Source organism: Alteromonas sp. CyTr2 (assembly GCF_947311905.1).
Taxonomy (GTDB): Bacteria; Pseudomonadota; Gammaproteobacteria; order Enterobacterales; family Alteromonadaceae; genus Alteromonas; species Alteromonas macleodii.
In genome coordinates, this window is sequence record NZ_CAMZMZ010000024.1 from 1 (window position 1) to 57,671 (window position 57,671).

Annotated in this window: 47 protein-coding genes and 1 tRNA gene (1 of these 48 running past the window's edge); 14 read left to right on the plus strand and 34 right to left on the minus strand. The window is 45.7% G+C overall.

Going from position 1 to position 57,671, the window contains the following annotated elements; genetic code table 11:
- Nucleotides 1–106: 106 nt before the first annotated feature.
- The 3 genes from QME20_RS13075 to mutY all read right to left on the minus strand — a co-directional run bounded on the left by QME20_RS13075 (nucleotide 107) and on the right by mutY (nucleotide 1,733).
- Nucleotides 107–182, minus strand: a tRNA-Phe gene (locus QME20_RS13075).
- A gap of 151 nt (nucleotides 183–333) precedes the next feature.
- Nucleotides 334–606: an oxidative damage protection protein gene (locus QME20_RS13080; RefSeq protein ID WP_014947929.1), complete on the minus strand. Its 273-nt coding sequence runs from the start codon at nucleotides 604–606 to the stop codon at nucleotides 334–336.
- Between the two features lie 59 nt (nucleotides 607–665).
- A complete protein-coding gene (mutY, locus tag QME20_RS13085; protein ID WP_039217250.1) occupies nucleotides 666–1,733 on the minus strand; it encodes an A/G-specific adenine glycosylase in 1,068 nt (355 codons plus the stop codon).
- A gap of 113 nt (nucleotides 1,734–1,846) precedes the next feature.
- Between mutY and QME20_RS13090 the strand changes: the two genes are divergently transcribed.
- From QME20_RS13090 to arcA, 6 genes are all read left to right on the plus strand, one after another.
- On the plus strand, nucleotides 1,847–2,551 hold the full coding sequence (locus tag QME20_RS13090) for an alpha/beta fold hydrolase (RefSeq protein WP_239259368.1): 705 nt from the start codon (nucleotides 1,847–1,849) through the stop codon (nucleotides 2,549–2,551).
- A 91-nt stretch (nucleotides 2,552–2,642) separates the two neighbouring features.
- Nucleotides 2,643–3,362, plus strand: coding sequence for a tRNA (guanosine(46)-N7)-methyltransferase TrmB (gene trmB / locus QME20_RS13095; RefSeq protein ID WP_281716038.1), 720 nt, complete (start codon nucleotides 2,643–2,645; stop codon nucleotides 3,360–3,362).
- The gene (locus tag QME20_RS13100; RefSeq protein ID WP_252119589.1) at nucleotides 3,362–4,444 is read left to right on the plus strand and encodes a methyltransferase; all 1,083 of its coding nucleotides are present in this window, start codon (nucleotides 3,362–3,364) and stop codon (nucleotides 4,442–4,444) included. Before trmB ends, QME20_RS13100 begins: the two co-directional genes overlap by 1 nt.
- Before the next feature lie 149 nt (nucleotides 4,445–4,593).
- Nucleotides 4,594–6,018 carry a glycogen synthase GlgA gene (gene glgA, locus QME20_RS13105; protein WP_281716039.1) on the plus strand — a complete coding sequence of 475 codons (1,425 nt, stop codon included), beginning with the start codon at nucleotides 4,594–4,596 and terminating at the stop codon, nucleotides 6,016–6,018.
- 107 nt (nucleotides 6,019–6,125) lie between these two features.
- Nucleotides 6,126–7,772 (plus strand): HAMP domain-containing sensor histidine kinase, encoded by a 1,647-nt coding sequence (locus QME20_RS13110; RefSeq protein WP_281716040.1) that lies wholly within the window; start codon nucleotides 6,126–6,128, stop codon nucleotides 7,770–7,772.
- Nucleotides 7,773–7,926: 154 nt separating this feature from the next.
- Complete coding sequence (gene arcA, locus QME20_RS13115; protein ID WP_014996957.1) at nucleotides 7,927–8,634, plus strand: two-component system response regulator ArcA; 708 nt, start codon at nucleotides 7,927–7,929, stop codon at nucleotides 8,632–8,634.
- A 157-nt stretch (nucleotides 8,635–8,791) separates the two neighbouring features.
- Here the strand turns inward: arcA and QME20_RS13120 are convergent, their stop codons facing one another.
- On the minus strand, nucleotides 8,792–11,911 hold the full coding sequence (locus QME20_RS13120) for a beta-galactosidase (protein ID WP_281716041.1): 3,120 nt from the start codon (nucleotides 11,909–11,911) through the stop codon (nucleotides 8,792–8,794).
- 104 nt (nucleotides 11,912–12,015) lie between these two features.
- Between QME20_RS13120 and QME20_RS13125 the strand changes: the two genes are divergently transcribed.
- A complete protein-coding gene (locus tag QME20_RS13125) occupies nucleotides 12,016–12,870 on the plus strand; it encodes an AraC family transcriptional regulator (protein ID WP_049588405.1) in 855 nt (284 codons plus the stop codon).
- Here QME20_RS13125 and pmbA read toward each other — a convergent pair.
- Nucleotides 12,867–14,198, minus strand: coding sequence for a metalloprotease PmbA (gene pmbA / locus QME20_RS13130; RefSeq protein ID WP_049588406.1), 1,332 nt, complete (start codon nucleotides 14,196–14,198; stop codon nucleotides 12,867–12,869). The two genes, QME20_RS13125 and pmbA, sit on opposite strands and share 4 nt — an antisense overlap.
- A 72-nt stretch (nucleotides 14,199–14,270) precedes the next feature.
- Here pmbA and yjgA point away from each other — a divergent pair, with 72 nt between their 5' ends.
- Nucleotides 14,271–14,828 carry a ribosome biogenesis factor YjgA gene (yjgA, locus tag QME20_RS13135; RefSeq protein ID WP_049588407.1) on the plus strand — a complete coding sequence of 186 codons (558 nt, stop codon included), beginning with the start codon at nucleotides 14,271–14,273 and terminating at the stop codon, nucleotides 14,826–14,828.
- 65 nt (nucleotides 14,829–14,893) lie between these two features.
- Entirely contained in the window at nucleotides 14,894–15,322 is a 429-nt protein-coding gene (locus QME20_RS13140; protein ID WP_049588408.1) for a hypothetical protein, read from the plus strand.
- Between the two features lie 88 nt (nucleotides 15,323–15,410).
- On the opposite strand, the gene tldD is transcribed toward QME20_RS13140, so the two are convergent.
- From tldD to QME20_RS13285, 29 genes are all read right to left on the minus strand, one after another.
- Nucleotides 15,411–16,853, minus strand: coding sequence for a metalloprotease TldD (gene tldD, locus QME20_RS13145; protein ID WP_049588410.1), 1,443 nt, complete (start codon nucleotides 16,851–16,853; stop codon nucleotides 15,411–15,413).
- Complete coding sequence (locus QME20_RS13150; protein WP_049588411.1) at nucleotides 16,846–17,664, minus strand: carbon-nitrogen hydrolase family protein; 819 nt, start codon at nucleotides 17,662–17,664, stop codon at nucleotides 16,846–16,848. The genes tldD and QME20_RS13150 overlap by 8 nt, the downstream gene beginning before the upstream one ends.
- Complete coding sequence (locus tag QME20_RS13155; RefSeq protein ID WP_281716042.1) at nucleotides 17,657–21,652, minus strand: YhdP family protein; 3,996 nt, start codon at nucleotides 21,650–21,652, stop codon at nucleotides 17,657–17,659. Before QME20_RS13155 ends, QME20_RS13150 begins: the two co-directional genes overlap by 8 nt.
- A gap of 26 nt (nucleotides 21,653–21,678) precedes the next feature.
- Complete coding sequence (gene rng / locus QME20_RS13160) at nucleotides 21,679–23,145, minus strand: ribonuclease G (RefSeq protein WP_014947913.1); 1,467 nt, start codon at nucleotides 23,143–23,145, stop codon at nucleotides 21,679–21,681.
- The gene (locus QME20_RS13165; protein WP_039236916.1) at nucleotides 23,142–23,732 is read right to left on the minus strand and encodes a Maf family protein; all 591 of its coding nucleotides are present in this window, start codon (nucleotides 23,730–23,732) and stop codon (nucleotides 23,142–23,144) included. The genes rng and QME20_RS13165 overlap by 4 nt, the downstream gene beginning before the upstream one ends.
- Nucleotides 23,733–23,768: 36 nt before the next feature.
- Entirely contained in the window at nucleotides 23,769–24,245 is a 477-nt protein-coding gene (gene mreD / locus QME20_RS13170; protein ID WP_061093985.1) for a rod shape-determining protein MreD, read from the minus strand.
- Entirely contained in the window at nucleotides 24,238–25,140 is a 903-nt protein-coding gene (mreC, locus tag QME20_RS13175; RefSeq protein ID WP_049588415.1) for a rod shape-determining protein MreC, read from the minus strand. Before mreC ends, mreD begins: the two co-directional genes overlap by 8 nt.
- A gap of 37 nt (nucleotides 25,141–25,177) precedes the next feature.
- Nucleotides 25,178–26,221: a rod shape-determining protein gene (locus tag QME20_RS13180; RefSeq protein ID WP_014947909.1), complete on the minus strand. Its 1,044-nt coding sequence runs from the start codon at nucleotides 26,219–26,221 to the stop codon at nucleotides 25,178–25,180.
- 355 nt (nucleotides 26,222–26,576) lie between these two features.
- Nucleotides 26,577–30,275, minus strand: coding sequence for an H-type lectin domain-containing protein (locus QME20_RS13185; protein ID WP_281716043.1), 3,699 nt, complete (start codon nucleotides 30,273–30,275; stop codon nucleotides 26,577–26,579).
- The gene (locus QME20_RS13190) at nucleotides 30,275–30,763 is read right to left on the minus strand and encodes an agglutinin biogenesis protein MshP (protein WP_187447108.1); all 489 of its coding nucleotides are present in this window, start codon (nucleotides 30,761–30,763) and stop codon (nucleotides 30,275–30,277) included. Before QME20_RS13190 ends, QME20_RS13185 begins: the two co-directional genes overlap by 1 nt.
- Nucleotides 30,753–31,496, minus strand: a complete 744-nt coding sequence (locus QME20_RS13195; RefSeq protein ID WP_281716044.1) for a type II secretion system protein — start codon at nucleotides 31,494–31,496, stop codon at nucleotides 30,753–30,755. Before QME20_RS13195 ends, QME20_RS13190 begins: the two co-directional genes overlap by 11 nt.
- Nucleotides 31,496–32,017 (minus strand): prepilin-type N-terminal cleavage/methylation domain-containing protein, encoded by a 522-nt coding sequence (locus QME20_RS13200; RefSeq protein ID WP_014975390.1) that lies wholly within the window; start codon nucleotides 32,015–32,017, stop codon nucleotides 31,496–31,498. The genes QME20_RS13195 and QME20_RS13200 overlap by 1 nt, the downstream gene beginning before the upstream one ends.
- Entirely contained in the window at nucleotides 32,007–32,468 is a 462-nt protein-coding gene (locus tag QME20_RS13205) for a type II secretion system protein (protein ID WP_281716045.1), read from the minus strand. Before QME20_RS13205 ends, QME20_RS13200 begins: the two co-directional genes overlap by 11 nt.
- Before the next feature lies 1 nt (nucleotide 32,469).
- The gene (locus tag QME20_RS13210) at nucleotides 32,470–32,970 is read right to left on the minus strand and encodes a prepilin-type N-terminal cleavage/methylation domain-containing protein (protein ID WP_014975389.1); all 501 of its coding nucleotides are present in this window, start codon (nucleotides 32,968–32,970) and stop codon (nucleotides 32,470–32,472) included.
- Nucleotides 32,971–32,992: 22 nt separating this feature from the next.
- Complete coding sequence (locus QME20_RS13215; RefSeq protein ID WP_156077752.1) at nucleotides 32,993–33,580, minus strand: prepilin-type N-terminal cleavage/methylation domain-containing protein; 588 nt, start codon at nucleotides 33,578–33,580, stop codon at nucleotides 32,993–32,995.
- Nucleotides 33,581–33,624: 44 nt separating this feature from the next.
- On the minus strand, nucleotides 33,625–34,119 hold the full coding sequence (locus QME20_RS13220) for a hypothetical protein (RefSeq protein WP_014975387.1): 495 nt from the start codon (nucleotides 34,117–34,119) through the stop codon (nucleotides 33,625–33,627).
- Between the two features lie 27 nt (nucleotides 34,120–34,146).
- Nucleotides 34,147–35,382: a type II secretion system F family protein gene (locus tag QME20_RS13225; protein ID WP_014947900.1), complete on the minus strand. Its 1,236-nt coding sequence runs from the start codon at nucleotides 35,380–35,382 to the stop codon at nucleotides 34,147–34,149.
- Entirely contained in the window at nucleotides 35,382–37,094 is a 1,713-nt protein-coding gene (locus tag QME20_RS13230; protein WP_281716046.1) for a GspE/PulE family protein, read from the minus strand. Before QME20_RS13230 ends, QME20_RS13225 begins: the two co-directional genes overlap by 1 nt.
- On the minus strand, nucleotides 37,094–38,320 hold the full coding sequence (locus tag QME20_RS13235) for a tetratricopeptide repeat protein (RefSeq protein ID WP_281716047.1): 1,227 nt from the start codon (nucleotides 38,318–38,320) through the stop codon (nucleotides 37,094–37,096). The genes QME20_RS13230 and QME20_RS13235 overlap by 1 nt, the downstream gene beginning before the upstream one ends.
- Nucleotides 38,317–39,219, minus strand: coding sequence for an AAA family ATPase (locus tag QME20_RS13240; RefSeq protein ID WP_281716048.1), 903 nt, complete (start codon nucleotides 39,217–39,219; stop codon nucleotides 38,317–38,319). Before QME20_RS13240 ends, QME20_RS13235 begins: the two co-directional genes overlap by 4 nt.
- Before the next feature lie 2 nt (nucleotides 39,220–39,221).
- A complete protein-coding gene (gene mshL / locus QME20_RS13245; protein ID WP_281716049.1) occupies nucleotides 39,222–40,970 on the minus strand; it encodes a pilus (MSHA type) biogenesis protein MshL in 1,749 nt (582 codons plus the stop codon).
- Entirely contained in the window at nucleotides 40,954–41,274 is a 321-nt protein-coding gene (locus QME20_RS13250) for an agglutinin biogenesis protein MshK (RefSeq protein ID WP_014947895.1), read from the minus strand. The genes mshL and QME20_RS13250 overlap by 17 nt, the downstream gene beginning before the upstream one ends.
- Before the next feature lie 9 nt (nucleotides 41,275–41,283).
- Nucleotides 41,284–41,931, minus strand: a complete 648-nt coding sequence (locus tag QME20_RS13255; RefSeq protein ID WP_061439059.1) for a type II secretion system protein M — start codon at nucleotides 41,929–41,931, stop codon at nucleotides 41,284–41,286.
- On the minus strand, nucleotides 41,906–42,532 hold the full coding sequence (locus QME20_RS13260) for a PilN domain-containing protein (RefSeq protein WP_061439056.1): 627 nt from the start codon (nucleotides 42,530–42,532) through the stop codon (nucleotides 41,906–41,908). The genes QME20_RS13255 and QME20_RS13260 overlap by 26 nt, the downstream gene beginning before the upstream one ends.
- On the minus strand, nucleotides 42,529–43,443 hold the full coding sequence (locus QME20_RS13265) for an agglutinin biogenesis protein MshI (RefSeq protein WP_156085765.1): 915 nt from the start codon (nucleotides 43,441–43,443) through the stop codon (nucleotides 42,529–42,531). Before QME20_RS13265 ends, QME20_RS13260 begins: the two co-directional genes overlap by 4 nt.
- 166 nt (nucleotides 43,444–43,609) lie before the next feature.
- Nucleotides 43,610–44,113 (minus strand): hypothetical protein, encoded by a 504-nt coding sequence (locus tag QME20_RS13270; protein ID WP_239240361.1) that lies wholly within the window; start codon nucleotides 44,111–44,113, stop codon nucleotides 43,610–43,612.
- A gap of 136 nt (nucleotides 44,114–44,249) precedes the next feature.
- On the minus strand, nucleotides 44,250–44,834 hold the full coding sequence (locus QME20_RS13275; protein WP_039225882.1) for a phosphoglycerate mutase family protein: 585 nt from the start codon (nucleotides 44,832–44,834) through the stop codon (nucleotides 44,250–44,252).
- Between the two features lie 107 nt (nucleotides 44,835–44,941).
- Nucleotides 44,942–46,489, minus strand: a complete 1,548-nt coding sequence (gene glpD, locus QME20_RS13280; protein ID WP_281716050.1) for a glycerol-3-phosphate dehydrogenase — start codon at nucleotides 46,487–46,489, stop codon at nucleotides 44,942–44,944.
- 304 nt (nucleotides 46,490–46,793) lie between these two features.
- The gene (locus tag QME20_RS13285) at nucleotides 46,794–47,552 is read right to left on the minus strand and encodes a DeoR/GlpR family transcriptional regulator (RefSeq protein WP_014947888.1); all 759 of its coding nucleotides are present in this window, start codon (nucleotides 47,550–47,552) and stop codon (nucleotides 46,794–46,796) included.
- A 160-nt stretch (nucleotides 47,553–47,712) separates the two neighbouring features.
- Here QME20_RS13285 and glpK point away from each other — a divergent pair, with 160 nt between their 5' ends.
- The 5 genes from glpK to QME20_RS13310 all read left to right on the plus strand — a co-directional run.
- Nucleotides 47,713–49,197, plus strand: coding sequence for a glycerol kinase GlpK (gene glpK / locus QME20_RS13290; RefSeq protein WP_014947887.1), 1,485 nt, complete (start codon nucleotides 47,713–47,715; stop codon nucleotides 49,195–49,197).
- A gap of 449 nt (nucleotides 49,198–49,646) precedes the next feature.
- Nucleotides 49,647–52,304 (plus strand): TonB-dependent receptor, encoded by a 2,658-nt coding sequence (locus QME20_RS13295; RefSeq protein ID WP_281716051.1) that lies wholly within the window; start codon nucleotides 49,647–49,649, stop codon nucleotides 52,302–52,304.
- Between the two features lie 99 nt (nucleotides 52,305–52,403).
- On the plus strand, nucleotides 52,404–54,764 hold the full coding sequence (locus tag QME20_RS13300) for a sugar-binding domain-containing protein (RefSeq protein ID WP_281716052.1): 2,361 nt from the start codon (nucleotides 52,404–52,406) through the stop codon (nucleotides 54,762–54,764).
- A 10-nt stretch (nucleotides 54,765–54,774) separates the two neighbouring features.
- Nucleotides 54,775–55,791 (plus strand): UDP-glucose 4-epimerase GalE, encoded by a 1,017-nt coding sequence (galE, locus tag QME20_RS13305; RefSeq protein ID WP_281716053.1) that lies wholly within the window; start codon nucleotides 54,775–54,777, stop codon nucleotides 55,789–55,791.
- 17 nt (nucleotides 55,792–55,808) lie between these two features.
- Nucleotides 55,809–57,671: the 5' portion of a hypothetical protein gene (locus QME20_RS13310; RefSeq protein ID WP_281716054.1), read on the plus strand. 714 nt of this gene lie beyond the right edge of the window; the window shows 1,863 of its 2,577 coding nt (coding positions 1–1,863); it begins with the start codon at nucleotides 55,809–55,811; its stop codon lies beyond the right edge, outside the window.

Below are 57,671 nucleotides of genomic sequence, written 5' to 3' on the forward strand. Positions count from 1 at the left end.
ATCTTCCCCTCAGTCAGGGTGATTCAGGTTTCTTTCAACCTGACGGGTTTGCCAGCTTCGCTGGGCAAACAAAAAAGCCCTCGCATTTCTGCAAGGGCTTGAATGATGGTGCCTCGACCCGGGATCGAACCAGGGACACGCGGATTTTCAATCCGCTGCTCTACCAACTGAGCTATCGAGGCTGAAACTTGTTAGCGTTCTAGGCGTTTGCTGCCTGTCCTGCTGTGGGTGCGTATTAAACGGTTTTCGCCTTCACAAGTCAACCGTTTTTCTCGCTTTTTTTGCGCTTTTATTACTGTTTGCGCATTGTTTGCTCAAAAAACGCTTTTTTGCTTATTTTTCAGGCGGAACATAGCCTTCAATCGTAGGCTCTACGTCGTCAAACAAGTAGGCCGACATTTTTTCTTCTAAAAACTTACGGGCATTCGGCTCCATCATATTCAACTTGTGTTCGTTAATCAGCATGGTCTGTTTCTTTTGCCATTCAGCCCATGCTTCTTTAGAAATGTTGTCGAAAATACGCTTACCCAGTTCACCCGGATAAAGTTGGAAATCTAAGCCGTCAGCTTCTTTTTGAAGCTTGCGACAAAATACCGTTCTTGCCATGTTATTTCCTTTCGTTCGCTATCTGCTTAGCAAAAAATGTTGCGTTGGGCTTAAAACGCCTAACGCATTAACTGCTGAATAATCTTGGTTGTAGGTGCCGCCAAACCAACTTCAATAGGCTCGTTCAACGAAAACCAACGAAATGCTGTTTCGGCTACGCGCTTTGATGGAGCAGAGTTTACCACGGCCACTACCGGGGTGATATCTAAATGAAAATGGCTAAAGGTATGACGGAACCCTTCAAGCGTTCGGGTTTCGTCGACACTGATACCTCGCTTGGCCAACTGCTCCATCCCCTCTTCTATTGAAGACACCTCAATAAAACCATATAGACCACCCCACAGCCCTGTTGAGGGACGCTGCTCTAAATACACTTGGCTGTTAAACTGTGCCACCATCATATAGGTGGACTTCTCGGGTAGCGCCTTTTTCGGCTTCTTACCCGGGTAGTCGGCTTGCGCGCCTTGTGCGTAGGCAATGCAGTCGGCTTGAAGCGGGCACTCATCACACTTTGGCTTGCTTCGCGTACAGATCATCGCGCCCAAGTCCATCATCACCTGCGTATAGTTGGCACAACGTCCGCCTTCTGAATTGGTGGGCGTGTTTTTCTCGGCCACTTCCCAAAGCTGATTCTCTACCTTTTTCTGTCCCGGCCACCCGCCAATTGCATAGTATCGCGCCAGCACACGCTTCACGTTACCATCTAATATAGGAAAGCGCATATTGCGAGAGAGCGAAAGTATCGCCCCAGCGGTAGAGCGCCCTATGCCGGGCAAATCCATAACTTCTTCTAGACTATAGGGAAATTCGCCGTTGTATTTTTCTACCAGCGTATTCGCAGCTTTGTGAAGATTTCTTGCTCTTGCGTAGTAGCCTAAGCCAGTCCAATGATGAAGCACGTCGTCTTGAGAAGCCTTAGCTAAGTCGTGCACGGTGGGAAAAGACGCCATAAAGCGTTTAAAGTAGGGAATTACCGTGGTGACTTGAGTTTGCTGTAGCATTATTTCCGACACCCACACCTTATAAGGCGTAACGTCTTGTTGCCAAGGCAAATGCTTTCGCCCGTGTTTATCAAACCATGCGAGTGCTCGCTCTGCAAAGCTACCTGTATATTGTTGTTCTGTCATAATCGTCTGTATGGGCAGTTACTACCGCTTGGTCGTTTTCTACTTAGCGACCATTCATTAAAAAGCGCGCTATGGTAGCATGTAACTAGCCAGTTTATTGTTAAGGAACACACGTGTCTGTGCAGAACCCTGTTTTATTTTTTCCCGGTACGCTCTGCGACGAGCGCGTATTTCTACCGCTTTGGCGCGAACTAAATATTGCACAACGTCGTTATGTACCGCTTCAATGGGCAGCATCGCTAGAAGAAATGCTGGCATTAAGTGAAGATCGCATTCTTGATAACGAAAAAGTGCACCTTGTGGGTTATTCGATGGGCGGGTTTATAGCTGCATTAGTAGCACAGCGCAATCCTGCCAATATTGCTTCGATAACCTTAATCGGTTACAACCCAGAAGGGCTATCAAAAGAAGAAATAGCCAAGCGTAAGCAGCTAACCACCATGCTTAAACAAGGAAACTTCAAGCCCGACAACGATGCTTATCTTTCGCGATTTATCCACCCTTCCCGCTTAGCGGATGAAAACGTGGCTGGTGTTGTAAAATCGATGGCGCAGGATTTAGGTAAAACAACGTTACTCAACCACACGCTAGCAACGACACCACGAGAAAGTACCGTTAAAGCGCTCGCAAAGATCAACGCGTCAGTAACGTTTATTACTGCCCAGCAAGACGCCATTGCACCAGCAGAAACAATAAAGCAGCTAAAAAATGTACTACCCAAAGCGACGTTCCACTCCATTAGTGACGCCGGGCATATGGTAGTACTTGAGAAAACTGACGCCGTAGCGTCTATTATTGCTAAGCAAATTGGCGTATAAAATTACAGCATTTTTACCATTTCAGCGTTGCATAAGCCGTGGGTAAGTGGATAATGCGCCACCATAAAATTGGGTAAGAAAGGCATTGCAAATGAGGCAATTCAAAAGTCAGGCGGAAGCAGAAGCCGCTGGAGTATACGTAAGCAAGGTAAAAAGCTTCGTGAAACGCGAAGGTAGACTTACCAAAGCACAAGAAAAAGCGCTAGAAGATCACTGGCCAACCAAGGGCATTGACTACGCTGAAACACCGTTATCGCTGTCAGAAATTTTTGGCCGAAGTGCGCCTGTTGTTGTAGAAATTGGCTTTGGTATGGGCAAGTCATTGGTTGAAATGGCCGCAAATGCACCTGAGAAAGACTTTATCGGCATTGAAGTTCACCGTCCAGGCGTTGGCGCATGCTTAGCTGAAGCAAGCGAACAAGGCGTCGAGAACTTGCGTGTAATGGACCATGATGCAGTAGAAGTGCTTAAGAATATGATCCCAGACGGTTCGTTGTCTCGCCTACAACTATTTTTCCCAGACCCTTGGCACAAGAAGCGTCACCACAAACGCCGTATTGTTCAACCTGAATTTGTTGAGCTGGTTCGTACCAAATTAGCTATTGGCGGTTGTTTTCATATGGCGACGGATTGGGAGCAATATGCTGAGCACATGTTAGACGTTATGATCAATGCCGACGGTTACACCAATACTGCAACTGACGGCGACTATGTACCTCGTCCAGACTACCGCCCAATTACCAAGTTTGAAACCCGTGGCCAAAAGCTTGGTCATGGCGTTTGGGATTTAATTTTCGAGCGTACTAAGTAATGATTTTATCTCCTCAAAGCCAACTGTTAGAACGAAATATCGCGCTTTTCGACGAAGGTCAGTGGGCATTTATCAACCCTTCTGATGCGTATTTTCTGGACGGTCTTAAATCGCAAGAAGTCACGGTAATTCACCAATATTTCGATGTTTTTTCAGAGTGCGTAAGAGTCGTACCCTCGGTATCGTTTGATAGCCGAGATATTACGCGCACAGGTTTTGAGGTGACGCAAAAAGTCGGAAATCATACTCATATATTTACGCCTTTCGTTGCACTAGAGAAATCTCATACTGACGTGATGATTTTCTTACCCAAAGCAAAAACCCATTTTCAGATGCTATTGCGAATGGCAGCCAGCATGGTGGGCCAAAATGGTCGTATTCACGTGGTGGGTGAAAATAAGGGCGGTATAAAAAGTGCTGCTAAGTTGATGGACCAATACGGCCCAACCCAAAAGGTTGATTCTGCTCGCCACTGCAGTCTTATTACCGTTTTAGTTGAAGAGCCACATCTTGCCTTTGAACCGGATGCATGGCTTGATATGAACACGTATCATGTTGAGGGCACGGCTTGGCAAGTGGCCTCTATGCCTGGCGTATTCAGCTACAAGGAACTGGATGCGGGAACTGAGCTTTTACTAGAAAAACTCTCAACATCATTGAGTGGTGAAATTCTGGATTTCGCATGCGGCGCTGGCGTGATTGCCAGTTATATAATGCTTAAGTATCCGCATTTGAAGCTTCATCTTACTGATGTTAGCGCACTTGCAGTTTACTGTAGTGCACTCACCCTAGCAGACAACGGATTATCAGCAACACTCTATGCTGCAGATGGATTGCACGGTTTTACCCAAAAAGTACAGCATATTGTCACCAACCCGCCATTTCATACTGGCATTAAAACTGACTACACCATCACTAAGCGCTTTATTTCTGACGCTAAAGCAAGCTTAAGTCGTGGCGGCACTATGCAGATGGTGGCAAACCGATTCTTACCCTACCCAGGTTTACTCGCTGAGCACTTCCAAACGGTCTATACCACAGCACAAACGTCGCAATTTTCTGTTTATCAAGCGGCTTTGTAATTAAAAAAACCATTAGCTTGTGCTAATTTAGCTTTTCTACCTGTTGCTCATGCCATTGCGTACTCCACGCAATGGCATACGGCGCTTTTTCCGTACACTATATTTAAGCATTACAAGTGCACTGCACGTTACGCTCTGGGGGATCACCTGTGAATATTGTATTTGCTATTTCAGAAGTTGAAGAATTGGTAAAAACCGGCGGCCTTGCAGACGTTGGAAAAGCACTCCCACTCGCGCTTGATACCTTGGGCGAAAGCATCACCATTGTTATGCCTTATTACCAAGTACTGGCTGAACAGTTGAACCTACCAACTGTAACCGAGCAACAAACCCTGTTTACTGAAGGTCAGGTGTACCATTTTGATATTCGCTACATGCAATGGCACGGTATCCCTATTTACTTTGTAGACTCGCCTGAATACTTTATGCGTGACGGGCTATACGCCAACGCATTTGAAGCCTATGAAGACAATGGTGAGCGCTTTAGTTTTTTCAGTGGTGCCGTACTTCAAACCCTAAAAGCTATCGATAAAAAGCCAGACGTTATTCACTGCCACGACTGGCATGCAGCCATGCTTCCGTTTTTACTTACCCATGACAAATCAGGGTATTTCGACAGCACGAAAACGGTATTCACTATCCACAATGCCGCTTTCCAAGGCGTTCATAGGCTGGAAACTATCCCGTTTCTCCGCCATCACCCTAATATTCTGGCGCAAGTTCACGGCGGTTACATAAACATGCTGCAAAGCGGCATTGAATTTGCCACGAAAGTGACAACGGTAAGCCCAAACTATGCAAGAGAGCTACTCACTGACTTGGGTAGTCATGGCCTTCATGAACGCCTGGTAAGCCGTCAAGCCGATTTAAGTGGCATTCTGAACGGATGCGACTACACCCAGTGGAACCCAGAGACAGATACATTCCTACCTGAGAACTACAGTGTAGATAATCTTCACCCGAAAACATCATGTAAGCGAGCATTACAAGAAAAGTCAGGATTACCTGATAATGGCAATGTACCTCTTATTGGAATGGTATGCCGCCTTACAGAACAAAAAGGCTTTGGCTACATACTGCCCATCTTGGACGACCTGATTAAGCACAACGTCCAAATGGTAATTGTGGGAACGGGCGATCCTAAAGTCTGTATGGATCTTGGCGAATTTGCTCAACAGCATCCTGACCAATTCGCGTTTATAAACGGCTTTAGTTCCGAACATGCCCACCTTGTAGAAGCCGGCGCTGATTTTTTTCTAATGCCTTCTCAGTTTGAGCCGTGCGGATTGAACCAGATGTACAGCTTAGCTTATGGAACCATCCCTATCGTGCGTTCGGTGGGCGGACTCAAAGACACGGTTATCGATTACAGTAATGATAGCGATGGGACGGGTTTTGTGTTTGACGACCCTACGCCGCACGCCTTGCTATCGTGTATTCGCCGAGCACTGCTAGCGTTCTACGAAGACGCAGGCAAGTTCAGAGCAATGCAGCAACGGGGTATGCGAACGCGATTCACTTGGGAAGCGGCTGCAAAAAATTACCAGCAACTTTACCTTTCAACCCTCAACTAGCGGGCGCTGCTTACATTAATTATTATTTATAGGCATCTTCCTTTTTGCGCATTTTTGCGCCACTATTGATGTATGTAAGACGTGGATGGACAATACGCAAAACGGATATGACGGATAAAGTAGTCAAGCTTACTATAAAAAGCCTTTTCATTTGGGTGGTAATGTCAATTGCTACCTTTTCGCTTGCAGTGTTATCCAGTCTTGCCGTCTACACGCAAATTAAAACCTACCGTCATGAACTTGAGTCTAACGCACTCATGTTAGCCAAGTTGGTCGCAAGCAGTTCAGCTATGTATCTTTATGACGAAACGCCAGAGCGCATTGAACTTGCCCTAAGTAACCTTGCTGCCGCCGACCATGTATTAAATGCCCACGTTTACAAAGCACAAAGCGGTAACGTAGAGCCCCAGATTTTCGCCTCTTATAACAAGGAAGGCCAGTTATTGTTAGGAGGCAAGGAAAATCAACTGGCGTCCATGTTTATGAGACCTCAATTGGCCGACAATGGGCAATACCTTGAATTAAGTGCAAAAGTCTTCGACACAGAGACGAACATTCAGTTGGGCTGGATATATTTACGAATTTCCTCAGAGAATTTTAACCAGCTTGTTGGAAAGTCGATTTGGCTTAATTTAGCAGTAGCCTTGGCGCTATTGGCTATTAGCTTTTACTTTGCAGTGCGTATGCAGCGTATTGTAACTGGCCCCGTTGAAGACATTGCTAACTTCTTGCAGCGTACTTCACGACAACGTGATTATTCAGCCCGTGCCAGCGGCTCCACCATTAGAGAACTCGATATCTTGGCTGACGCCGTGAATGTGATGCTATTTCGCATGCAAGAGTATATGCAAAAGCAACGACAGGCGGAGGAGCAACATAGAAAGCTCAATGCCAGCCTAGAAGATATGGTAAGTCACCGCACCACTGCCTTAAAAGATGCCAACCAAGAGCTTATTCAAACACTTGAGAAACTGCATCAGTTCCAGCGTCAGATTGTACAGAATGAAAAGATGGCCTCGCTCGGAGATATGGTTGCGGGCGTTGCGCACGAGGTAAATACTCCGATAGGTTTAGGTGTTACTGCGTCGACAATGATGTTAGACAGATTAGCGGTTATTCATAAGGACTTTGAAAATAAAACGCTGAAAGCCAGTGCAATGAAACGCTTTTTGGATGAAAGTAACGAAAACCTCAACATTATTTACCGCAATTTGAACAGAGCTGCCGAACTTATTAGCAGTTTTAAGCAGGTTGCTGTCGATCAAACCTCAGAATCTAGTCGAAGTTTTTGCGTTGTACAGCTAGTTAATGAGATACTATTGTCATTGCAGCCTCGACTCAAAAAATTAAAACACAACATCAACGTACATTGCGACCCTACCCTTAGCGTTGAAACGAAGGCTGGCCCAATAAATCAAATCTTGATTAATTTAATCATGAATTCGGTTATTCATGGGTTTGAAACCATGGATGAAGGCACAATTGATATTCGTGCCGAAATGGTGAGTAGCAATAAGCTCAAGCTTGTTTATACCGATAATGGAAAAGGCATTTCCCCAGAGATTCGCAAACGGATATTTGACCCCTTTGTCACCACAAAGCGTGGGCAAGGTGGTTCCGGATTGGGAATGCACTTGGTATACAACTTAGTAACGCAAGCCCTTAATGGTTCAATATCGATTACCAGTGAGGAAGGCAACGGCGTAGAATTTGTAATTATCTTCCCCGTTGTTAATGCGAAAATATCAGAATAGTTGTATAAAGTATGAACTTTTCTTGATTTTTATTGGCTAAACCCAATACCTTAACAGTAAGAATATTCACAAGTTGCTTGCAATCAAGTATATGAATATTAAAATTTAACCAGTTAGTTGCTTAAATCGTATTTTAGAAAGAGTGTAGAACACCATGCAGACGCCAAATGTGTTAATTGTTGAAGATGAGGTGGTAACCCGTACCACGCTTAAGAGTTTATTTGAAGCGGAAGGGTATAATGTGTTTGAGGCCGAAAACGGTGATCAAATGCATGATTTCTTCGAGAATCACGCTATCAATTTGGTTATCATGGATATTAACCTACCGGGTAAAAACGGCCTTATTTTGGCACGTGAAGTACGTGACCGTAAAAACGTTGGCCTTATTTTCTTAACGGGTCGTGATAATGACGTTGACCGTATTCTAGGTCTTGAAATTGGTGCAGATGATTATCTGACTAAGCCATTTAACCCTCGTGAATTGACCATTCGCGCACGCAACTTACTGTCTCGTACTACAAACTCTTCAGAAGATGACGATTTACCAAGCCGTGTAAGCTTTAACGGTTGGACGCTTGACGGTGATAGCCGTTCATTGATTTCTCCAAACGGTAAAGAGTTCCGTCTACCACGTAGTGAATTCCGTGCACTTCACCTTTTCCTAAGCAACCCAGGTAAAATTCTTACCCGTGAGCAGCTAATTATGGAAATGACAGGGCGTGAACTTCGTCCGAATGACCGTACGGTTGACGTAACTATTCGCCGTATTCGTAAGCACTTTGAATCAGATCCTACAGATGAAGAGTTGATTGTAACCATCCACGGTGAAGGTTACCGTTTCTGCGGCCAGGTTGACGGCTAAGACCTTGCCTGAACGAGTTTTGAATTAATGAAAAGCCGCTACTGTGTAGCGGCTTTTTTATATGTAAACACTTTATCCCAATAACGGCATAACTAAGCTATGCCGCGAATTGTCACTTGAGATATCGAGTGCTAAATGACCGACTTCACACTGAGGATTAGCTGTCAGTAGCGCTAAAGCAAACTGAGTAGCGGTATTGCTTCTCTTCCAACAAGAATGCTTTATGTGTACTTGGGCTCCATGAATCATCGCCGCCTACGCCCATGTGAGCATGATCAATGTACACAAACACACAATCTTGAGGTGTTAAATCACAGGTGTGTTTTGCCTCGTCTAGCTGGGATTGACCATATTCGCTCACGTTAAAATAGAACTGTCCTTTTGCTTTCAGGCCGCTAACTTCAAGTTGTGTACAGCCACAGCGCAAGCCATTGTCCGTTGGGAATATGTAGCACGTTTGCATCTCTTTTATAGGTAAGGTGTAGCGACCATAACGCGCTGCCGCTTTTCTGTCAGGATAGTTCTCAAATGGCCCTAGTCCTTGCCAGGTAATCGACGTTGGCTTATCGGCTACAGGCACTGCCGTTCGTATACCAATTCGCGGCATAGGTGGTAAACCGTCATCCAAGAGCACTTCAACGTCTACCGATAGCTTAGCCTGTGCATTTATGGTGTAAACCCACTTGGTTGCCGCTACCAGCTTCTCTGAATGGTGATAATCAAATAACGATGTTATACGCACGTCTTGCGCGCCCTGCTCTACGTTTACGCCCGTGCAAGTGCGTGTCCACTTGCCAATTCCAGCACGACGCCAGCGTGACTCCCACGCATTCGGGTCGGGATTATCAACTTCGCTTACCCCGATGTCGTTATCTAGCGGCGCTCTAAAGAAGTTATCTTCTAGCGGCGCGCTAAGTATTTCCTCCGCGCCTTGAAGCCACGAGGTTAATAGCCCGCTTTCACTACTAAAGCTAAATACGTTATTTAGCGCATGTACCAGCAACATCCCATCCTGAGCTTCAATTGATAGCTCACTAGTACCGTTTGCTATGTCGTTATCATTAAGAGAAAACGACACAATCCCACGCTTGTTGACTAGCGCTAACTGGGCGGTGTCCATGACATGCCCTGCATTAGCCCACGGGCTATCTTTTGCTAATACTACGTCAATATTTAAGTGATAGTCGGCACCCGCTTTGAATGTAATGTCTGGGGCCAGGCTGAGCGTTTGTGTTTGTTGCGGGGCAATGTCGATTTCACATTCGCCCTTTGCCTCAGCAATCGGTTTTCCGTTTTCTAGCAATTGCCAACGTAACAACTCATTGTCTGTACGTCTAAATAGGTAATCACTGCTTACGGTAAGCTCAAACTTGTTGCCCTTCTCAGCCAACGAAAAGCTTAAGTGCTGCTGACAAAATTTAGCTTCAAACAAGTGCGGGTGTGGCGTTCTGTCTGGAAATAACAGACCATTGATACAGAATTGCCTGTCGTTTTCAGTATCGCCGAAGTCGCCGCCGTAAGCCCAATAAGCTTCGCCGCTATTAGTGTGTTTTACTAATCCTTGATCAACCCAGTCCCAAATAAAGCCACCTTGAAGGCGAGGATAAGCCTTAAACGCTTTCCAGTATTCATCAAAGCTACCCAAGCTATTACCCATAGCATGCGCATATTCGCATAGAATAAGGGGGCGGTTTTCCCCCGGCATCGACAACCATTTTTTAATGGCCCACTTAGGCACTGCATCGTCTTTAATGTCGGTATCAACCCGTGCGTACATTGGTGCAATAATGTCAGTAGCCGTTGTATCAGCGCCGCCGCCTTCGTACTGTACAGGGCGCGATGGGTCAAATGACTTTGCCCAGCCATACATTGCATCGTGGGTAGGGCCGTGACCAGACTCATTCCCTAACGACCAAATAATGATGCTGGGGTGGTTTTTGTCGCGCTCGACCATTTGCGTGAAGCGCGCCATGTAGGCGCCGGCCCATAGCGGGTCGCGAGAAAGCCTTCCCATTGGGAACATACCGTGGGTTTCGATGTTGGCTTCATCTACCACATAAAGCCCGTATTCATCACAAAGCTCATACCAACGAGGGTGATTTGGATAATGAGCGGTACGTACGGCATTGAAGTTGTTTTGCTTTAACAACTTAATGTCTTCAAGCATGTCATCTTCATTGATTGCATGCCCTTTTGTTTGATGGTGTTCGTGACGGTTAACCCCACGAATTAGCACGGCTTTACCATTTACCAGTAACTGGCCGTTTTTCATTTCAATGTTTCTAAAGCCAACGTGATAGGCCTCAACATCAACGGCATTGCCATTCTCATCAATAAGCGAGACTACGATGCGGTACAGACTCGGTGTTTCAGCAGTCCAGTGATTAGGTTCATTCACATGAAGCGTTTGAAAAACCACGTCATCCCAACCGCCCTTTTCATCAATACGTTTATTGTTAGTGCCGGTAATGACTTGCTCGGTGACAGCGTTATCGCCATCAAAAAGCTGGATGCCCACTTTGTAAGTAGAAGGCGCATTGATGGCGGTACGTACGGTTACTGTTGCGTCGCGATAGCATGCGTCAAGGCTTGGCGTAACAAACACGTCCTGAATGTGATGCTGAGGTTTGGTGACTAGATTTACGTCGCGGAAGATACCGCTAAGCCACCACATGTCCTGATCTTCTAAGTAACTGCCGTCTGACCATCGGATCACCATTACCGCTAGTCGGTTTTCACCTTCAACCATGTAGCCAGACAAATCGAATTCAGCCGGTAGTCGACTGTCTTGGGAATAGCCTACGTACTCGCCGTTGCACCACAAGTGAAACGCGCTATTTACCCCTTCAAAGACGATATGATTGCGCTGTTTTAACTCATCCTTGGTAACGTTGAAGGTAGTGCGATAGCAACCCGTTGGATTCTCGCTGGGTACCACTGGAGGGTTTACCGCGAAGGGATATTTCACGTTGCAGTAAATCGGTTTGTCGTGACCTTGCAGCTGCCAATTAGAAGGTACCGCAATAGGCTGCCAATTAGCAGATTCATCATCACTTAATGTTTTAGAAAGCAGGCTTTCAGGTACGTTTGCTGGTGCCTCAAATAAACGGAAATCCCACTGACCGTTTAAACTACGCTTTTGCGCATTGGTATTTTGCAATGCGTCTTTTAGCGTTTTGTATCCGTGATGTGGACTGTGGGCATTGATGCGATTCCTCTGAAATACAACCGGGTTTTGCCAATCGTTTTGAGCCACTACTTGCGCAACATTAAGCATGTCATATCCTTTACTTTTTGGTTAAGCGCAATATAGCTAACTTTCATTAAATCCTTTATGCTCTAATCTTTCATATATTTATCCAAAACTATCATTTTACATTTATGCAACTTAGCTTTAGAGACATTGTAGACATAGGCCCTAAGTGCTTTGAACGCTTTATTGACAGTAGTAACGCGCCTGAAATCAGCGACCTGGAGATTGAACTAGCAGGATGCTCTAACTTATCAGGTGACTATACGGTAGGTCGCGTTTCGCCTCCTAACCACACCTTGTTTTACAGCATTCATGGAAAAGGAAAGTTTCGTGTCCCGTCAGGCGAGATGCAATTAGATGAAGGACAGCTAATTATTTTACCCGCTGGACAAAGTTTCGAAGTCACAATAGTCAGTGAGCAATGGGATATAATTTGGGTCAACCTGGCAGACTCCGAACGCTGGACACCATTTAATAAGCTAGGTGCTGTGATAGTGGATAATGCCATGCTGGAAGGACTGCATCATGCAATGGAACTTTTGTATTTAGAGCGTGACGTCGAGAATCGAAATTCGGCGATGCAAGTTGTGTCTCGCTACCTGTTCCGTATTATTGATGCGCCTTTGAGTGACGTACATACTCACGATGAGAAAGAACGACGCCAAGTAAGCAGACTACACAGCCTCTTTTCTGCGGTTGAAAAACAGCTTCAGTTTGATTGGGATATGGAAAGCTTAAGTGAGAAAGCGCATTACTCTGCCCCTCACCTTCACAGGCTGTGCTTACAAGTATTTGGGAGAAGCCCCAAACAGCACGTTATCCATTTGCGTATGACACGAGCCAAAAGCTTGTTACTAAGCACGCAGTGGCCCGTATCTTATATCGCCAGTTATGTAGGCTACGCAAATGTATTTACGTTCTCGAAACGCTTTAAGAAGTCCACCGGGCTGTCTCCTTCAGCGTTTCGAGAAAGCGTAAACTAGCTGCCTGCTATCTTCATTTGGTCAATAAGCACCGAACCGGTCTGTACACTACCGCGCACATCTTTTTCAGCGCCAATTGCCACAATGCCTTTAAACATATCTTTCAGATTGCCAGCAATAGTTACCTCGTGAACTGGGTATTGGATGATGCCATTTTCAACCCAGTACCCCGCTGCGCCGCGCGAGTAATCGCCCGTCACACCGTTAACGCCCTGCCCCATCAGTTCGGTTACAAACAAACCTGTGCCCATTTCTTTAAGCAGGTCGGCGTCGCTGTGACCCGTATCACCTACTAGCCAGTTATGAATACCACCGGCGTGGCCATTCGAGCGGGTGTTTAGTTTACGCGACGAGTAAGTGGTATAAAGATATGTAGCCAATTTACCCGCATCGACAATGGTCATGTCAGAACATGCCACACCTTCGTTGTCGAAGCTTGAGCTTGCCAGACCGCCTTTAATAAACGGACGCTCTTCAATATTAAGCCATTCTGGGAAAACTTGTTTACCCAAGCTATCTAGCAAGAAGCTAGAGCGACGATAAAGGCTGCCGCCGCTGATAGCTCCAACGTAATGGCCAAATAAGCTAGATGCAATGTCACGGTGTAAAAGCACAGGCACGTTGGCCGTGTTAATTTTACGAGCGCCCAAACGGTCTACAGTAGCTTTCGCGGCTTCGATGCCCACTGCACTTGCTGATTGCAGCAAAGACGCTTTACGACTTACTGTGTAAGCGTAATCGCGCTGCATATCGTTATCTTGTGCGCCAATAACCATACAGCTTAGTGAATAGCGGCTGCTAGGATAACCTGCATTGATACCGTGCGTGTTGCCGTAAACACGCATACCTAGATTTGCGTTATACGACGCGCCATCTGAATTTGTAATGCGCGAGTCGTAATTCATTGCCGCCGTTTCGGCTTCAATAGCAGTTTTAATGGCCTTTTCAGTATCTAATTCTTCAGGGTGATACAGATCTAAATCAGGGAACTCGGTTGCAATAAGGTCGGCATCGGCCAAACCTGTACAAGGATCTTCACTGGTATAACGTGCAATATCGACGGCTTTTTCTACCGCGAGTGTTAGCGCCGCTTTGCTCAGATCTGCGGTAGACGCACTCCCCTTTCGCTTGCCTACGTATACGCTTATACCTAAGCCGCCGTCGTTGGTAAATTCAACGTTTTCAACTTCTTGCATACGTGAAGACACGGCGATGCCCTGCACTTTAGACATGCTGGCTTCGGCTTGTGTTGCGCCTTTAGAAAGGGCTAATTTCAGTACATCATCTACGACATTTTGAATGTCGGCTAACTGCTGCTCAATTTGCATAGTAAGTTTCGCTGTCTTAATTCGACTGTGATAGTTACAATTTAGCTAAAGTGTAACACTAATGAGTTTGAAATGAGTGATCAGAAATACAATTCTCCTGAAGATCCTTACTTCGAAGATGCGCAAGCAGATGAGTTCGAAGAGGAAGAATTAATCAGTAAAACTGAGCTGAAGCGTCAAGCTAAAGAACTTCACAAGCTAGGTGAAACGTTGGTTAACCTGACCGATGCTCACATCGCTACGATCCCTATGGATGAAGAGCTTGCTGACGCCATCGCTATTGCCCGCAAAGTAAACAAGAAAAAAGACGGTTATCGTCGCCAGCTTCAGTTTATCGGCAAGGTATTGCGCCAGCGAGACACTGCTCCTCTTGAAGAGGCGTTGGCCAAAATTACACATCAGCATCAGGCGAGCAATGCGGCCTTTCACGCACTAGAAAAAGCCCGTGAAGCCGTAATTGAACAGGGCGACCCCGCTATTCAAAAGCTGATTGAAGCGCACCCTGAACTTGACCGCCAGAAGCTGCGCCAATTTCACCGCCAAATTAAGAAAGAGCGTGAAAAAAATGCGCCTCCTAAAGCATTCAGAGAGCTGTTTCAGTATTTAAAAGACGTTATTCATGAGGATTAACCGTCTATAATTAAATAAAACTAATCTCAACATCACAGTTTTGTTCACCAGTAAAAGGGGGTAGTGTGAAAATATTTTCTAACCCTAACGCAACACTGAAAAGCAAGTACGGCCAGTATCAAATTGCTGTGCTTGGTAGCATTGTAGGCGTGTCGGCTGAAGGTATTGCCGATGGTTCAGCCATTGAACGCTATGCGCGGGATATGATGGATGTAATTAACAGCTTTGGTGGGAGTCACTGGGCATTTTTAGGTTTTTTGCATGGTTCTGCCCTTCTCACTAAAGCAGGTGAGACAGAACTGCAGCGTTCAATAGAATGGCGTGCGAAGCATGGAATGGCGCTTGGCGCGCTAGTTATTGGCGATACCACGGTGCAGCCCATTGTAAGAGCCCAATTTCAGAGAATTTACGACAATGCAGGCCTTGAGCTAGGTATTTTTACCAACGAGGAAGATGCTATTGAGTGGTTGAATGAAAAAGGATTTGAAAGTTAGCCACGACTTATACCTGTTCGTATACAAAAAAGGTTGGAGCCTAGGCCCAACCTTTTTTTAATTTTCCAGTTTGCGGGTTTGAGCTGAATTAAGCCGTACCACCGACCGTCAACTCGTCAATTTTAAGTGTAGGCTGACCTACACCCACCGGCACGCTTTGACCGTCTTTACCACATACACCCACGCCTTTATCTAAGGCAGTGTCGTTACCAATCATTGAGATTTTTTGCATAACCTCTGGACCGTTACCAATTAAGGTAGCCCCTTTCACCGGTGCGGTAATTTTACCGTTTTCAATTAAGTACGCTTCCGCACTAGAAAATACAAATTTTCCTGACGTAATGTCTACCTGTCCGCCAGCAAAGTTCGGCGCGTAAATACCTTTGTCGATAGACGCGATAATTTCCTGCGGATCGTGTTGGCCTTCCAACATATAAGTATTCGTCATGCGGGGCATAGGCAAGTGCGCATAGGATTCACGACGACCATTACCGGTAGGCGCAACGCCCATAAGCTTGGCGTTATGTTTATCCTGCATATAACCTTTCAAGATACCATCTTCAATAAGCACGTTGTGCGCTGTTGGTGTGCCTTCATCGTCTACCGACAACGAGCCACGACGGTCGTTTAATGTCCCATCGTCAACAACCGTCACGCCTTTTGCTGCAACGCGCTGACCAATACGGCCACTAAATGTTGATGCACCCTTACGGTTAAAGTCGCCTTCAAGACCGTGCCCTACCGCTTCGTGAAGTAAAACACCTGGCCAACCGTTACCTAATACTACAGGCATAGCGCCTGCCGGTGACGCCACAGCCTGCATGTTAACGCGTGCCATGTGAAGGGCATCTTCTGCCAAGGTTTCGTAATACGGTTTGCCGTTTTCGTCTTGCTTAAAGAACGAGTAGGCATAGCGACCACCAGCCCCCGCTGAACCACGTTCACGTCTATCGCCTTGTTCTAGCAATACCGAGCAGTTCAAGCGCACCAGCGGGCGAATATCAGTAGCTAAAGTACCGTCACTGCCAGCAACTAAAATTTCTTCATACACACCGCTTAAGCTCACCACTACCTGATTGGCAGACGGCTCTTGTTTGCGAATATAGGCATCTACTGCTTTTAAAAGCGAAATTTTCTCAGCGTCTTGCATCGCAAGAATAGGGTTATTTTCGCTGTATCGCGCTTGCACTGGTTTTTGCCCAAGCGAAGCAACTTGTTGTGATCCGTCGCTTGGCGCAATGCCACGAGCCGCTTTACACGCTTTGGTCAACGCTTCTTCGCTTATTTCGTCGGAATAAGCGAACCCTGTTTTCTCGCCGCTAATTGCACGCACGCCTACGCCGCGCTCTATGTTATAGCTGCCTTCTTTAATAATGCCGTCTTCCAACACCCAGCTTTCGTGCTGGCTTGACTGAAAATACAAATCGGCATAGTCGGTATCGTGACGATGAATAGTCGCTAAAGCACGCTCTAGCTTAGAGATATCTAGCCCTGAGTCAGATAATAAATGACGCTCAACAGATTTAGACAAAGTGACTCCTGAATCGGTTATGTTCGGCAACCGGCATATTCTGTTTAATGGTTTCTCTTTCTGCAATATCTACTTTTGCCGAAACTAACCCTACGTCGGTTTTGCGTTCGGCAAGGGTCTCCCCCCAAGGCGACAGTACAAGACTGTGACCGTATGTTTCACGGCCATTTGCATGCACACCACTTTGATTTGCAGCTACCACAAAGCACTGCTTTTCAATGGCTCTGGCTTGCAACAACGCATGCCAATGCGCTTCTCCGGTGCGCTGGGTAAAGGCCGCTGGCAACACCAAAATATCGATATCGCCCATTGCAGTAAATAACCCTGGAAAGCGTACATCATAGCACACCGCAAGACCAATGTTGCCTATTGGCGTTTCAACAGTAACCACCTTGCTGCCCGCTTCGGTTGTCGCCGATTCACGATAACTGCCCGTGTTGTCGTTAACTGATACATCGAACATGTGAATTTTTCGGTAGTCTGCCAACACATCACCATTGGGGCCAAACAGCATGCAGGCTGCGGAAAACTTCTCTGGGCTATTGGTTTTCACTGGAAACGTACCCGAAACCAGATAGCACTGATATTGTGCAGCAAGCGCTGACAAACGTCGCTGAATCTCACCTTCGCCCTTTGTTTCTGCCACAGCAAGTTGGCCTTTGTCTTTACCGCCGAAATAAGCAAAACACTCTGGGAGCACAACTAAACTGTTTTTCTCAATCTTTGCCGATGCCATTTCGTTTGCAACGGTGTCGAGATTTTCTTCCACGCTTGGCGCAGATGTCATTTGTAATGCAACTAAATTAACCATCGATCACCTCCATTTTAAGCCTGCGTACGTCATCTTCCGTTAATGGCCTGTCTTGCGGGTTGGCCGGTACAGGCGCATTTTGCGCAGGTAAGCTGATGTCTTTGCTGTTGCGCTCAACTTCGTCGAACTTAGGAGCTTTTATGGTGCCTGTAACGCGATAGTTCACATTCGAAATAACTTTCGCAGAGGTTAGCACCTGGTCTATGGCAAGAGCAGCGAGTGCAGTGGGCGGCGTAGCCAAGAAATACACTAAAAACGGTAAGTTCCCGGTTACGTTCGGTGCGAACGATACGTTGTAATTTAATCCACCGGTATTGAGATCGGTGAAGCCCGTGATCTCTATTTCACCAGCGCCGCCGTCAATTTCAGTATCGTCGGTATACGCTTTGCCATCAACAATACTTAACGTACCGCCCATATCGTCGTAGAAAAAACCCTTAGCAAAAACGTCTCGAAAGTCGAGGCTGAGCTTCCGCACTAACGAGTTCAAGCTGAACAGGGTGAAGATACGTGAACCTTTGTCACTTAACTCAGTTAGATACCCATCTGACAGCGACCACTGAACATTACCGTTTAGCTGTTCAAACCCGAAATCCATCGGCGCATTTGGCCAAGTGATATCAAACGCGACGTTTGCGCTAGAATCTTTTATACCTGATTCAACACCGTACTCTTTTAGCATCTGCCCAACGTCGGGAGACGTTAATGTTCCGTTTAACGCGCTTTGAATCTCGCCTCCCATGTGCTTCCAATATCCCGTTGCGGTAACGTTAGTTTCATCAGATTTCACTAGAAGCTGACGAATGGCTAAACCATTCTCTTCCTTCGCGATGTCTAAGGTAATTTCACCTAAATCGGTGCCATGCACGCCACAGGACTGACAATAAAAATAAATGGGCGGTAGCGTATTTGGGTCAATATTGTAGGGCGACTCGCCTTCCTCATTTGGCATAGCACTATTGGTAGCTAACTCAACGCCGCTCTCTGAGTCGGCTTTTGTCGTCCCCCCGGCTTCAACAGGTTTCTCTAGTGATAAATAGTCGGCATTTATCTCAATGCCCTGCTCGTCTAAATCACTATTAATACGAATAGTGGCTCTTGCCTGAGGCGACGCTAAGTCTAGGATCCAATCTTTATTGCGTTCTGTTGCACTGAGCTGCGCATCTTTAATACTGTGGCCAGCAAAATTTAGCTTGTCGGCTTTGGCGAATATCCGCGAGGGAGTACCAAACAAATTCGCTTTTTTGCTTTCGTTTGATTGGATACTCGAGTGGGCATTTGCTTTTGCAACGGCGGTGCTGGTGTCTTTCCCTTTACCGGAAAGTAACATATTAATAGTAGTAAACCATTCTTGCACATCAGCTTGAGCTAGATTCGCGCTGATACTAAAACCTGTACCAATGTTGGCTATATCGCTTTCGCCAAGTGCCAAGTGCGCACGTGAAAACTGCATTTCTTTGTGCGGTAGTACGCCATCAAAACGAATGTTATCACCAAGTGACGCCTCCACATTTGATACTTTGCTATCGCCTTTACTGGTAATAAGCAGCGGTAGACTGCTGCCCGCTGGCGTATCGAAGGGAGCAGGCAATACACTTTGTGTCGCCGTTAAATCTGCAGTTAAATTGGCAGTATAGTTAAACCCACTGTTTGAAAGCGACAGTTGAACTGTAGTGTTCCAATCACTTTCGCCGTCGATGTATTCGGTGAGGTCTGTATTCACATAGTTAGCGAGCGGATGTACATGCCATCGTCCACCTAACTCTACATTTAGGTCGTACGTGTCGCTCTGTCTACCGGATAGCGACAAGTTCACCGGCTGTTTAAGAAACTGCGCCTGAAGCCCACTTGCGTCTATATCGCCATTAACAAATGACACCTCTCCCGATGCCTTATCAAATAGCATATTTGTGGTCGCAACAAAAACGGGGTTATCCGACAAGTGCGCCGTTCCCGATGCCACCACATCTTTGCCTTTAAACGGGATATCAAGCTTTATGTCGGCAGATAGAGGCCCGCCAATTTGCACGTCTTCGTTAAGTACTTTGCCTAAAGATTTTTTGAGGGACGAGTCCATCATTAACGCGGTTAGCGCATTACCAGTGCCAGTACCATTGGCATAAATAATCAGGCGGGCATCTGGACTAAAGCTTGGAATGGCAGCCGACATATCACTGATTTTCATCCCAGCAAGCGTCGCACTAGGGCTCTCCATCACTAATGCATTATTCACAAAATACAAAGATAGGTCTAAGTTGTTAAGTGCCGGCCAGTCTGGCGCAAAAAGAAAATCCCCCTGCTCAATATCGACATACGCCTGAAAAATACCTGTGTTGTCGTCAAACGGGAAGTCACTCGTGCGACCGTGCCACAGCACGCGCGCGTTTGCGACTTCACCTTCTCCTGTAAACGCACGAGTAAGGTATTTGTCGGTATTAGCCCCCATTAAAGAAGGGGGAAATAAACTGCTCACCTCATTTAGCGCCAATGGGCTTACATCCACATAAAGCGACATAAACCCTGTCGACATATTCAGTTTAAACTGCGGGTGAAGAGTAACGGCATCACTATCAAGCAGCATATCGCTGCCTTTTACTACCCACTGCTTGTCTTCGCTATCTATCTGCTCTGGGTAAATATAAAACTGAGATTTAAACAGGTTTATATTGACGTCTTTCTTAATTACGCCGTTGGTACTTAGTAAGCTATCCGCACTCTCTAAGTAGATAGCGCCATTATTTTTATACCAGAAAAAGTCTGCATCTAGCGACGAAAGACCTGGTACCTTATCTGTTTTGTCCCACTGCAAATCTAGCACTTTAGCCGCTAAAGAAGGCTGGCCGTTGTGCCATTGAACCTGCAACGTGGCCAACTCGCCTTTTGGATTAAGCCCGCGTATTTCTTCTTCACTGGTATCATCCATGAAAAGCGGTAACAGCAGCAGAAAGGGGTTAATTTGCACTGGCTTTACGGTGTTTATCAGCGCATCACCATTTGCACTTATACTGCCAATTAGGTCTGTTGTAAGGGTCTCGTTGCTTGAATTAAGCACCAATTGATCCACTCGGACATTCCAGCCTCCCTGTCTGTTCTCATCGTTAGGCAACGCCTGAAGACTACCTCCTCTGATACCTGTTACCGTTTTCGCGCGGCCACTGCCCCACTCTAAAAGGCTTTCACTAAGCTCGGCTTGTACGCTAGTGACTTCACTTTGAGAAAAGTTAGTCCATACTTCAAAGTTTGCGCGGCTTTGCGCTAGTGGACGCTTGGTTTTGATGAGATCGCTAACCCACGGAGAAATATCGAGCTCTTCTGCTTTGGCGTAAAACACGCCGTCAAAGTCTTCCCGCGTGCCCGTGATATCAATGATAAACGACGCCGAGTTAGCCGCTAAATCTGCAACCTTAAGCTGACCTAAACCTTGGTGTCGCTCTTCATGGTTGTTCCACGATAAACTTTCAATATCAAATGAATTGGTTTCATTAAGATGAGTGACAGATACCACCCCGTCTTCTAACGAGAAGCTTTGAAGCTGCTCTAAAAACAGACGCTCTAGTGCATTTACTACAGGGAAGTTATTCTTATCGCCTCCAGAAAGACGATCGGCGTCAATATCAAGCTTAAGACCACGCAGCTCAAAACGGGTAGATGAGATAAGTTGGTGGCGTAGCGATTCCCAAAAATCTAGCTCGACGTAGATTTGCCTGATATCCAATGCAACAGGGGAAGCATCGTTTTTAGCCAACGACACCGAATTGAGCACAATACTTGGACCATTGCGCTGCCAAACAGCATGCACACTTTGGATGGATAGGTTTACGCCATACTGCTCATTAATATAATTTTCCAACAGGTGTTTGTTGTGCTCAATATGCGGCAGAGCATAGCGTGCAGCGCTTAAAACAAGCGCGAAAAGTACAAGCAATACGGCGAGTAGCAGCCAAAACTTCTTAAGTAGATAAGCGGCTACCGACGAAAAATTTGTCACATTTTGCCTTTGTATACGTTAATGCATTACATCATGACGACGTCGTACTTATCCTGATTGTACAATGTTTCTGTTTGAACCTTGATTTGTTTAGACACAAATACTTCCAGTTCTGCCAGCATATGAGACTCTTCACCCATTAAGGCTTCCGCCACTTTTGGTGAAGCGTAAACCACAAACTTGTCTGCGTCGTAGGCGCGATTCACCCGTACAATTTCACGCATAATTTCAAAGCAAATGGTTTCAATGGTTTTTACCGTGCCTCGCCCTTTACACACCGGGCATTCTCCGCACAATATATGCTCAATGCTTTCACGGGTGCGCTTACGGGTCATTTCAATTAGCCCTAGCGCAGTAAAACCGTGAATATTTATCTTGGCTCTGTCCTTGTTCGTCGCCACCTCTAATGAGTGTAAGACACGTCGTTTGTGGTCTGGTTCAATCATATCGATGAAGTCGATAAGGATCATCCCACCCAAGTTGCGCAATCTTAACTGACGGGCAATCGCCTGCGTCGCCTCAATATTGGTGTTAAAAATCGTTTCTTCTAAGTTCCGGTGGCCAACAAATGCGCCCGTATTAATATCGATTGTGGTCATCGCTTCGGTCTGGTCAATGATCAAGTAGCCGCCAGATTTTAAATCGACACGGCGTTCCAAGGCTCGCTGCGCCTCATTTTCCACATCGTATAAATCAAAAATAGGTCTATCACCCGGGTAGTATTCGAGCTTGCCGTTCATTTCAGGCACATACTCTTTGGTGAACTGGTGAAGTTCATTGAATGATAGTTTCGAGTCGATACGAATTCTGTCGAGCTCTGTACCAACAAAGTCGCGTAGCACTCGTCGTGCTAGCGGTAAGTCTTCGTAAAGCACGTTCGACTTACGCTTTTTCATACGCGACTGAATTTTATCCCACAGCCTTCGCAAAAATGCTGCGTCGGACTGCAGTTCGTTTTTGCCCACGCCTTCCGCCGCAGTACGCAGAATGAAGCCACCGTTTTCATCACAAAACTCTTGCACCAGCGACTTTAAGCGCTCTCTTTCTGCTTCTTCTTCAATGCGTTGAGATACGCCTACGTGAGTTACCGAAGGCATAAATACAAGATAACGGCTGGGGATAGTAATGTCTGTGGTAAGGCGTGCGCCTTTGGTACCGATAGGATCTTTCACTACCTGAACCACAATATCTTGACCGTCTCGCACCAACTCGCGAATGTCTTGCTTTTGAATATGGCTTGCCGAGACTTCTTCAGCAATTTCATTGTGAATGACAATGTCAGATGCATGTAAGAAGGCGGCCTTTTCTAAACCGATATCAACAAATGCTGCCTGCATTCCCGGTAATACACGGCTAACTTTACCGCGATAGATATTGCCAACCAAACCGCGTTTGGTATGACGCTCTACGTGAATTTCTTGCAGTATTCCGTTTTCAATAAGCGCCACCCGTGACTCTGACGGGGTAACGTTAATAAGCAGTTCAGCACTCACGACACAACTCCAAATGCATTAAGTAATTGGCGGGTTTCGTACAGTGGTAGGCCTATTACGGCACTTGCACTGCCGTTAATGGAAACTACAAACTCACCACCAATACCTTGAATAGCGTAACTCCCTGCTTTGTCGGCAGGTTCTCCTGTTTCCCAGTATGCGTCAATTTGCTCATCCGTCAATGCTGCAAAAGTCACAGATGTGGTAATTACTTGAGTCTGTTGCTGAGCGTTATCAAGCACACAAATAGCGGTAAGGACATCATGAGTTTTACCAGAAAGCATAGTGAGGATGCGCTTAGAATCTGCTTTGTCTTCTGGCTTGCCAACACTTTGTCCGTTAAACGATATTAGGGTGTCGCTGGCCAGAATAACCTTGTCGTCGGTCATTGCCTGCTGATCCTCAAGGTATGCTTTCACCGCTTGGGCTTTTTCACTGGCTAGCCTTGCGACAAGCTCCATCGGTGGCTCGTTGTCACGGGGCGACTCGTCAATATCGGCAGGCTGTATTGTATGGGCTATGTTCATTTGTTTGAGCAAAGCGGTGCGTCGTGGAGAGGCTGACGCTAACACTACCGATTTTGTCATTGGCTTACCTTTGGTTTAATCGAGAACGTGTTCGGGTTACGAAATTGAAAACTGTCTGCGCGTGCGTCGAAGCAGCCAAAATACCCACGGCCACAACACCATTGACGTTATCACCGGCCATAAATAATCGACTTGGAAATAAATATCAGTCAGTAGATGCTGCACCCAAAATGTAAGTAAGTGGTATAGCGCCGATAGTAGACCGATAATAATGGCTTGCTGCCAAACGGAGTAATTTCTTAGTCTTTGGTAATTAGCCGCTAATATATAAACACAAATACTTAAGCCGAAACTATGAATGCCCAAGGTTGTGCCTACAAGCACATCCATAGCAACACCAGTTAAAAACGCCACGCCCACATTCACTCTGTGGGGCAGTGCCATGCTCCAATATGCTAATACAACCAGTACCCAGTCAGGGCGGTACACATCTACTTGAGTGGGCAGCGGAACAATTTGCAGTACCAGAGCAACTAACAAACTAATCCATATAACGAGGTTACGTTTACGCATCTGAAGATTCTTCCTCGTTTACAGCTGGCTTATCAGTGTCGTCAGTAGAGTTAGCATCAGACTCACTCTCTGACTCAGGCGTGTGCCATAACAGCAATAGGTGTCGAAGCCTGTCTAGGTTTGCTAAAGGTGTGACAATAACACGAGCAAAAGGGCGGCTTTCATCTCGGACGACTTGTGAAACTCTTGCCACAGGGTAACCTTCTGGAAAGACCTTTCCTAAGCCAGACGAAATTAATGTGTCACCTTCTTGAATATCGACACTGTGAGGAACATGCTCTAGATACAGCTCGTTTAGCGCGCCGCTTCCGGTTGCGATAAAGCGAATATCGTTTCGAAGAGATCGCACAGGAATAGCGTGGGTAACGTCGGCAATCAGCAATACACGGCTGTTTGTAGACCCAACTTCCATTACCTGACCCACTATGCCCTTATCATCAATGACTGGCTGAGACAGATATACGCCGTCTATTGCCCCCTTGTTGATAACCACCTGCTGGCTGTACGGATTTTTATCCACCGCCATTAACTCAGCAACCATTCTTCGAGAAGAAACCCGAATAGGGGCCTGCAGTAACTCTCGTAATTGCGCGTTTTCTTTTGCAATTACATCGAACCGCTGGAGCTTTTCGCTCATTAGCAACAGTTGATTATTAAGTTTCTGGTTTTCGGACAGCAATTGTTCTTGAGACGTAAGACGCTGGGCACTTTCATTTAGCATTAAACCGGGAAGGTTTGCTAAATACTGAAGTGGGCTCATTAATGAGTTTAGATAAACCCGCGTTGATTTGAAACCGTCTAGCTTATGGTCGACAAATATCAGAACCACCGACAGCACAAGCGCCAGTGTAAGCCTGTTATTTAACGAAGGGCCGCGGGTAAAAATAGTATCCATGATACAAATAAGGCAACCTTACGGTTGCCTTTCCTGTTTATTCGTAGCTAAACAGGTCGCCACCGTGAAGGTCAATCATATCGAATGCCTTACCACCGCCGCGTGCTACACAAGTAAGCGGATCATCAGCAATAACAACTGGAATGCCCGTTTCTTCCATTAGCAATCTATCTAAGTCTTTGAGTAGCGCGCCACCACCGGTAAGTACCATACCGCGCTCAGAAATGTCTGAAGCAAGCTCTGGCGGAGACTGTTCAAGCGCCACCATAACTGCTGAAACAATGCCGGTTAGTGGTTCTTGAAGCGCTTCAAGAATTTCGTTTGAGTTTAGCGTAAACCCGCGAGGTACGCCTTCTGCTAGGTTGCGACCGCGTACTTCAATTTCGCGCACTTCTTCACCTGGGTAGGCAGCACCTATTTCATGCTTGATGCGTTCAGCGGTTGCTTCACCAATTAGTGAACCGAAGTTACGACGAATGTAGTTGATAATAGCTTCATCAAACTTGTCACCACCAATGCGAACAGATGATGAATAAACTACGCCGTTAAGTGAGATAATGGCAACTTCTGTTGTACCACCACCAATATCGACCACCATTGAACCTGTTGCTTCTGATACAGGTAAACCCGCACCAATAGCAGCCGCCATTGGCTCGTCGATAAGATAAACTTCGCGGGCACCTGCACCCAATGCAGATTCTTTAATTGCGCGGCGCTCTACTTGTGTTGAACCACAAGGAACACACACTAATACACGAGGACTTGGGCGCAAGAAATTATTGTCATGCACTTGTTTAATAAAGTGCTGAAGCATTTTTTCAGTGACGTAAAAGTCGGCAATAACACCGTCTTTCATCGGACGAATTGCACGTATATTACCCGGCGTACGACCAAGCATTCGCTTAGCTTCTGCACCTACTGCTGCAACACTTTTTGGTCCTGCTGCGCGCTCTTGACGAATAGCTACTACTGAAGGCTCGTTTAGAACAATACCTTGGTCTTTTACATAAATCAGCGTATTAGCTGTTCCGAGGTCGATGGACAGATCGTTAGAGAACATGCCTCGAAGCTTTTTAAACATGAAGAGTGTATTCCTGTTTCTGTGTTAACGCGTATTTGCAAAGGTGAGATGGCGACGCTTTAACGTGAAGTCGATATTTATTCGCACACTTTAACAATGGGGGCTATTTTGGGCAAGTAATGCTGTAATTAAGTGACGAAATAACTGCATTTTTGCTTCGTAGTTTTAGCGCTTTACCCATGAAGGGATACCACACACGCGTTTCCAAATAATTTTAAAATTAGACCCACATAGTGACCCTGTGAAAATTAGAAGGTTCAAAAACAATTTGCTAATAATTTACATCTCTTTATGTTGGCGCCACTACGTTGTGCTACGCAACCAGCATTTCGGTCAAGCGGGATAACCTTCTTTGCTAATTATTGATTTGCTCGCGCTTGTAAATGATATTGTCGTTTCCTCGATACACACCATACGTAAGCGTTGCGTTTGGAGGGTTATCAGCTTCGCCATCTCCATCCCAATCCCACAATAGCCAAGCATCAGGCGTATAACTAACAGGATAATTGCCAGCACCGTTTGGTGATGACAGGCGTATTCCGTCACTATCTCTATAGGCTCCTTCACTTAATGACTCTTCCCCCGAAGAAACCAATTCACCAGATTCGTCATTCACGTTGTCGTGATCATAAGCGGTACAACTGTCATACTTATTAATTCGCCAATTATTTCCGTCCCAATATTGAGTGCGAAGCGGTAACAAAAGCGCTTCATCGGCTGCACCGTAGTTATTTATCAACGTTGCGCGACCGTAGGCAAAGCTGATTGAATCACCAAAATCGTCAACGCACTGACCGGAGCAAGAAAGTCCATTGAAGTTTGCGCCCTCAATTTGTGCCTGGTCTGCCACCAGCGCAATGTGTGCTTCGAGGTAAGGCCCATCTACGCTGTTATCAGCAAGGCGACTAAATACGATATCGTTGTCAGAAAATGAAATAAGACCAGCACTGGTATTTTGCGGCCAACTTATTGAATTAATGTTTTCAAGCCTATTTAGCAAGCTTGTGCCGTGCTCGACTTGTAAGCTGATATTGACCAGTTTATCAAAACCATCGTAGTAGTTTGTGGTGCGGCTGCCATGTTGGTTTAGTGCGGTTAGCGAGAAGCTTACTTCACTAATAGGTTGTTCAAAGTAATTAAATGCACCATTGACGTTACATGCTGCTTCAACACTTCCGCTCAAGGCAAAATTAGAAGGTGCGAAACGCCCAACGTTTTGCACCAGCCCTTGCACGGTGGTATCTGACAAATAAGTACTCTGTGCCGCAATGGAAATTGTACCTACCTCATCGTAATTAATACCAACGTTAACTTTACCTTCATCGCTAAATAAAACACTGGGCACGCTCAATGTACCCGTTGCGCCGCCACTAGGAAGTATATTTAAGGGTGTTAACAACGCGCTACCTGAAAAATGCTCCGCGGTATTATTATTTTCCAGTGCTGCAAAGTTATCTGGTATTCCATCGTCGTTACTGTCTTCACCATCGACCCACTGTACTGTTCGCAAGCCTAAGACAAAGTCTTCCCCTGTCAGTTTGAGCAGCGAACCATTCGCACTATTCGCGTAACCGTTAAGATTGGAGCTCGTGCCGCTATCATTTAAGATATTCATAGCAAAGCCGAACGGACGCACTTTAAAAGTATTAGAAGAACCTGCAATACCGCTTCGATTAGTTATGTCTGCTGACAACGACAACTCTCCCGCATCTGGGTATTGAATTGTAAAGGCTGCTCGCGAGTCAGCATCAAATTGGATAGGAAAGGTGCGTGGGGTTAGCCCCAGTTGATGTTCATTACCGTTATTGATAAGCAGTAGGGTGTTAGAACAATTGCTCGAACTAGAACAGTTATAATTTAATTCAACATCGACAATTTGATTTTTTAGCGTGTCAGAATTCCCACATGCTTCGATAGCATAGGTCTTGCTGTTAAAGCCAGTGTCTGAAGGCTTACCAGAAAGCTGAGTAACGATGGTTTCTGAATCATCAGTGATATTCTTAAACACCAGCCCGTCGGATTCATACTTTATTTTACAGCTACCTAAATTCACTTCTTTACCACCGATAAAGCAACGCAATTGAGAAGATGGATTTTCTCCCGAAGTAGCAAGTTCAGGATCTGCGCCTCTAAGGCTATCGAGTGTTAGCGAGGTCTGCCCGATAAACGTTACGCTGTCGTCAGGCGACCATCTATAGTTACCGCTATTAACGGGCACTAAGTTGACTGTAGATGGCTGAGAGTAGAGTAAATCACAGTTGACGTCTGCACAGGCTTTTAGGGTAACTTCTTTCGCGGCGCAGCTGCTACCCTTGTTATCAGCCAGTTCAAAACGATAGTGATTCAGTACTTCAATGACTTCCCGACCGCAGATGCCAGGAATATTGTTTGGCACTTCATTAGCCGTCACCCTCAGAGTCGCAGGTGAGCCGACGCCACCTCCTGCGGTAAAGCGGCCTCTCAATGTGCCTTCAGACACATTGGCAAAGGTTATTTCACCTTTTGCTAAAACCAATGCGTTGGGGTTTGAGCCATCGATGACTACATCTCCATCGACATAAATAGCGAGATAAGCCCCTTCAGCGACAGTGATATTTGCGTTCACCATGGTGAACTTTGTAGCCACGCCACCTATATTGTCCCCTGGGTCAGAAACATAAATTCGCGTGGGTGCAATTACGGTGTAGTTACCCGCCGCCATGGTTACCAGTTGACGGTTAAAATAATAATCCCCCGCTAAATCCCCTTCTGCTATCTCTGGGCCGCTATCGTCAATGGTAATTGTTGGTATCGCTCTCGCTTGTGAGTCGGTAAGCGCATCTATGTTGTTCACGGTACAGTCGACAGGGTTCTGTCCGCATTTTGGGTAGTCTACAGATCCACTTGTAGCGTCGGTGATAAACTGCTGTGCTGACAACACACCTGCATTTTCATCAATCATTCGGCTACCAGCTGCGAGTGAAATTGCGGAACCACTAAAAGCGGCAACCGCGCCAGGAAAGGCGTCATCACAACTAGGAACTTCACCACTAAACACAAACTCTGAAGTCATAGCCAGAATGCTAGCGTCTTCTTCAGTGTGGTTGCGCTCAGAGTCTAAACTTCTATCCTCATCTACACGCAGTCCAAGCCTATTTTTGTTTACGCCGCAGCTGCGAAGCCAACCGCCGTCGCCGCCGTTTCTACTTATTTTACTGGCTGCAACCAAAGGAGTTTGCGCATAGTTATTTTTAAAGTCATTTCGAAAGCAACCATCGTCCCACCCCTGTATGCGTACGTCGGCAAAATCGGCTTCCCAAACCACTTCAATACCATTGTCATCGAAAAATCTACGATTGAATCCCTCTGTTGTCGCCATGTAAGCTACCGTTTCATTGCGTGTAACTGGCGCATAATCCGTTTCAGACGCTTCCAACGCCATAAAATAAGACGGTGCTTCATACTTTGCTGCAATAGTTAGAAACGGTAACAAATGTTCGTTGGGTGGCTTCTTTCCATTAACGTCAACTTGGTTATTTAACGTTTGAATAGAGTGAAAGAAAACAGGCTGTTCACCAAAATCAGTTTCAAGTGAAACGCGAGCATATCTCGCATTTTCTTCGCCCACCTTCAAAGGGCCGTTAGGTTCATACCAAGGAGAGCTTGTTGATGCCTGAATAGTCCCCCCTCCGAGCTCCATCTTACCGACTTCAACAATATCACCGTCAGGAAATTCATGAACGCCATACGCAATCGCTAAGTAATGTGCTCCCATCGTGATATGCGGACCATCTTCTCCAGAAGGCTCAAGGGGCAAAGCTTCAAAACCTGTGCGGGTAACATTGCGAATTTTGACAATCGCTGGGTTGCTACCTTGATTGGTAGAGAGCATAAACACTGCTGGCGGCTCGTCGTATACCTGTGAAAAGCTAATGGTTGTCCACTCTGCTTTATTGTAGGTGTTTTGAAGCTCGATGAACCTGCCTTCGATTTGAGGAACGGCTTGCACAGCTAACGCTTGTATAAACAAGGCACAAATCAAAAAGAGTCGAGCAACAGAATTACAGTATGTCATTATTCTTCCTGCCTTACTTCAACAAGAACGCGTTTTGAGGTTTCGAGCTGGCCGGTACTGCACTGCGCTTCGGCCCCTAACGCATAAACCCTTATTTCACCAGCGGCAACTTCAGGCTCTTCGACTTCAGTTTCCACCTCACAAGATAGCGTAATCGTACAATTCTGCATGTTGACTACACTAATAACTACCGGCTGTGTTATGACTGTGCACGCCGGATTATCGCCGTTAATTAGCCTAGAAATAGCGACTTCCATCCCACTTTGCGCCGCTAAGTAAGCACGAGCGCCATAATATTCAATGGATTGCTGGCGAATATTCGATGAGATTTGATTAGACAGCGCAATACCAAGACCTAAAAGTATAATACTAATGATAATTGCTACAATGGTGGTTGAGCCTTGTTGGCGCGCTGGAGAACCAGACAACCCAACAGGACGTTGGCCTATACGATACTTTTTTTGTTGGCGTGTTTTACTATGGCACATTAGGGAAATGCACCTCGTGTACAACCGATATCTGTTCATCGTCACTGCTTTGTAAGGTCATTTGCAGTTCGATTAAGCCATTTTGCCGTAACCCTGCAGTGACCACATTCGCACTCCACGAAACCACATTAGTACCAAGGACGCCCGACGTAGCACCTTGCGTCCTAATTAAGCGTTCACCGTGAACGGTAGATGTTCTACAAACGGTTACTTGCGCTTCAGGAATAAAGAAGCGCTTTCCCGGAGAAGATTGTGTATTGGGGGCACTGAGTGTGAGGTCATATTGATTATCGCTAGTCGGATCGGAAGCAGCGTCGGCAATAGCATCTATTATTCGCCCGTTATCATTCACGCTCTGTGGGTTTGTTGGGTATATAACAAGAGTGTCGTCTTTACTTAACTGACTATTGAACACGACTACGTGCATAGGATTATTAAACGCGTCGCCCACATAGGTGCCACTTTCCTTAATTGGGTAGTAAGAAAGACACCCTAAACTCGAATCGAATGACACAGAATTTGGCACCACATTACGCAGTTCTTTTTCGAGCCGCAAAATAATAAAGCGCGCATCTGAAACAAGGCGGGTACGCTCTGCGCCGGTTATATAGATTTGTGCACTTAAAGAAATCACTTGAGCTACAGATACGCTTATCACACCTAAAATAGTGATCACTAAAATAAGTTCTATTAATGTAAAACCGTGTTGTCGCTGTGCTCGTCGTGGAGACATTAATAGCTCCCTCGATAAGCGCTAAAATTGTAAACTTGGCCGTCTGGTGCCGTAACTGCGATGTCAATACGTTTAAACGTTAGGCCGTCTGTTGGCGTACTGTCGTTTAGGTCACTGTCGTAATCTACCGTTACGGTAAAACCGAAACTGCTATAGTTTCCGCCCACGTCGTTAACTGTGTATCCGTTGTAATCGTCTACATCGTCGTAGTCGTCTTCGTTGGCTTCTTCTGGACCAAGTGTTGTTGAGCAATTTCCTTTGGCATTACAGGTTTCAAATGGCGGGCTTCTGTCACTATTTTCATCATAAGAGCGACTAAGAATATCATTCATTAAAGACTGCCCTAGCTTCGCCGCTTTCACCTGACGAAATGGCTCTGCGGTTTGTTCAGCTTGCGGGACAATAAGCGACAGAACTACGGTTAGGCTAATCGTAAATACAACAATACCAATCACCAGCTCTAACAGGGTAAAGCCGTTCACGCATTTTTTATGTACAGGCAATACAACCCTAGCACGCATAAACTGCCCCTTCGCTTTGTAAACACATGGCAAAGGTACTTATTTGAATTCTACAATTCGTTGAACACGCGATATTTCGCGGCCTGCCAAACCCATCAAACTGAATTTGAGAAAAGCTATCGCCATTTTCATCGGCCGTTTGAAAAGTAAAGTCGGTGCTTGATGCATCGACTACCTGATCGGCATCAAAAGCGGTAGAAAGGGCGTTTGCACAATCGTGGCCAGCGGGAGGGGCAATGATTGTGGCGGTTATTTTCACACAGCTAGTGTTTTGCACATTTTGCATAGCACGAAACTGCATGTTACGAACGACTTGAAGTGTGCGATCGCGAAGGGCGATAGCTTCTTCCGTATCGTTACCAAGAAAGCGAGGTGCGGCGGTTACCGCCAGCACCCCAATAACCAATATGGTTATGATAAGTTCTACTAATGTAAAACCGGTTTTCTTCACATTACTGAACGCAAGAGTTGACTTTAATTACAGGGCGTACACCTTCACCAGTAGAATTAAAGTATTCTACTGAACAAGGTGCCTCAGTTTCTGTAGGTGCTGTCGAAGAGTAGTCACTGAATCCGGTTGCATAAACTAACACAGAGTTCGAAGCTGAAATCTCTTCTGTACCAAAGTCTGCAGCATCTATATCAAGCAATGCTGCCATATTATCTTCAGTCGCTTGCGGGTACCCGTTTACAATAGTCACGTTATCAGATCCAACATCTAACGTTACTGGTGTGTCTGTGGTACCCAAAACGTCGTTGATCAAAGCTTTACCATTAACAACCGACGCCGAGGTTTGAAGAGAGGCTTTAATTCCTTCAAGCGTTGCGTCACGCGCATCATCTTGAAGGTTCAAAAACTTAGGTGCTGCGGTTACCGCTAGAATACCCAGCAGCACAATAACAATGATTAACTCGATTAGGGTAAAACCCTGTTGTGTTGATACTTTTTGCATAGTTAAACTTCCTAGGTATTAATTAAAAAACAGTAACCTGGCCAGTGGCTGGGTTGTAAGTGAAACCGTCGTACGCTGTACCGTCTGGCGTACCGTCTGCCGGTGCTGAGCTATTAGGTAAACCCATAGATTCAACTAAGTAGTAAACACAGAGAGTGTTTGCACCTGAATCGTCCTCTCGAACGGCATATCTGAAATCAGCAACAACGGTGTCGTTCGTCGACGTTGTATTTGTTGGTGCTGACTGAAGAATTAGGTCAAAGACGTTTTTGCATTCAGTGTCGTTAACGGTAGAAATAAGTGTGTTGCCTGTAGAACTTCCCGTTGGGTAACCAATGGTGCCGTCTACCCCTACTTGCGTTTGATCGTAAGTGATTACTGTGCCGTTCCCATTTCCATTGTTGCCGCTCGGACGGCCTTCAACTTCCCACTGCGCTCTTACAAGACCTACCGCTGCGGCAAAACCACCAGCGACACCTTCAACACTTGCTTCCCGAGCTTCATCAGTAACATCTATAAAGCGTGGTAATGCTGTGGCCGCAAGCAACCCTAGAATGATTACAACAATTATCAGCTCGATTAGCGTAAAGCCTTGTTGTTTGGTGTTCATAACATCTCCTTGATGACGATAAGGCGAATTGTGCCGCCGTTTAATCAACTATTTCTTTGCCTGACAACGCCGCTACCAGCGTTATATTCAAACCAAATCTCTTTTCCCCAAAAGAATGCACATTGTAAGTAACCGTTTGCATACTGGTCGCTTACGGTCACTGTTGACAGCGCTTCACCTTCTCTTAAGGTTGCAAGTGTCAGCATGTATTCGCACGCATTCCCCTGTTCTTTTTCAAGTCCTTCGGGCCAGCCTTTTTCATTAATGTATAGCTCTGCCGCCACATCTTTGTGCTGTTTAACTTTGCCACCAGCGTCAAACTCAGTTTCGTAAATAAGCACAGTATCTTGCTTAGTCTTTATCCATTGTGCCCTGGCTAACATCACCACTCGCTGAAACTGTGCAACCGCGTTCTCTTTGTTAACCTTTTCCGCTTCATCAATAATTGGTGTCGCGTAAAACACGTATGTTGTCCCAATAACAGCAAGCAATACGCCTATAACAACAAAATTAAGTAACCCCGTTTTGGTGCTTGCCACGCTTTTCCCCAGTTATAAAGCGCTTTATCAGCCGCCTTTCACCGCCGACATCATGTTCCACATTGGCGTAAATATGCCAAGCGCCAGGATCAATACCATTACCGCAACAAAACCAATCAAAATAGGTTCGATTTTGGCCGTTAAACTTTTCAAGTCGAAGTCGACTTCACGTTCGTAATAGTCAGCACTTTCTTCTAACAACGGTTCTAGTCGCCCCGTCTCCTCACCTACTGCAATCATCTGTAGTACAAGTGTAGAAAACAGTTCGCTATTTTTCGAAACTCTAAGCAAACTTTCGCCTTTTTCGATCCCTTGCCGCATTTCTTTAATGCGCTTTTGCATGTGCGCGTTGTCTACGGCGTCGGCAGTAAGTGAAAGCCCTGCGGTTAACGGCACGCCTGCACGTAAGATCATTGAAAAACTTCGGCTATATCTTGAAAGTAATGATCGCTCAATAATGCTGCCCACGACAGGCAACTTTAGTTTAAATTTGTCCCATTTGAGTCGTCCATTAGTCGAATTAACGTATTGTTTAACAGCGAAAATCCCTCCCACAATCACAATAATTAGCAGCCACCAATAGTTCACAAAGAAATTGGAAGTACCAATTAACACGCGGGTCATAATTGGAAGTTCAGTGTCAAAGCGCTCAAACATTTGGGTGAACACTGGCACAACAAATAGATTCAAAATGAACATGGCAATTGCTAGCGCAATTAACACAAAAGTGGGATAGCGCAGCGCCGATTTGATGCGCTTGCGGGTTTCTTGCTCGCGTTCGAAATAGAGGGCAAGCTGTAGGAATACATCGTCTAATTTACCGGTATTTTCACCTACCACCACCACGGATATGGTAAGTCTCGTAAACACCTTTTCATATTTAGCCATGGAAGAAGACAGACTTCGCCCCTGCTCTAACTGGTCTGCAATATCTTTCAAAATCTCTTGAAAGCGTTTATGCGATGCATTTTCGCTTAGGCCTTTAATGGCGCGAATAATGGGAATACCGGCCTTTAGCAATGAGTACATTTGGCGGGAGAAAATGATCATTTCATCCAGTCCCACCTTTTGTTGAAATAAACGCGTGATATCGAAGCCGTCTCCTTCATTTTCTGCACTGCGTTTTTTTGATTCAACAATGGTAAGAGGCACAATGTTTTGTGACAGCAAGGCTTGTGCTGCGGCTTGCGCTGACGCGGCTTCTATAACTCCTCTTTGAGGCCCGCCTTGCGTTGACTTACCTGCGTACTTGAACTGTGGCATTAGTGATTCACCACTTCAGGTACGAATTCAGCGACTTTGAACACTTCATCTAAAGAAGTTTTGCCCTGAGCTGCGTAGTCCAGCGCCATGTGAGATAAAGGAACAAAGTCTTTATTCGCCTTAGTCGCATCTACGAAGCCCTGCGTGTCGTCTTCACGCAAGGCCTCCATCATGTCCTCGTTCATTTCCAGAAATTCAAAAACACCTATCCGGCCTTTGTATCCTGTGTGATTACAACTGTTGCACCCGCGCCCTTTATAGAAGGTGGCAGTGGCTAATTCAGGTTTCAAGAAGCCAACCCACGCTTGTTCTTGGGCGGTTGCAGGCTTTTCTTCTTTACAGTTTTCACACACCCTACGAACCAGACGCTGTGCAAGCACTCCTCGTAATGAAGTAGCAACCAAATACGGCGCCGCGCCCATATCGATAAGGCGAATAGCGCTGGTTACTGAGTCGTTGGTGTGAAGCGTACTTAATACCAAGTGGCCGGTTAATGCACCTCGAAGACCAATCTCTACGGTTTCTTGGTCACGCATTTCCCCCACCATGATAATGTCGGGGTCTTGACGTAACGTAGTGCGAAGAATGGCGGCAAAGTCCAGCCCAATTTTGGCATTAACCTGAACTTGGTTGATTCGCGGTAGACGGTATTCAATGGGGTCTTCAGCCGTTATGATTTTAAGGTCAGGCTTATTGAGTTCGCTAAGTGCCCCATACAGAGTCGTAGTTTTACCGGAACCCGTAGGCCCCGTTACCAGGATCATACCGTGGGGACGATTAATGGCAGCTCTAAATTTCTCTGCCATAGCATCGGGCATACCGGTTTGGTCTAGCGTTAGTAGGCCAGCAGACTGGTCTAATAAACGCATAACTACCGCTTCTCCATTGGCTACCGGCATGGTCGACACACGCACATCTAAGGTGTGTCCTTTCACTTTAATATTAAATCGCCCGTCTTGTGGAATACGCTTTTCAGATATATCCAAGCCAGACATGAGTTTGAGTCGTAGTACCAGCGCCGAGGCTATTTTCACTTGGTTGAGCGTGTTTTCTTGCAAAACGCCGTCGACACGTTGACGAATGCGCAGGATTTTTTCATCGGGCTCGATGTGAATATCTGATGCCCTAACTTGAACGGCATCTTCAAATATGGAGTGAAGCAGCTTAACGACCGTAGCGTCCGAGGTGGTGTCATCAAGTGCTGACAACTCAAAATCAGCCTCGTCTGCATACTCTTCACCTAGTTTTTCAGCAAACGACGCGATGTCCTGGGTACGGCGGTAAACAGTATCAAATGCCTCTAGCATTTGGTTCTCTTGTACGATAGCCAGCTCAATGGTTCGGGGAGCGACTAACGGGCCCAGCTGGTCTAAGCCTCCCAAGTCCGTTGGGTCGCTCATGCCCAGTAGCACTTCATCGTCGTCCGCTTCTAACACCAAGGCACGATAGCGACGAGCGTAAGTCTCTGGGATAAGCTGAGCTTGCTCTGGGTCTATACGGCGCTGTGTTATATCCAAGAAAGGAATATTTAGCTGCTGTGCCAAGAAGCGAAGAAGCTGGGGTTCGCCGATAAAGCCCAAATCGATAAGTGTATCCCCCAGTTTGCGCCCTGACGTTCGCTGCGCCGCAAGCGCATTGTCAAGCTGCTCACTGGAGATAATGTTTTCGTGAACGAGTAAGTCGCCAAGGCGCATCTTTAATCGAGGTCGCATTAAGGCTGCTCCTGTAAATCAGTTAGACGCGAGTTTGCATATTGTGCAGATGCAGAGGAAAGCCCGCCAATGGCGAGTGCCCTGGAATAAGATGATATCGCCAGGCGCTCATCTGCCAATGCGTCATAATTCACCCCTAGTGCCAACCACCATTTCGCATTATTAGGCTGTAGCGATGTCATAGCGCTGAATGCTGATATCGCTTGCTCTGACTTATTGATGGTTTGAGCAGAGGTGCCCTTTAAAATTAGATAGTCGGCACGGCCTTCGGCTAACGCTTTAGCATCCAAGCTATCAGGCATCAAATTCAATACTTCTTCGAAGCGGCTTTCCTGCACCAGAATTTTGGCCATTAGCTCTCGCCAAATTAATTCGCTAGGCGAGATCACAATGCCCTCTGAAAGTACCTGCAGTGCCTGTAAATTATTGTTTTGTCCAAAATAAAGTGCAGCTAGCTGCTTGCGCGCCTCGTCATTTTGCGGAAAGGTTGCCAGTGCTAGCGTGAAGCTTTTTTGAGCCTCATTAAAAATGCCAAAGTTATACGCTTTAAGTCCTGCTTCTAAATGCATTGCACTTTGTCGTTCAGGTGACTTAGGTGCTACCTCAACTACAGGCTCTCTGGTTATGATATTTGTGGGTTTAGGCTCTGCTGCTTTCGAGCTTGCGGGTTGTGCCTTGCTTGCCGCAGACAGTTCTGATTGAGGACTACTGGCGTTTGCGCTGTTATTGACGCTTGACGCATTCACATCATCAGCTGTGCTGGTTGCTGATACCGTAGTTGTAACCCTTTTTCTGTATTGAGCTTCATCATCTTCTAATGACTCATCAACGGTATTGAAAACCAGCTCAGCCACATCTGACGCACGGTTTTGTAGCGCCATATCACTTTCAGATAACGGGGTTGATTGCATTCCTTGTGACGGCGCATTTATATCTGCTGTGCTATCGGCAACGCGCTCTGATATTGTACTTTCAGCAGACGGGTTGTTAACGCTCGGGGCACTTGAAACGGTCGTTGTGCTTAACCCATCTTCACTTTTTTCGCGATGAGAAGTACCAGATAAAAGTGTAATTCCTAACCACACTACAAACACCAAAACGGCGATGATCATGAGCGCTTTTGGCCACACTGGACGTTGACTGACTTCAACGGTTGGCGGCAAACCAAAGTCTTCACTTTTATTGCGTTCATCCAGTGACTTTAAGGTGTCATTCAAAATGCTCATATGCCACCTGCGCCGTATACATGTAGTACACTTGCAACTGCCACCACAGCAAGCGACAAAATAACAAGACTCTGCCTTGGGACAATTCTGCGTTTACAGTCATGTGTATCGAAAACGGCGCTTAGGGTATGTGACCAGGTCGCCGACGCCTTGCCCTGACCATATGCGCGCAAAAGAATCTTATGACAAACTATGTTAACCAAGCGAGGCGTACCCTTGGTAACCAACGCTATAAATGCGCGCAGTCCTCTAGATATCAACTGCTCGTCACCACCTGCTGTCGTCAACCGGTGACCAATGTAGTAATCGACTTCGGCTGACGTCATTGTGCGTAAAGTGTAGGAAAAACTTATTCGCTGGCGGATTTGTCTTACTTTAGGGTTTGCCAGGTTGTCATCAAGTTCAGGCTGTCCAAACAAGACAATTTGAAGCAGCTTACTTTTTTCCGTTTCCAAATTGCTAAAAAGACGCAGCATCTCAAGAGCATCCCAACTCAGCGACTGCGCTTCGTCAATGATTAGTACCGCTTGTCGCCCCTCTTTTTTAAGGGATAATAGCTTTGTCTCTATTGCATTATGCAAGCCTTGATTATCACTATTTCCTTCCGTAACAATACCTAACTCTCTCGCAAATGCTTGGCGTAATTCATCAGGCGAAAGGTATGGATTGGGTAAATAGCAGGCTACAAATTTATCAGACAGATGATTAATTAATTTACGGCATAACAATGTCTTACCTGTACCGACTTCACCGGTTACTTTTATAAAGCCTTCAGACATACTCAATGCTGATAAAATGACTTTTAACGCTTCATTGTGTGGCGCAAGCGCACAAAAGAAATCCGTATTCGGGGTAAGCGAAAACGGCATATCTGTGAAGTGAAAAAAGCCCTGATACATAATTAGTTTCTATACCACTGATCAAGTAATGACTGAGTGCGAAGACGTTGTTTTTCCCACGTGTCCGGTTGCACAACTGATGGGCGTATCAAGATCACCAGCTCGCGCTTACTCTGCGTTTTGGCTTTGTTTTTAAACGCGTTACCAATGAATGGAATGTCGCCCAACAAAGGCGTTTTTGATTCTTGCTCACTGGTAACGGTTTCCATCAAACCGCCAATCACGACAATTTCTCCATCGCGGGCACGAATTACCGTATCTGACTCTCGGATATTACTTTGTGCCAGTGGCAGCAAGATTTGCTGATCGCCCACCTGAATGACTTTAGTCTGCTCTGCCGTTTCCGTTACTGATGGGTGAACGTGCAATATAACCGAGCCGCTTCTGTCAATTTGAGGGGTAACATCTAAGGCAATACCTGAAAAAAACGGGGTAAGTTCGATGTCATTTTCGTTTTCGGTTTGTGTCGCGCTTTGATCTTCACTGGTCGACACATCGGTGACAAAGTATTCGTCCTGACCCACTTTAATCACTGCTTTCTGGTTGTTAGTGACGGTCACTCTGGGGTTACTCAACATCTGAACATCACCTTGGGTTTGCAGCATATTGATAACGCCGTCAAAGTCACCTCGGGAAATTCTCAAAGTAGAAACGCCGCCAATATCTGTAGAGATTGAGTTCCCTATGCCATTAACTGCATTAATGGCTGGATCTATACCTGCAGCGGTATTTGCAGCAAAGTTTGACGCTATAGCTCCGCCACTGAAGCCAAAGTTCACACTGCCCGTCAAGCCGCTTGCAATACGATCCCAGCGCACGCCTTGCTGATAGCCGTCGTTTAGAGTGACTTCAATAATGCGCGCCTCTAATACCACCTGTCGCTGTAAGCTCTCTTGGCTTTGGTTTAAAAAGTCTTTCACCACTGCGATTTCGCTGGGCAGTGCTCGAACTGTGACCAAGCCCGCTTGGGGTGAAACCACAACCTGGCGGCCTTCTGTTGGCGAGACCAGTACTTTTAGTGCCTCTTTTAAATCGCTCCAAAAGTCGTTTTCACTGGTAGTCTGAATGTTTGAGCCATTGAGCTGTTGGATGTTATTGCCGCCAAGTCCGCCTTGGCCTCCAAAACCACCCTGACCACCTAGCGCGTTCCCGCTAATGTTGTTATTGCCGTTAATTCCAACGTTGTTGCCACCATTGTTTTGGTCTTGCTCACTTACCCCACCGGCAATAACGCTTACGTTAGATACACCGAAGCGCTTGATCATAAGAAAGTTAACCGGGATAGATTCCGTCTTTAGTTGAGAAGGCATAACCTGAATTACTTTCCCTTCCAAAAACACGTCTAACGGATACATTCTCGAAATAATGGTTAACACATCTTCTAACGCCACTTCTTTGAGCGTTAAGCTAATTTGCCCCGACACAGCAGGATGAACGGCGACACTGTAAGGTGTGTCTTCAATTAACGCGTCGAAAAACGGACGCACGTCTACATTGTTAGCAGAAACTGCGAACATTTTCTGTGATGTTGGCGCAGGTAACGCTTGATAACGGGCAACCTCTGCCAGCAGTTCTTGATTAAGCTGAGGGGGCGGTGTTGGTTTACTTGATGTCGTATTCTGAGAACGTGCTAGTTCATCGCGAATATGAGGTTTTACTTCCTCGCCAACACCATAAGATTGGCAACCTGCCACAACTAACGCTGCAGACAAAACCAATGTGTTAACAATGAGGCTATTTTTTAATTTCATATGCATACATTCTTAGTATTTTCTGCTGACGTCCGTCAGTGATAACCACGTTCTTGGGGTTAATTTTTGATACGGTGTATTCGTTCAGTGTGTCGCCCACGCGGTAAGATTTACCCGATATGATCGCGCTATAACCTGTACTGCGTTTAAAGATAGATTGAAGTGCTAGCTCTCCTGCTACCGCTTCATCATTGCTAGACACTGATGCACTGGCGATTGCAGGCCTAGTCGGGTCGACAGACGCAACTGCAGGTAAGCATGTTGCTATCGCTAAAGCTGTGACCACAATTCTTAACCGTTTCACACTCTCTCCTTACAGCGAGATAAAGGTTTCATTATTGCTTACCGTTGCTAACCCCAGTGCTAACGTGGCACTTGGGTAAGCTTCAACGTTGTAAGCAAAATCTGTTACTACGACTTTTTCAGGGGCGGCTTGAAGGCGCGCTAGGTAGCTACGCAGGTCAAAGTAACTTCCCTCAATAATTAAGCGCATGTTATGACGGTAAAACGGTGTGCTTTGAGACTCACCGTCACCAAAGCGTACTGTTTCGGTAGGCTCGACCTTAAAATTCACTAAACGTACGTTGTCTTCTTCGTTTAGAAGCGTCATAAGCAGCTCGGGCATTCGATCGGCTGCGACAAACCCTTCATTAAGTGAAAGTAGTGCCTCATCAATTGATAGTAGGTCTTTTCTGGCCTTATCGAGTTCTAGCTGCGTGCGCTTTGTATAATCGATGGTTAGCGCTTCTTGAATAGCATCTCTTTGAATGACCAATGCTTTGTGCTCGCTCTCCTTTCTGATGACTGCTTTATCGGTTGCAGACAAGTCATCAAGTGCAGGCGAAACACCGAACCAGAAGAATAGATAGATAATGAGAGCAAAACTCACCCATGTAATTAGCTGTTTTTCTCTGCTTTCAAGAGCGGAGAATTTCTCAGAGAGCTGCTGGTACTGATTCATCAGCGTCTCCTTCAAAATCTGTGGATATCAAGAATTGTTTCACGTTTTCTTTGCCGTCTACTTCATCAAACTGCACTGAAGAAAATGACTTACCTTGGAAAAACGGAGACTGCTGCAACTTTTTAAGCCACACAGGTATAGATGAAGGCGCCAAGGTTTGGCCTGACAGGCGAATGGTTTGTGTATCGATATCAATACTCGTCAGCCATAGGTTCTGATTGTGGAAATTAGCCAAGTCGTCCATCACCTCGCCGTACTTTGTTGCGTCAAATGACAACTCTCCGCTATCAAGATACGCTAACAGACGTCTTCGGTTTTCAATTTTGGCGTTCACCTTTTCAAGCTGTTGCTGAAGCGACTGGGTGTCTCGTTTCTTCTCGAGTGCAGCGCTTAAGGTTTTAATTTCGCTATTCAGTTGGCTAATCGCGTTTGTTTTTTCATTTAACTTTTTCTGCTTCGCCCCCAACGTAATATTGAGCGCGATTACCACCACCAACATGACACCTATTGCCGCGCCATTAAGCCAAAGTACCTTCGAGAATGGTAACCGCTCTTTCTTTGGTTTAAGAGAGTCCTGATAGAGGTTTATCGTTCTTTTCATGCCACCTCTCTCGCTGCAACAAGTGCACTTGCTAACGCAAAGTGGCAGGCAGGTTCAACTACATCGGCTAAATTAAGCTGTGAAGTAAAGACATTCATGGCAACGGGCTGAAACGGCTTCAGCCGTTCGATCACTGGCACACAGTCAAATTGAGTTTTAAACAGAATTTCTTTTAAAGGCGGCTGCTTAAGTTGCGACTCATAGAAATCCATTGAGCGTTGAATTTCTAATCCCAAAGTATCACTTAGCTGTGACAGGTCTGTTTGCTCATTAACTTTGCTTACAAATCCACGTAAGCGACGTGCCAACCAAATAGCCTGAGAGCGCACTATCATTAAAAACGGTTCACTGTTGGGCTCTTGGATGATGAGTAGTCGCGCATAGTCATCATTTGGCACCATTTCAGTTGCTAACACTTCTTTGGTGTGGATATGTGTAAGCTGCTTGTCTTTCTTTTTTGCCATGCTCGCTGCGACGGCAGCAAGTGAGGACCTTTCGGCAGCGAATACATTTATCTTTTGGCCGCCACTCCGACTTTTAACCGGGTAGTCGACATAGTCTAAAACCATGTTGCTGGAGTCATAGGGAACCAGCTCTCCGAGAGTCCACGGTAACGCTGTTGTAATATCCTCTTCTGCCATTTCTGGCTTATCAACCTGTACCATGTGGTACATATGCTGTGAAAGCACTATAGAAACATTACAGGTCGACTTAGCAAACGGGCTTAACGCCGCCGATAGCTGTTGCTTGAGAGGCTGATGCTGATCATAGGGAATTGAAGAAACAGAATTAAGTGAAACAGCGTCGCCACTGCGCTCTATAGCCACAATGTGTAGCTCAGAAGCACAGACCGATACGCCTACAGTGACGCTAGTTTTTTTACTTTTCGAAGAAAATAAGCGTGAAAGCATATATCTACTTAATTCGTTAATGCCGAGTATTATCTTATAATCAACAATACCTTATGGCGCCAATAAGTAACATGGCATTAACTCAAAAGTAGACTAATTATCTAAATAGAACAAATACCTATATAAGCATAGGCCTATATTGTGCACCCTCGTTTATGTGGCCAGTTTAATCGCTTAAATTTGTTACTGTTCCATTTGCAGGAAAATAGTCGAAATACGCGCCGCTACTTAAGCTGAAGCGACACCAATAGTTGTCTTCGTTCTCTTCAAGTTCAGCATAGTAGTCTGCATGGATCTTAAAGCCGTCCACGCGCAGTGGTGTCGCCATTAGCGACGTCCATATTTTTTCACACCCTTCACTAGAAAGCTCTGCGGTCGGCCATCCGTTGTGATTCATTCGCACCGGAGTACGATTCGTTTCTTTGCCCGACTCGTTGTAGTGAATCAGCATTATCATAGTGGTGGGTTGGCGGACTCGCCATTGCCAGTGAGACGAGACGACGTGACGCTTAAACGTATCTAGATTTAGTGCAAATGCGGTGATTGTGGTGTCTTGCTCGTCGGTATGAAGAAAGTTGATAGTGACGCCAAAGGTAATTGCAAAAATAGCTGCAATAGCCGCTTTAAAAACATTAGACGTGGAAGGTTTCTTTTTGTTGGTTTTATTCATTGTCGATTCCCCATGCCTTTGTTCAAGTCGTTAGCGCTTGTTAGGCATTGTTCTATTTTATCGACATTTTGAAGAAAAAATGAAGTAGGTATAAATAAACCTTAAGAATTTCTGGTTAAAAAACGAAGACTCAGCATTATGGCAACGGCTTGTGCAATATCGTAATTCCCCAAAAATCACCGTCTTTTTGCTTTAATTGCCAGCCATTTTTTATGAGTGATTTTCGGGTGTAATAGTTAGTCATACCATGCCCGAATAGCACTATCCGCTCGTGTTTCTCACACAGTTTTTCAATACGCTCGGAAACAAGATTAACCCTTTGCTTGGCAGCTTTGAAACTTTCAAATCGACCTTTAAATCCTATAAACCATAATGCACGACTTAAGACGACCCAGTGCCAACTGCGCAAGGTGAACGGAAGTTTGTAGTAAGGAATATCCATTTCTTTAAGATGGGGCAACTCTTCATCAATTTGAGTCGCGCCGTAATAAGCCGCAGACAATTTAGCCCTTAGTAACGGGCTAACCACAATGTAGCTGTCGTCGATATGGGTCTTCTGCTTTGGGTGACTCGTTGGATCGAGTATCGATTTATCATAGTTACGCACCCACTGAGCATATTGAGCTGCGTTTACTTTGTCATTATGCGCCGAGAGAGGCTTACCGTGTCTAATAAGTACGACTTCCTTGACGGAAGTATTGTTTATCACGTCCATGTTCATTTTAAGTCGTCTACTTTATCCTGTTGGGCTAGCTAATCAATGGCGATTGAGCCACCTTATTGCTTTTCAAGCAAAGATGGCTCCTTCTAATGCGTAACTTTCACGGGTTACGCGCTTGCCAATACAGCATCCACAGGCTCATCCGATTGAACTGCACCAGAAACTTTCATTGAGATATAAGAAGACAGCGCTTCCTGTTGTGCTTTGTCCAAGCGTAATCCATGTTTTGTTCTGCGCCAAATCACGTCTTCTAGACAACAAGCCCACTCGCACTCTATAAGGTAATCAACTTCTGCCTGATACATACCAGCCCCGAAATGAGTCCCCATAGCATCTACTGACACTTTACCTTTAAGAAACTTATAACATAGTAAGCCATACTGTCTTGCGTAGCGTTCAGCGATAGCGCTATCTAGCCAAGAAAACTCGGAAGTTAGTTGAGCAACTAGCGATTCTTGACTCTCAAATGCACCACCTGGTAGCGGTACTTCTTTGGTCCACGCTTTTTTCGCTTTCGGGAAACATGAGACAAGTTTATCTACCGCGTGCTCTGAAAGCTTTCGATAGGTTGTAATCTTGCCGCCGAAGATATTCAGTAATACGGGCTTTCCAGCCTCACCCTTAAGCTCTACTTTATAGTCCCGAGTAAGTTCTTGTGCTGACGCGTTTTTCTCTTCTAAGAGTGGGCGCACGCCACTGTAAGTATGGACTATATCTTCGCGCGTTACTTTGGACTTGAAGTAGTTGTTTACGACGTCAATTAAGTAATCAGTCTCTTCGTTTGAAATTGCAGCGTCAGACGGATTACCTTTAAAGTCTTCGTCTGTCGTGCCCACAAGTGAGAAATCACCTTCGTAAGGGATCACGAATACAATACGCCCGTCTTTATTTTGCAGAATGTACGCTTCATCAGAGTTATATAGCTTGGGAACGACAAAGTGACTTCCCTTTACCATGCGCATCGCATTGGGGTTGTGAATATTTACCAAGCGATCTAGAAACGATACTGCCCACGGTCCAGCCGCATTGATAATTGACCTGGCCTTAACTGTAAACGTTTTCCCTTGAGACGTTTTAAGCTCCACATTCCACAAATTATCTAACTTTTCAGCTTTAACGCATTCAGTACGCGTATATATCTTCGCCCCCTGATCTTGGGCAGCTAGTGCATTTAGTACCACTAAGCGTGCGTCATCTACCCAACCATCTGAGTATTCAAAACACGTTGAAATATCGCTAACCAGCGGGCTTTCACTGGTGGTCGTTAGCTTACGTGAGCGCGGTAACATATTGCGCTTAGCCAATGAGTCATAGAGGAATAAACCAATTCGTATCATCCACGCAGGGCGTAAATGCTTTTGGTGAGGCAAACGAAAACGTAACGGCCACATGATGTGAGGCGCTTTCTTCAACAACACTTCACGTTCTGCCAGCGCTTCTTTCACTAGGCGAAATTCATAATGTTCTAAATACCTAAGTCCACCATGAATTAATTTGCTGCTAGAAGAAGACGTTGCGCCTGCGAGGTCACCTTTCTCGCACAAAGCAACCGAAAGCCCGCGTCCCGCAGCGTCAAGCGCGACGCCTACGCCGTTAACACCGCCGCCAACGACTAAAACGTCGACTGTCTGTTCAGTTTGATTGCTTTGACTCATACATTGCCTCTAGTGGTATTTATATGGATATCCTCATATGGTTGTCTATTTGACAAGCAAAAAGAAAACATGTCAACACAAAACGAACATTTACGAACATTAAAGAAAGTTAAAATTCGTAGTTAAAAGGAATGAACAAATCCAATCGCAACAATATTTGACTGATTTACATTGAAAAATACGTGGTGTGTAAGAGCGCTTGCGGCAACAGTGCGTAATGTTTAAAGAAGGCTGCCAAAAAGTAGAATGCGAGCAAAACCGAGAACAGGTTTAAAAGTAGTGGAAAACTATAGCAAATAGATGGTCACGCTTTGACAAAGGTGATGTTATTTTCTTCGATTATCTTGCTTATGCTGGGCGGCGGCGTTTTATCACAAACCAAGCAATCAACCTGTGAAATGTGCCCCTGCTCCACCATTGCGCGGCGTTCAAACTTACTGTAGTCCGCAGCTAATATAACGTGTTGAGTATGTTCCAAAATGGCTTGGGACACTTTCACTTCTCTGAAATCAAAGTCAAGTAGGGCACCGTCCGAACTAATACCACTGATACCGATTATGCCGTAATCCATGCGGAACTGGCTTATAAAATCGCAGGTTGCCTCGCCAATGATTCCGCCATCGCGATAGCGAACTTCACCGGCAGCAATTATGACGGAGAAATCCTCTTTAGCCGAAAGAATGGTAGCAACGTGAATATTGTTGGTTACTACGTGAAGATTTTTGTGGTTGAGCAACTTAGTTGCAATCATTTCCGTCGTCGTACCGATATTAATGAACAACGATGCGCCGTCAGGGATCATTGCAGCCACTGCCTCAGCAATTTTCTCTTTGACTTCGCTGTTTTGGGTTTTCCTTTCCTGATATGGCGTGTTTTCCCAACTTCTGTTTAGGCCAGCACCACCATGATAGCGGCTCACCACACCATTTTCGGCAAGCTGGTTAAGGTCTCGGCGGATTGTTTGCGGCGTAACTTCGCAAGCACTGACCAAATCGTCAATAGACATAAAACCATGTAGCTTTATAAGCCCAACAATTTTTTCGTGTCTTTGCGTTTGATTCATCGCGAGTCCTCAGAATTAGAAAATTACATCAATTATACGTGCTTAACTTCAATGTTCCCATAACAAAACGAAACGCCAATGTTCGTTTTCGAAAATATAGCATTGTTAATCCTGTGTAAATGATGCAAACTCTATGAAAACTATCTTCAGGAGTGACCTTATGGGACAACATATCCTTGCCATTGACCAAGGTACAACAAGCTCTCGCAGCATCATTTTTTCTCCAAAGGGCAGTATAGACGCTATTGCACAGCAGGAATTCTCTCAAAAATATCCGAAAGATGGCTGGGTTGAGCATGATCCAGAGGAAATTTGGGAAAGCGTTGTCTCTACCCTCAAAGAAGTTTTCAATAAATGTTCATTAACACCATCAGATATCGCAGCCGTTGGTATCACTAACCAGCGCGAAACAACCTTAGTGTGGAATAAAAACACTGGTGAGCCTGTCTACCCGGCTATCGTTTGGCAAGACAGACGCACAGCCCAGCTTTGTCGTGATTTAAGTGAAGACGAAGAGCTCGTCTCACACATTACTGAATCGACAGGGCTTCTGTTAGACCCTTATTTCTCTGCCACAAAAGTAGCTTGGATATTAGACAATGTAGAAGGTGCAAGACAGCAAGCCGAGGACGGAGAGCTGCTGTTTGGAACCGTAGACACGTTCCTTATATGGCGCTTAACGGGTGGTGAGTCACACAAAACTGATGCCACCAATGCCTCGCGTACAATGCTGTTCGACATCAATAACCAATGCTGGGATGAGAAATTACTTAATAAATTCAATATCCCACGCTCAATGCTACCCGAGGTGATGGATTGTGCGGCTGACTTTGGTGTAACGAAAGAAGACATCATAGGTAGAGCTATTCCTATCCAAGGCGTAGCAGGCGACCAGCAAGCAGCATTAGTTGGCCAAGCATGCTTTGAAAAAGGCATGGCCAAGAGCACCTACGGTACCGGCTGTTTTATGATATTGAACACTGGTGACGCCCCTTTGCAATCGAAAAACCGATTACTCACCACCGTTGGGTATCGTTTAAACGGCAAAACGACTTATGCGCTTGAAGGCAGTATTTTTATGGCCGGCGCAACCGTTCAATGGCTCAGAGATGGCCTGAAGCTTATCGACGATGCCGCCGAATCTGAGGCACTTGCACAGCGAGCAAGACAAGATAACGGCGTGTTCCTTGTCCCGGCATTTACTGGTTTAGGCGCACCTTATTGGGATCCAGATGCCCGTGGCGCAATTTTAGGTTTAACCCGCGACACAGGCATTAGCGAAATCGTTGCTGCGGGACTTCAGTCTGTTTGCTACCAGACTAAGGACCTGCAAAAAGCAATGGAAAGCGATGGCGCTCGCCCCACAACTATTCGTGTAGATGGCGGTATGTCGCGTAATGATTGGGTTATGGGCTTTCTTTCAGACATATTGGGCGCTGAAGTAGAACGCCCTGAGATTACGGAAACCACCGCTCTTGGTGCTGCCTTCTTAGCAGGATTACAGGCTGGTGTCTTCAATTCAATCGACGATTTAACCCATTGTTGGAAGAGTGATAGCGTTTTCACTCCAAGATTGACCAAGCAAGAACGTGATCAAGCCTATGATGGTTGGAAAGCCGCCGTCGACCGTATCCGCTGTAGTTAATTTGTAGCGGACATCGCATTAGAGCGTCCCTGAAAACCAAATCGGGCTCTCCTATTTGGCATAAAGGAAAACGATAACCCCTAATATTGGTTTTTTATTAGGCCATTATCGTTTTCCTTCCTCCTATACCGCACTGTTCTCTAAACGACCTGAAAGCTCTGTATTGAAGTGAAGCCTCTTCATTCAAAAAGTCATTACAGAGCGCTAAAAATCTAGCGTACAGCGTTCAAACTTACCTCAACAGCCTCCTTTGTTTACAGCCTACTATTCATTACCGTCTATAAAACATTCAATTTCTCTCAATATTTTTATGGTAAACGTTTACCCAACTATGTTATAAAGTTGTTACTGTTTATGGTAGCCATCCCTACAATCGCCTACCAGGACGCTAAAAACACACTCGACACGACTCAAGACACTATTAAAAAATTTACCTTGGGGGTAATAGAATGAAGACACAATTCAAGTTAGGTTTGACTGCACTTGCGGTAGCGCAATGCTTAAATATCAGCATTGCTTCAGCACAAGAAGTGGCCGATGTTGATAAACAAGCTGATATCGACGAAACCGAAGTTATCACTGTCCGTGGTTTCGGTAGCACATTAACCCGTTCACTACAGCACAAGAAGTTAGCTGATTCGACGGTAGAAATTATCTCCACAGATGACTTGGGACAACTCCCCGATGTGACAATCACTGATGCCCTCGCGCGTTTACCAGGTATTGCAGCAGACCGTGATCGCGGAAATGCGAGTCAGATTTCTATTCGAGGTATGGGGCCGCGTCTAAACCTTGCAACCATGAATGGCCGAGAAATTGTTAGCGGTGAACCAAGCCGTAGTGTTCGTTTTGAACAATTCCCTGCGGAACTTATTAGCTCAGTTGAAGTTTTTAAAAGCCCTTTAGCAAGTAATATTGAAGGGGGTATCTCAGGCTTGGTTAACATGCAATTCGTAGAACCGTTGACCAAAGATCAAAGGTCAGTAAATATCAGCGGGCACTTGATGGATTATCCTTTAGCAGACGATATCCCCACAGCCGACTCCCAAGGTTATCGCGCTAATTTCAGTTATATCGACCCTATTTCAGATACATTTGGTATTGCGTTTGGCGTTGCCGTTCAAGACCAACCCTCTCTACAAAAAGATGTTACCTCGTGGGAATACAATAATGTTCAGGCTGAACAAGGTGATGTTAATGGTAATGGCATCTCTGAAGCGGCCCCTTGGGGAGCACAGACGGCTACGAAAGGAGGTGACAACCAACGAGTTGGTGCAATGACAGTACTTCAATGGCTACCAAATGAAAGTTTAGAACTAAAATATGACCTCTTCTATTCCAAATTTGATATTGAAGAACGAGAAGATCAAATCTGGTTCGACGGTTGGGGTAACTGGGGCGGCTTAAATAACTGGAACGTTTCAAATGCCAGCAACCCGCCGCAAATCATAACTAAACCCGATGGTTCAGAACAAATCGTTTCAGGTGGAATGTTGTGGTGCGGTAGCCACACTGCAAATAATTCTACTTGGTTCCAGAAAAACGAACTCGTCAGTACAGGCTTAAATGCTGAATGGCTTGGCGATGTATGGAAAGTTAACGCGGATATCGGCTACTCAGAAGCGTCAATTACCTCGCGCTGGGTAAATATTCAGTCGTGGTATTGGGATGCTGATGCGGATGCAAATGGCATGGACTATAGCTGGGACACTACCACTGACCGCTTATCAATTGGCACCGGTTATGACATAAGCGATGCTACAGATTACGGCCTTAACTACATGCAAGTGGACAACGACCGCCTGTTAGAAGATGAAATGATCACTGCCAAGCTTGATTTCGCTCGGCCAGTCGAGTGGGGAGTTATTGATGCCATGAGCTTCGGCGGGCGTTGGACAGATAGAGAAAAAGACAATGATGTGGTTAGCTGGCAACAAAGTGTAGCCAATAGTAGTGCCAATGTAGACGCCTTTACTTACGAGCTTGGTGAAGGCTATGACGTCCCTGCGCTTTACAGCATACGAAATTGGTCAGAAGTAGCGCAGGAAGCGTTTGGCGGGATAGATAACCGCAACCAGCATACCCAGACTAATGCCGATATACTTAATAGCTGGAATGTTCAAGAAACTAATACTGCATTGTATGTTCAGTTTAATCTGTTAGGTGAAATTGGCGGTATCTCGTACACGGGTAATGTAGGTGTGCGATACATCAGTACCGAATCTACTTCATCCGGTTTTCAGCAAGCTGACGGGGGAGAGCTAACTGCGGTATCGATTGACCATGACTATAGTGAGGTGCTGCCTGCGCTAAACTTACGTTTTGACATTACGGAAGATTCGCAAATTCGCTTTGGACTTTCACGTGCTATATCTCGTCCGCCTCTCATTGAAATGCGTACAGGCTTACAACTTAACACATCTTCTACGGTTAACACTGCTTCTGGCGGTAACCCCCAGCTAAATCCATTCATCGCGGATCAAGTTGACCTGGGCTATGAATATTTCTTTGCTGAAGATGCTGCTCTTACCGTGTCACTCTTCTTTAAAGACCTAAAGAGTCATGTTGGTGCAGCTACAGATACACTTAATATAAATGGTGAAAGTTACCAATTTACCGGCCCTGTGAACGGTGATGGTGGTCAGATTCGCGGCGTTGAAGTGATGTATCAGCAAGCGTTTAACATGTTGCCAGAACCTTTTGATGGCTTGGGCATTTATACCAACTACAGCTATACAGATACTAACGTGACGGAGTTTGAGCCTGAAAACAACCCATTGACTATGGGTGGCTTATCTAAAAATGTAGGTAGTTTAACTCTTTGGTATTACAAAGCAGGTATTGATGCGAAGGTGTCATATAACTACCGCAGTGCATACACTAGCGTAGGTAGCTGGGATCCAGGTGCCGTTTTCACTATAGACGACGAAGCCACGGTTGATGCCAGCATTGCCTACGAAGTGACCGAAAACTTAAAAGTAATGTTACAAGGTCAGAACCTAACGAATGAAGCGTCTACGTCATACTTTGACAACGACCCTACCCGACCACGTCAATACGCTGAATGGGGACGCCGTTACTTGTTAGGCTTCCAATACGCGATGTAAGTGCGTTGTATCGGCACTGCTCTTTCATATAAGGGCAGTGCCTTTTTGCATTTAAGCCAACTAGGCTTGTCTATTTTTAAATTCATCTAGGCTAGAGCAATGACTTCTATTTCCCGATTTAGCTTTTTACTCTGTTGTCTGTTGTGGTTAGGCGCGTGCCAGCCCTTCACGTCTTCTTCTAATCCACCGCATTCTTCATCGCCTTTTCTAAGTGAAGTAGTTCCTTTCAATCAAGACTGGCAATTTAAGAAGGCGGATGAGGCGATTTCGCCTGAGCAAATACCTCAAGCATGGGAAACTATTGCTCTTCCACACACTCCCCAGTTAGAGCCTGAAGTGGTAAATGACCAATGGCAAGGTATTGCCTGGTATCAAAAATCGTTTTCAGTGCCAGCAGAGTGGCTTGAGCAAGCGGTGTTTATTCGTTTTGAGGGAGCAATGAATGCTACAGAGGTTTGGCTTAATGATGAGAAAGTGGGTACTCACTTAGGTGGATATTTGCCATTCACTTTCGATTTAAGCCCTTACCTGGTGTCAGGAAGGAATACCCTCCGCGTGCGCTTAGATAACCGTGACAATGACGTTACAGGCCCGAAGCCACTTACATTGCTCGATTTTAATACCTACGGTGGCTTATATCGCGATGTTAATCTTCTGGTAAAAAATCCCTTGATGATTACTGATGAGATGCATGCTAACGAAGTGGCCGGTGGCGGTGTTTTTGTCACCTTCCCTTTAGTCGAGAAAGTGAAATCTGAAGTAAACATTAAAACACATGTAGCTAACACCAGCGGTGAAGAAAAAACTTTTACTCTAGCCCAAACTTTGTCATTTGATGGAAGTGACGTTCACAAGGTAAGCCAACAATACACTCTGCCGGCAGGTGAAAAGCGTCACTTTAATCAGTTACTTACAGTAACTGAACCTGCCTTATGGTCTCCTCAGCACCCCAATTTATACACACTGGACACTGTATTGTCGCATGACGATACAACTATAGAACATCAATCGCGAAACATCGGTATTCGCTCGTTTGTCTTCAATGATAAAAATGAGCTACTGATAAACGGTGAAAAAACCTTTCTTCGCGGTGTCAACCGCCACCAGGAATATCCGTTTGTTGGCTACGCAACCTCTGCTCAGGCTGATTACCGCGATGCCGTAAAAATCAAATCGGCGGGTTTCGACTACGTTCGACTGTCCCACTACCCTCACTCAACAGCATTTATGAAGGCGGCAGATGAATTGGGCTTAGTGTTACTGGATGCAATATTGGGTTGGCAATATTACAACCCTACTAAAGAGTTCGAAGCTCATACCTTAAAAGCGTGTGCTGATTTACTACGCCGAGACCGTAATCACGCTAGCGTCATTGCATGGGAGTGCTCGTTAAACGAATCAGATATGCCGGACGAATTTATCGCAGCACTATCTGATACAGCACATGCCGAATACCCTGGCGCCTATTCCGCAGGATGGGAACTCGGCTACGATATTTTTGTACAAGCCCGCCAACACCGACTGCAGCATTATGAAACACCCATAGACCCTTACATTGTATCTGAGTACGGGGACTGGGAATATTACGCGCAAAACGCGGGTTTAAATCAGGATAGCTGGCAAGATTTGCAGGAAGATGAACGCACTAGCCGTCAATTACTAAATAGTGGTGAAAAGCGCCTGCTGCAACAGGCAAAGAACCTTCAAGAAGCCCACAATGACAACTTTACCGTACCCGCCTTTGCAGACGGTTACTGGGTCATGTTTGATTATAACCGCGGCTACGCCGATGACATTGAAGCTTCGGGTATCGCCAGTATTTATCGCCAGCCTAAATTCAGCTATTACTTTTTCCAAAGTCAAAGGAATGCAGACGAACAGGCCCCGCAATTTGAAAGCGGTCCCATGGTGTATATCGCAAGTAATTGGGTTGAAACGTCAATCACTAATGTGCGCGTTTTTTCAAATGCCGAGAGCGTCGCGCTTTACCTCAACGATCGCTTAATTGCGACGCAAAGCCCCGACACTGATGCTTTGAGTACGCACTTAGCGCATCCTCCCTTTACCTTCACAATAGACAACTTCGAGCCTGGTACATTGCGTGCTGAAGCGCTTATTAGTCATAAAATTGTCGCCCGTCATAGCGTCACCACACCTGAGCAAGCTACTGCGTTAACACTACGACTCGACACCTCAGGTATTGCTCCTACTCCCTACGTGAAAGACAAAGTATTTGTATACGCACAAATGGTAGATGCTAAGGGCAATCCTGTTCGCACAAATAATATCGAGCTGAATGCTGAAGTTGAAGGCGATATTAGATTATTAAATCAGAGCCCCATTACGACATCACGGGGAGAAGGTGCTTTATTAATTGAAATCGGTGAAACACTTAAAAACGCCGAAATCACGGTTACTGCCAAAGGTCTAAAACCTGCAACATTGTCACTTGAAAAGTAAGGAAAGACCCATGCATATATTAGTCACTGGGGGTGCTGGCTATATCGGCTCACATACCTGTATCGCGTTAATTGAAGCAGGCCATTCTGTTGTGGTAATTGACGACTTCTCAAACAGCCACACCGAAGCACTAAGGCGGGTAGAAGATATTTGTGATACAGAGATCTCTCATTATGAGGGTGACGTGGGGGATGAAGAGCTGCTCAGACGTGTTTTCTCAGAGCATAACTTTGATGGCGTCATTCACTTCGCCGGCTCAAAAGCAGTGGGGGAATCTGTTGAAAAACCTATGCTTTATTACCGAAACAACGTTACTGCCAGCCAGACTTTAATAGAAACTATGCATCAGGCTGGCGTACATACGTTAGTGTTTAGCTCTTCAGCGACAGTTTACGGCGACCCGCAAACTGTACCTATTGTGGAAGACTTTCCCGTGGGCGCGACCAATCCCTACGGCAGAAGTAAACTCATGGTAGAGCAAATCATACAAGATTTTGCGACTTCCACCGCTCAATTTAACGGTATTATTTTGCGCTACTTTAACCCAGTGGGCGCTCATCCTTGCGGACGGATTGGAGAGGACCCAAGTGGTATCCCAAATAATTTAATGCCTTTTATTGCACAAGTGGCCGTGGGCAAGCGCTCCCATCTGGCTGTATTTGGCGATGACTACCCCACCAGTGATGGTACTGGAGTGCGCGACTATATACACGTATGTGACTTAGCGGAAGGGCATGTTCGCGCTTTGGAGCAATTGTATGGTAAACCGGGTAGTCATTGCTTTAATCTAGGTACAGGTAGCGGTGTTTCAGTGCTAGAGATGGTAGACGCCTACGCGAAAGCAAGTGACCGACCTATCCCTTATCAAATTGCCCCCCGTCGCCCTGGCGATGTGGCACAGTGTTACGCCAACTCAAGTCACGCCAAAGCGGTGTTGGGATGGCAAGCCACCCGCACCTTAGAAGACATGGTGAAAGACAGTTGGCGATGGCAGTCGTCTAACCCTAACGGCTATCGTGAAGCCTAACTGGTAGGAAAGTTAAGATGTTCTCAAAAATATTCGCAACCTCAATCGTCTTGGCTACTATGAGCTTAACTACAGCAGGCTCAAGTAGCGCAGTAAGTTTGACCAACACCACGTTACCCCCTACCCCCGTGACAGTAGAAAACGGTCGGTTGTTATGGGACAACGGCGACCAAGTCTACTTGTTTGGTGCCAACTACAGTGCACCGTTTGCCTATGGTTATCGCGCTATCGCTCGACGTGGAATCGATCACAAAGTCGCTATCGATATAGACGTGGACCATATGGCTCGGCTTAAGCTAAATGCCTATCGCATTCACGTATGGGACAAAGCCATCAGCGATAAAGAAGGCAATCTCATCGACAATGAATATCTTGAGTTATTCGATTATCTGATGATGCGCCTTCAAGAGCATGGCATTCGCGCTATCATCACTCCCATTGCATGGTGGGGAGCGGGCTATCCCGAACCAGATCCCGCTGAGCCTGGATTTGCAGTGGGCTACAGCAAAAACGATATGAATGAAAAGCCTGCGCTTATTGCCGCCCAGCAGCGCTATCTGACTCAGTTTATGGCGCACAAAAACCGTTACACTGGGCAACTCCTTGGTAGCGACCCTGAAATTATCGCCTTTGAGCTTTTTAATGAGCCCAAACATCGCTTAGCCCCACAAAAGAGTGCGGCGTATATCGAAACCTTAATTAAAACTGTTAAAGACGCAGGTGTTACCAAGCCTTTGTTCTATAACATTAGTGAACAAGGTGACCAGAGAGACTTTGCCAAAGCGGTATGTAACACGTCAATAGATGGTATCGCGTATCAGTGGTATCCCACTGGTTTATTAAAATACAGTGCGTTGAATACCAATGTACTGCCTGCGGTTTCAACGTATACCAACCCATTTAGCGATATCAGCGGGTGCAGTAATAAAGCGCGTATGATTTACGAATTTGACGCAGCGGATATTACAAATAGCGTAACGTACCCCGCGATGGCACGAAGCTTTCGCGACGCGGGGTTTCAATGGGCCACTCAGTTCGCTTACGACCCTGCAGTAATTGCAGACACTAACTCAGACTACAATACGCACTACTTAAACTTATTGTATACGCCAGCGAAAGCAATAAGTCTGATGATTGCCGGTGAAGAGTTTCGTACTTTACCCCAAGACTATCACGCACCTGCGTACCCACAAAGTAACCAGTTTCATCATACGACGCTGGATTACCTCACTGATTTATCGGTGTTTGATGATACTAAACAGTTTTACTATACAAACAGCACCACTCGCAGCCCTAAAGATATCGATAGCCTCACTCACATTGCTGGGGTTGGCTCATCTGAGTTAGTTAATTACTCAGGCTCTGGCGCCTACTTTTTAGATAAACAGGGCGACAAACAATGGCGATTAGAGGTATTTCCCGATGTGATCAGTTTGCAAGATCCTCATCAGAACTCCAGTCTGAACCGTGAAGTGAGCCGCCTATCAGTCAAAGCTAATAGTATGACCCTTTCTCTACCTGGTCTAGGCCAGCGCTTTGTCGTCACTGGCATCAATGAAGGCAACGACTATCAAACTCAGGCTTCAGGGGGTAATTTCGCTGTCGCGCCTGGGGTATATTGGGTATCTGCGTCAGAGGCTAAGCCTTCAGGTGACATCGACACGGCCTATTACTTACCCCCAATCAAACCAAGTGAAACCATCGTGACTCACCAACCCCAACGTCAGCGCAATCTTGGCGAGGCATTGACCTTCACTGCCGCGGTACAAAGTGTGACACCCAACCCCACTGTTACCTTAAATATACGTTATGAGGGTCATAGTGGCTTTGTTACCTTACCAATGCAACAAGAAGATAAAGGGCTTTACCACGTCACACTA

What these genes read in the sequence shown, in the direction of transcription:
- QME20_RS13080 (WP_014947929.1), bottom strand. Translation starts at nt 606, where the DNA reads ATGGCAAGAACGGTATTTTGTCGCAAGCTTCAAAAAGAAGCTGACGGC.
- mutY (WP_039217250.1), bottom strand. Translation starts at nt 1,733, where the DNA reads ATGACAGAACAACAATATACAGGTAGCTTTGCAGAGCGAGCACTCGCA.
- trmB (WP_281716038.1), top strand. Translation starts at nt 2,643, where the DNA reads ATGAGGCAATTCAAAAGTCAGGCGGAAGCAGAAGCCGCTGGAGTATAC.
- QME20_RS13100 (WP_252119589.1), top strand. Translation starts at nt 3,362, where the DNA reads ATGATTTTATCTCCTCAAAGCCAACTGTTAGAACGAAATATCGCGCTT.
- QME20_RS13110 (WP_281716040.1), top strand. Translation starts at nt 6,126, where the DNA reads ATGACGGATAAAGTAGTCAAGCTTACTATAAAAAGCCTTTTCATTTGG.
- arcA (WP_014996957.1), top strand. Translation starts at nt 7,927, where the DNA reads ATGCAGACGCCAAATGTGTTAATTGTTGAAGATGAGGTGGTAACCCGT.
- QME20_RS13120 (WP_281716041.1), bottom strand. Translation starts at nt 11,911, where the DNA reads ATGCTTAATGTTGCGCAAGTAGTGGCTCAAAACGATTGGCAAAACCCG.
- QME20_RS13125 (WP_049588405.1), top strand. Translation starts at nt 12,016, where the DNA reads ATGCAACTTAGCTTTAGAGACATTGTAGACATAGGCCCTAAGTGCTTT.
- pmbA (WP_049588406.1), bottom strand. Translation starts at nt 14,198, where the DNA reads ATGCAAATTGAGCAGCAGTTAGCCGACATTCAAAATGTCGTAGATGAT.
- yjgA (WP_049588407.1), top strand. Translation starts at nt 14,271, where the DNA reads ATGAGTGATCAGAAATACAATTCTCCTGAAGATCCTTACTTCGAAGAT.
- QME20_RS13150 (WP_049588411.1), bottom strand. Translation starts at nt 17,664, where the DNA reads ATGGTTAATTTAGTTGCATTACAAATGACATCTGCGCCAAGCGTGGAA.
- QME20_RS13165 (WP_039236916.1), bottom strand. Translation starts at nt 23,732, where the DNA reads ATGACAAAATCGGTAGTGTTAGCGTCAGCCTCTCCACGACGCACCGCT.
- mreD (WP_061093985.1), bottom strand. Translation starts at nt 24,245, where the DNA reads ATGCGTAAACGTAACCTCGTTATATGGATTAGTTTGTTAGTTGCTCTG.
- mreC (WP_049588415.1), bottom strand. Translation starts at nt 25,140, where the DNA reads ATGGATACTATTTTTACCCGCGGCCCTTCGTTAAATAACAGGCTTACA.
- QME20_RS13180 (WP_014947909.1), bottom strand. Translation starts at nt 26,221, where the DNA reads ATGTTTAAAAAGCTTCGAGGCATGTTCTCTAACGATCTGTCCATCGAC.
- QME20_RS13185 (WP_281716043.1), bottom strand. Translation starts at nt 30,275, where the DNA reads ATGACATACTGTAATTCTGTTGCTCGACTCTTTTTGATTTGTGCCTTG.
- QME20_RS13190 (WP_187447108.1), bottom strand. Translation starts at nt 30,763, where the DNA reads ATGTGCCATAGTAAAACACGCCAACAAAAAAAGTATCGTATAGGCCAA.
- QME20_RS13195 (WP_281716044.1), bottom strand. Translation starts at nt 31,496, where the DNA reads ATGTCTCCACGACGAGCACAGCGACAACACGGTTTTACATTAATAGAA.
- QME20_RS13200 (WP_014975390.1), bottom strand. Translation starts at nt 32,017, where the DNA reads ATGCGTGCTAGGGTTGTATTGCCTGTACATAAAAAATGCGTGAACGGC.
- QME20_RS13210 (WP_014975389.1), bottom strand. Translation starts at nt 32,970, where the DNA reads ATGCAAAAAGTATCAACACAACAGGGTTTTACCCTAATCGAGTTAATC.
- QME20_RS13215 (WP_156077752.1), bottom strand. Translation starts at nt 33,580, where the DNA reads ATGAACACCAAACAACAAGGCTTTACGCTAATCGAGCTGATAATTGTT.
- QME20_RS13225 (WP_014947900.1), bottom strand. Translation starts at nt 35,382, where the DNA reads ATGCCACAGTTCAAGTACGCAGGTAAGTCAACGCAAGGCGGGCCTCAA.
- QME20_RS13230 (WP_281716046.1), bottom strand. Translation starts at nt 37,094, where the DNA reads ATGCGACCTCGATTAAAGATGCGCCTTGGCGACTTACTCGTTCACGAA.
- QME20_RS13235 (WP_281716047.1), bottom strand. Translation starts at nt 38,320, where the DNA reads ATGAGCATTTTGAATGACACCTTAAAGTCACTGGATGAACGCAATAAA.
- QME20_RS13240 (WP_281716048.1), bottom strand. Translation starts at nt 39,219, where the DNA reads ATGTATCAGGGCTTTTTTCACTTCACAGATATGCCGTTTTCGCTTACC.
- mshL (WP_281716049.1), bottom strand. Translation starts at nt 40,970, where the DNA reads ATGAAATTAAAAAATAGCCTCATTGTTAACACATTGGTTTTGTCTGCA.
- QME20_RS13255 (WP_061439059.1), bottom strand. Translation starts at nt 41,931, where the DNA reads ATGAATCAGTACCAGCAGCTCTCTGAGAAATTCTCCGCTCTTGAAAGC.
- QME20_RS13260 (WP_061439056.1), bottom strand. Translation starts at nt 42,532, where the DNA reads ATGAAAAGAACGATAAACCTCTATCAGGACTCTCTTAAACCAAAGAAA.
- QME20_RS13265 (WP_156085765.1), bottom strand. Translation starts at nt 43,443, where the DNA reads ATGCTTTCACGCTTATTTTCTTCGAAAAGTAAAAAAACTAGCGTCACT.
- QME20_RS13270 (WP_239240361.1), bottom strand. Translation starts at nt 44,113, where the DNA reads ATGAATAAAACCAACAAAAAGAAACCTTCCACGTCTAATGTTTTTAAA.
- QME20_RS13275 (WP_039225882.1), bottom strand. Translation starts at nt 44,834, where the DNA reads ATGAACATGGACGTGATAAACAATACTTCCGTCAAGGAAGTCGTACTT.
- glpD (WP_281716050.1), bottom strand. Translation starts at nt 46,489, where the DNA reads ATGAGTCAAAGCAATCAAACTGAACAGACAGTCGACGTTTTAGTCGTT.
- QME20_RS13285 (WP_014947888.1), bottom strand. Translation starts at nt 47,552, where the DNA reads ATGAATCAAACGCAAAGACACGAAAAAATTGTTGGGCTTATAAAGCTA.
- glpK (WP_014947887.1), top strand. Translation starts at nt 47,713, where the DNA reads ATGGGACAACATATCCTTGCCATTGACCAAGGTACAACAAGCTCTCGC.
- QME20_RS13295 (WP_281716051.1), top strand. Translation starts at nt 49,647, where the DNA reads ATGAAGACACAATTCAAGTTAGGTTTGACTGCACTTGCGGTAGCGCAA.
- QME20_RS13300 (WP_281716052.1), top strand. Translation starts at nt 52,404, where the DNA reads ATGACTTCTATTTCCCGATTTAGCTTTTTACTCTGTTGTCTGTTGTGG.
- galE (WP_281716053.1), top strand. Translation starts at nt 54,775, where the DNA reads ATGCATATATTAGTCACTGGGGGTGCTGGCTATATCGGCTCACATACC.